This is a genomic window from Proteus sp. MB838, assembly GCF_054767435.1.
In genome coordinates this window covers 115,343-173,013 of the sequence record NZ_BAABMO010000001.1, presented here as the reverse complement: position 1 = coordinate 173,013, position 57,671 = coordinate 115,343, and the positions used below count along the sequence as shown (strand labels likewise).

General features: G+C 37.4%; 47 protein-coding genes and 3 pseudogenes (1 of these 50 cut by a window edge). 27 read left to right on the top strand and 23 right to left on the bottom strand.

Going from position 1 to position 57,671, the window contains the following annotated elements; genetic code table 11:
- Positions 1-456 precede the first annotated feature (456 nt).
- Positions 457-771 carry a hypothetical protein gene (locus ACYUCW_RS00785; RefSeq protein ID WP_239061571.1) on the top strand — a complete coding sequence of 105 codons (315 nt, stop codon included), beginning with the start codon at positions 457-459 and terminating at the stop codon, positions 769-771.
- 43 nt (positions 772-814) lie between these two features.
- On the opposite strand, the gene ACYUCW_RS00780 is transcribed toward ACYUCW_RS00785, so the two are convergent.
- Positions 815-1,153, bottom strand: a complete 339-nt coding sequence (locus ACYUCW_RS00780; protein ID WP_108717202.1) for a hypothetical protein — start codon at positions 1,151-1,153, stop codon at positions 815-817.
- Between the two features lie 503 nt (positions 1,154-1,656).
- Here ACYUCW_RS00780 and ACYUCW_RS00775 point away from each other — a divergent pair.
- The 3 genes from ACYUCW_RS00775 to ACYUCW_RS00765 all read left to right on the top strand — a co-directional run bounded on the left by ACYUCW_RS00775 (position 1,657) and on the right by ACYUCW_RS00765 (position 5,188).
- Positions 1,657-1,848 (top strand): hypothetical protein, encoded by a 192-nt coding sequence (locus ACYUCW_RS00775; protein ID WP_108717203.1) that lies wholly within the window; start codon positions 1,657-1,659, stop codon positions 1,846-1,848.
- Positions 1,849-1,924: 76 nt separating this feature from the next.
- A complete protein-coding gene (locus tag ACYUCW_RS00770; protein ID WP_108717204.1) occupies positions 1,925-3,478 on the top strand; it encodes an anti-phage dCTP deaminase in 1,554 nt (517 codons plus the stop codon).
- A 675-nt stretch (positions 3,479-4,153) separates the two neighbouring features.
- Entirely contained in the window at positions 4,154-5,188 is a 1,035-nt protein-coding gene (locus tag ACYUCW_RS00765; RefSeq protein WP_012368586.1) for a virulence RhuM family protein, read from the top strand.
- Between the two features lie 99 nt (positions 5,189-5,287).
- Here the strand turns inward: ACYUCW_RS00765 and ACYUCW_RS00760 are convergent.
- Positions 5,288-5,465: pseudogene (locus tag ACYUCW_RS00760) on the bottom strand (IS481 family transposase); the annotation flags it as partial.
- A 770-nt stretch (positions 5,466-6,235) separates the two neighbouring features.
- Between ACYUCW_RS00760 and ACYUCW_RS00755 the strand changes: the two are divergent.
- From ACYUCW_RS00755 to ACYUCW_RS00730, 6 genes and pseudogenes are all read left to right on the top strand, one after another.
- Positions 6,236-6,556, top strand: a complete 321-nt coding sequence (locus tag ACYUCW_RS00755) for a helix-turn-helix domain-containing protein (RefSeq protein ID WP_004246668.1) — start codon at positions 6,236-6,238, stop codon at positions 6,554-6,556.
- Between the two features lie 139 nt (positions 6,557-6,695).
- Positions 6,696-7,319: a common pilus major fimbrillin subunit EcpA gene (gene ecpA / locus ACYUCW_RS00750; protein ID WP_004246669.1), complete on the top strand. Its 624-nt coding sequence runs from the start codon at positions 6,696-6,698 to the stop codon at positions 7,317-7,319.
- A gap of 103 nt (positions 7,320-7,422) precedes the next feature.
- The gene (locus ACYUCW_RS00745) at positions 7,423-8,091 is read left to right on the top strand and encodes an EcpB family pilus assembly chaperone (RefSeq protein ID WP_134999962.1); all 669 of its coding nucleotides are present in this window, start codon (positions 7,423-7,425) and stop codon (positions 8,089-8,091) included.
- Between the two features lie 22 nt (positions 8,092-8,113).
- Positions 8,114-10,609 (top strand): annotated as a pseudogene (locus ACYUCW_RS00740) (TcfC E-set like domain-containing protein).
- 13 nt (positions 10,610-10,622) lie between these two features.
- Positions 10,623-12,230 (top strand): fimbrial protein, encoded by a 1,608-nt coding sequence (locus tag ACYUCW_RS00735; RefSeq protein ID WP_110706863.1) that lies wholly within the window; start codon positions 10,623-10,625, stop codon positions 12,228-12,230.
- A gap of 92 nt (positions 12,231-12,322) precedes the next feature.
- The gene (locus tag ACYUCW_RS00730; RefSeq protein WP_017827148.1) at positions 12,323-13,000 is read left to right on the top strand and encodes a hypothetical protein; all 678 of its coding nucleotides are present in this window, start codon (positions 12,323-12,325) and stop codon (positions 12,998-13,000) included.
- Between the two features lie 89 nt (positions 13,001-13,089).
- Here the strand turns inward: ACYUCW_RS00730 and ACYUCW_RS00725 are convergent, their stop codons facing one another.
- The 8 genes from ACYUCW_RS00725 to yajD all read right to left on the bottom strand — a co-directional run bounded on the left by ACYUCW_RS00725 (position 13,090) and on the right by yajD (position 23,624).
- Positions 13,090-13,935, bottom strand: a complete 846-nt coding sequence (locus tag ACYUCW_RS00725) for a hypothetical protein (protein WP_239508134.1) — start codon at positions 13,933-13,935, stop codon at positions 13,090-13,092.
- Between the two features lie 269 nt (positions 13,936-14,204).
- A complete protein-coding gene (locus ACYUCW_RS00720) occupies positions 14,205-14,474 on the bottom strand; it encodes a PAAR domain-containing protein (RefSeq protein ID WP_004249835.1) in 270 nt (89 codons plus the stop codon).
- Positions 14,467-15,405 (bottom strand): hypothetical protein, encoded by a 939-nt coding sequence (locus ACYUCW_RS00715; protein ID WP_110706865.1) that lies wholly within the window; start codon positions 15,403-15,405, stop codon positions 14,467-14,469. The genes ACYUCW_RS00720 and ACYUCW_RS00715 overlap by 8 nt, the downstream gene beginning before the upstream one ends.
- 15 nt (positions 15,406-15,420) lie before the next feature.
- Complete coding sequence (locus ACYUCW_RS00710; RefSeq protein ID WP_460408065.1) at positions 15,421-18,507, bottom strand: toxin VasX; 3,087 nt, start codon at positions 18,505-18,507, stop codon at positions 15,421-15,423.
- Positions 18,504-19,727, bottom strand: coding sequence for a DUF4123 domain-containing protein (locus ACYUCW_RS00705; RefSeq protein WP_046335143.1), 1,224 nt, complete (start codon positions 19,725-19,727; stop codon positions 18,504-18,506). The genes ACYUCW_RS00710 and ACYUCW_RS00705 overlap by 4 nt, the downstream gene beginning before the upstream one ends.
- Entirely contained in the window at positions 19,727-21,898 is a 2,172-nt protein-coding gene (locus ACYUCW_RS00700; RefSeq protein ID WP_017628614.1) for a type VI secretion system Vgr family protein, read from the bottom strand. Before ACYUCW_RS00700 ends, ACYUCW_RS00705 begins: the two co-directional genes overlap by 1 nt.
- 72 nt (positions 21,899-21,970) lie before the next feature.
- Positions 21,971-22,489: an Hcp family type VI secretion system effector gene (locus ACYUCW_RS00695; protein ID WP_460408063.1), complete on the bottom strand. Its 519-nt coding sequence runs from the start codon at positions 22,487-22,489 to the stop codon at positions 21,971-21,973.
- A 787-nt stretch (positions 22,490-23,276) separates the two neighbouring features.
- Positions 23,277-23,624, bottom strand: a complete 348-nt coding sequence (yajD, locus tag ACYUCW_RS00690; RefSeq protein WP_004246674.1) for an HNH nuclease YajD — start codon at positions 23,622-23,624, stop codon at positions 23,277-23,279.
- A 224-nt stretch (positions 23,625-23,848) separates the two neighbouring features.
- Between yajD and ACYUCW_RS00685 the strand changes: the two genes are divergently transcribed.
- Positions 23,849-24,388: a DUF2058 domain-containing protein gene (locus tag ACYUCW_RS00685; protein WP_004246675.1), complete on the top strand. Its 540-nt coding sequence runs from the start codon at positions 23,849-23,851 to the stop codon at positions 24,386-24,388.
- Between the two features lie 19 nt (positions 24,389-24,407).
- On the opposite strand, the gene ACYUCW_RS00680 is transcribed toward ACYUCW_RS00685, so the two are convergent.
- Positions 24,408-25,106 (bottom strand): RluA family pseudouridine synthase, encoded by a 699-nt coding sequence (locus tag ACYUCW_RS00680; protein ID WP_004249013.1) that lies wholly within the window; start codon positions 25,104-25,106, stop codon positions 24,408-24,410.
- Between the two features lie 186 nt (positions 25,107-25,292).
- Between ACYUCW_RS00680 and ACYUCW_RS00675 the strand changes: the two genes are divergently transcribed.
- The 4 genes from ACYUCW_RS00675 to ACYUCW_RS00660 all read left to right on the top strand — a co-directional run bounded on the left by ACYUCW_RS00675 (position 25,293) and on the right by ACYUCW_RS00660 (position 29,932).
- Entirely contained in the window at positions 25,293-25,769 is a 477-nt protein-coding gene (locus ACYUCW_RS00675; protein ID WP_004249014.1) for a cold-shock protein, read from the top strand.
- Positions 25,770-25,900: 131 nt separating this feature from the next.
- On the top strand, positions 25,901-26,641 hold the full coding sequence (locus ACYUCW_RS00670; RefSeq protein WP_004246678.1) for a MurR/RpiR family transcriptional regulator: 741 nt from the start codon (positions 25,901-25,903) through the stop codon (positions 26,639-26,641).
- Positions 26,642-26,991: 350 nt separating this feature from the next.
- Positions 26,992-28,548, top strand: a complete 1,557-nt coding sequence (locus ACYUCW_RS00665; protein WP_004246679.1) for a PTS transporter subunit EIIC — start codon at positions 26,992-26,994, stop codon at positions 28,546-28,548.
- Positions 28,549-28,561: 13 nt separating this feature from the next.
- A complete protein-coding gene (locus ACYUCW_RS00660; RefSeq protein WP_004246680.1) occupies positions 28,562-29,932 on the top strand; it encodes a class-II fumarase/aspartase family protein in 1,371 nt (456 codons plus the stop codon).
- Between the two features lie 89 nt (positions 29,933-30,021).
- Here the strand turns inward: ACYUCW_RS00660 and ACYUCW_RS00655 are convergent, their stop codons facing one another.
- On the bottom strand, positions 30,022-31,338 hold the full coding sequence (locus tag ACYUCW_RS00655; RefSeq protein ID WP_004246681.1) for a sodium-dependent transporter: 1,317 nt from the start codon (positions 31,336-31,338) through the stop codon (positions 30,022-30,024).
- A gap of 560 nt (positions 31,339-31,898) precedes the next feature.
- On the opposite strand from ACYUCW_RS00655, the gene fdhF reads away from it, so the two are divergent.
- From fdhF to ACYUCW_RS00610, 9 genes and pseudogenes are all read left to right on the top strand, one after another.
- Complete coding sequence (gene fdhF, locus ACYUCW_RS00650) at positions 31,899-34,067, top strand: formate dehydrogenase subunit alpha (RefSeq protein WP_046335171.1); 2,169 nt, start codon at positions 31,899-31,901, stop codon at positions 34,065-34,067.
- A 205-nt stretch (positions 34,068-34,272) separates the two neighbouring features.
- Positions 34,273-34,971 (top strand): N-acetylmannosamine-6-phosphate 2-epimerase, encoded by a 699-nt coding sequence (locus ACYUCW_RS00645; RefSeq protein WP_012368574.1) that lies wholly within the window; start codon positions 34,273-34,275, stop codon positions 34,969-34,971.
- Positions 34,968-35,837, top strand: a complete 870-nt coding sequence (gene nanK, locus ACYUCW_RS00640; RefSeq protein ID WP_049203233.1) for an N-acetylmannosamine kinase — start codon at positions 34,968-34,970, stop codon at positions 35,835-35,837. The genes ACYUCW_RS00645 and nanK overlap by 4 nt, the downstream gene beginning before the upstream one ends.
- A 120-nt stretch (positions 35,838-35,957) precedes the next feature.
- Positions 35,958-37,378: pseudogene (locus tag ACYUCW_RS00635) on the top strand (sodium:solute symporter family protein).
- 13 nt (positions 37,379-37,391) lie between these two features.
- Complete coding sequence (gene nanQ, locus ACYUCW_RS00630; protein WP_049203234.1) at positions 37,392-37,865, top strand: N-acetylneuraminate anomerase; 474 nt, start codon at positions 37,392-37,394, stop codon at positions 37,863-37,865.
- 180 nt (positions 37,866-38,045) lie between these two features.
- Positions 38,046-38,933, top strand: coding sequence for a MurR/RpiR family transcriptional regulator (locus tag ACYUCW_RS00625; RefSeq protein ID WP_460408058.1), 888 nt, complete (start codon positions 38,046-38,048; stop codon positions 38,931-38,933).
- Positions 38,934-39,106: 173 nt separating this feature from the next.
- On the top strand, positions 39,107-40,000 hold the full coding sequence (locus ACYUCW_RS00620; RefSeq protein ID WP_049203235.1) for a dihydrodipicolinate synthase family protein: 894 nt from the start codon (positions 39,107-39,109) through the stop codon (positions 39,998-40,000).
- A 178-nt stretch (positions 40,001-40,178) separates the two neighbouring features.
- On the top strand, positions 40,179-40,874 hold the full coding sequence (locus ACYUCW_RS00615) for a hypothetical protein (protein ID WP_036919340.1): 696 nt from the start codon (positions 40,179-40,181) through the stop codon (positions 40,872-40,874).
- Positions 40,875-41,035: 161 nt separating this feature from the next.
- Positions 41,036-41,980, top strand: a complete 945-nt coding sequence (locus tag ACYUCW_RS00610) for a DUF3427 domain-containing protein (protein WP_053088715.1) — start codon at positions 41,036-41,038, stop codon at positions 41,978-41,980.
- Positions 41,981-42,084: 104 nt separating this feature from the next.
- Here the strand turns inward: ACYUCW_RS00610 and ACYUCW_RS00605 are convergent, their stop codons facing one another.
- Genes ACYUCW_RS00605 through ACYUCW_RS00595 form a run of 3 tightly spaced genes read right to left on the bottom strand, consistent with a single transcriptional unit; the run spans position 42,085 to position 44,919 of the window.
- Positions 42,085-42,798 carry an MgtC/SapB family protein gene (locus ACYUCW_RS00605; RefSeq protein ID WP_460408055.1) on the bottom strand — a complete coding sequence of 238 codons (714 nt, stop codon included), beginning with the start codon at positions 42,796-42,798 and terminating at the stop codon, positions 42,085-42,087.
- Between the two features lie 38 nt (positions 42,799-42,836).
- Positions 42,837-44,084 (bottom strand): MFS transporter, encoded by a 1,248-nt coding sequence (locus tag ACYUCW_RS00600; protein WP_460408053.1) that lies wholly within the window; start codon positions 44,082-44,084, stop codon positions 42,837-42,839.
- 13 nt (positions 44,085-44,097) lie between these two features.
- Positions 44,098-44,919, bottom strand: a complete 822-nt coding sequence (locus tag ACYUCW_RS00595) for an MBL fold metallo-hydrolase (RefSeq protein WP_004249024.1) — start codon at positions 44,917-44,919, stop codon at positions 44,098-44,100.
- A gap of 344 nt (positions 44,920-45,263) precedes the next feature.
- Between ACYUCW_RS00595 and ACYUCW_RS00590 the strand changes: the two genes are divergently transcribed.
- Positions 45,264-47,465 carry an ABC transporter substrate-binding protein gene (locus tag ACYUCW_RS00590; RefSeq protein ID WP_460408051.1) on the top strand — a complete coding sequence of 734 codons (2,202 nt, stop codon included), beginning with the start codon at positions 45,264-45,266 and terminating at the stop codon, positions 47,463-47,465.
- A 71-nt stretch (positions 47,466-47,536) separates the two neighbouring features.
- On the opposite strand, the gene ACYUCW_RS00585 is transcribed toward ACYUCW_RS00590, so the two are convergent.
- Genes ACYUCW_RS00585 through ACYUCW_RS00575 form a run of 3 tightly spaced genes read right to left on the bottom strand, consistent with a single transcriptional unit; the run spans position 47,537 to position 51,488 of the window.
- On the bottom strand, positions 47,537-48,436 hold the full coding sequence (locus ACYUCW_RS00585; protein WP_004249026.1) for a dimethyl sulfoxide reductase anchor subunit family protein: 900 nt from the start codon (positions 48,434-48,436) through the stop codon (positions 47,537-47,539).
- Positions 48,433-49,074, bottom strand: a complete 642-nt coding sequence (locus ACYUCW_RS00580; protein ID WP_004246705.1) for a DMSO/selenate family reductase complex B subunit — start codon at positions 49,072-49,074, stop codon at positions 48,433-48,435. Before ACYUCW_RS00580 ends, ACYUCW_RS00585 begins: the two co-directional genes overlap by 4 nt.
- Positions 49,071-51,488, bottom strand: coding sequence for a DMSO/selenate family reductase complex A subunit (locus ACYUCW_RS00575; RefSeq protein WP_049203236.1), 2,418 nt, complete (start codon positions 51,486-51,488; stop codon positions 49,071-49,073). Before ACYUCW_RS00575 ends, ACYUCW_RS00580 begins: the two co-directional genes overlap by 4 nt.
- 410 nt (positions 51,489-51,898) lie before the next feature.
- Here ACYUCW_RS00575 and ACYUCW_RS00570 point away from each other — a divergent pair, with 410 nt between their 5' ends.
- Complete coding sequence (locus tag ACYUCW_RS00570) at positions 51,899-52,669, top strand: AraC family transcriptional regulator (RefSeq protein ID WP_004246707.1); 771 nt, start codon at positions 51,899-51,901, stop codon at positions 52,667-52,669.
- A gap of 24 nt (positions 52,670-52,693) precedes the next feature.
- On the opposite strand, the gene ACYUCW_RS00565 is transcribed toward ACYUCW_RS00570, so the two are convergent.
- On the bottom strand, positions 52,694-54,193 hold the full coding sequence (locus ACYUCW_RS00565) for an MFS transporter (RefSeq protein WP_163748121.1): 1,500 nt from the start codon (positions 54,191-54,193) through the stop codon (positions 52,694-52,696).
- A gap of 91 nt (positions 54,194-54,284) precedes the next feature.
- On the opposite strand from ACYUCW_RS00565, the gene ACYUCW_RS00560 reads away from it, so the two are divergent.
- Complete coding sequence (locus tag ACYUCW_RS00560) at positions 54,285-54,836, top strand: TetR/AcrR family transcriptional regulator (protein WP_004246709.1); 552 nt, start codon at positions 54,285-54,287, stop codon at positions 54,834-54,836.
- Between the two features lie 61 nt (positions 54,837-54,897).
- Here the strand turns inward: ACYUCW_RS00560 and ACYUCW_RS00555 are convergent, their stop codons facing one another.
- The 4 genes in view from ACYUCW_RS00555 to ACYUCW_RS00540 are tightly spaced (at most 1 nt apart) and all read right to left on the bottom strand, a layout consistent with a single transcriptional unit that may run on beyond the window.
- A complete protein-coding gene (locus ACYUCW_RS00555; protein ID WP_460408048.1) occupies positions 54,898-55,653 on the bottom strand; it encodes an iron ABC transporter ATP-binding protein in 756 nt (251 codons plus the stop codon).
- Position 55,654: 1 nt separating this feature from the next.
- Positions 55,655-56,662 carry an iron chelate uptake ABC transporter family permease subunit gene (locus ACYUCW_RS00550; protein WP_074923988.1) on the bottom strand — a complete coding sequence of 336 codons (1,008 nt, stop codon included), beginning with the start codon at positions 56,660-56,662 and terminating at the stop codon, positions 55,655-55,657.
- The gene (locus ACYUCW_RS00545) at positions 56,649-57,611 is read right to left on the bottom strand and encodes an ABC transporter permease (protein ID WP_004246712.1); all 963 of its coding nucleotides are present in this window, start codon (positions 57,609-57,611) and stop codon (positions 56,649-56,651) included. The genes ACYUCW_RS00550 and ACYUCW_RS00545 overlap by 14 nt, the downstream gene beginning before the upstream one ends.
- On the bottom strand, positions 57,608-57,671 hold the 3' portion of the coding sequence (locus ACYUCW_RS00540) for a siderophore ABC transporter substrate-binding protein (RefSeq protein WP_004250023.1). 908 nt of this gene lie beyond the right edge of the window; the window shows 64 of its 972 coding nt (coding positions 909-972); the start codon falls outside the window, past its right edge — the gene reads right to left on this strand; its stop codon occupies positions 57,608-57,610. The genes ACYUCW_RS00545 and ACYUCW_RS00540 overlap by 4 nt, the downstream gene beginning before the upstream one ends.

Below are 57,671 nucleotides of genomic sequence, written 5' to 3'. Positions count from 1 at the left end.
CAAAGTGCGAATGCTCTCAAAGTCAGTTACAGCAAGGGTTAGAGTGATTTGTGCGCAATTTGGGATGTACAGAAATGTTAAGGTCAACTGCGCATTACCGCGATAAACCGCGCTTAAAATTGCGCAGTGCGCAAACTTCAATTTCAATGAAATCCAGCTATAGCAATGTTTTAAATGACAATTTCATATATTTTGATATATAGATTTATTGAGATTAATTGTGAATCGTGCGCAAAAAACTGCGTATTAGATTGCGCGTTGCGAATCTGTCTGCGCAAAGTGCGAACCTCTCAAAAGTCAGTTAGCACAAGGGATCACTATCGATTGTGAGCAATAATTTGCGCAATACAATGCTAAGATTTGCTAAGGTTATTTTTTAAATGTGCGCAAAAAAATTGCGCATGAACCCCAAGTTTTACGGGGGTAAATAATATTTAATGTACAGGATAGATCACCATGACAATAAAACAACGTCCACCAGCCACGACAAAACGACTGAAGCAAAAATCTAAATCCGGGATCACTTCTATTGTTTCCGGTGTTGTAATCAAAGCACCGGAACGAGGCAAAACAGTTACGGGTAAAGTCTATGCAACGATGACAATCGAAGCTGAAAGCGAATATCGCAGCGATTATCCATTACGTTTAGTTGCTTTTGATATTGATGCTATAGAATTGATGATGTGTAAGCATGGAGATAAGGTTACGGCCAAAGGCTCTTATGGCTGGTTTAATGGTTATCAGTTGTCTGGGGCTAGATTGATACAGTGAACAAGCAAAGCCGAATCTAGCTTTACTTGTTTTATTAAGTAGCTTAGATGGTTATGTTATTCTGCCTTAAAAAATCATTAAGAGAGATTCCAATGCTTTCTGCTATTTTAGTATAATGCTCAGTTAATACTTGAGTTTTTTCAAATTCATCACTAGCCATTAATGTCACTACAGTGGTGAAAATGTCAATATTGTTGCCATATCTTGTATGTAAATGCTCAATAAAGGCTTTTTTTATTTTATCGTCAATAAGTTGCTCTTGAGATGTTCCAATGATGGAACTATGAATAGATGCGTCATCGCATATTTTGCGATAAAGGCTCTTATTTTCGTCTATAAATTCTTGTAATCCTTCATTAAAAAGTTCTGTGTATGTTCTCATTGCTTTAACTCCTAAAGGATGTTTGATGATTTTATAACAAATATCAAAAAATGAAATGATTAAGGGATTATAAGAGTAGTTTGTAGCAGCTAATAAGAGTACAGATTTTTATCGGGTTAGTGTCAACATTGACGTTAGCAGTATTAAATTTGACGTTACTTTTATTTAAGGTTCTAGAAATTGTTGATATTATGCTGGTAGCTTGTTATGTATTTTGTATCATCCCATCATAAGTCAGTTACTCTATGTATCTATAAGTGGTAGTTAATATCGCTTATCGTAAGGTTTTAGGTAAGTATCATATAAGCTTAAGTCTTACTGATTTTGATAATAATAAATAAAGCGCTATATGTTGTTATTATTATACTAAAAATTAGCATATTGACACTATATATTGATTTCTAGTATAAGTCTCACTACCTAACTAAGATCTAGATTCGCTTGTATTTTCTTTTTTGATTGCTAATAATACATCTGTAGCCTTATTAAACTAGGATAATATGATGAACGTTCAACACACCGTCGCTAATGATGAATTCTGCTCAGATGAATATCATGAGTCGATTGACTGTGTTCATAGAAATAATAGAAATTCATCACCTAACGTAGTAAGTATAGAATTAATAAGAGAAAAAAAAATCTATAACGATGCAATAAAAAGAGCAGCAGCTGTAGCAGACACGTTAGATTGGTAAAATTATTTCACTCTTACAATAAGCCACCTAGTGATAGTTGTGGCTTTTTTTATATTATAAACAAGGAGATGTTAGCATGGGTAATCCTGCTAAAGTTATTGATATAACTAATAATTTAAGTGATGTTGAAAATTTTGATAGTGATTTCAAAGATGTGGAATCTAAAATTAAAGAACGTCATTCTAATGAATTAATTATTGCATTATGTGGTACCGTTGGTTCAGGAGTACGAAAATTAAAGGAATCATTAATTGAGCAATTTGAAAATTTTAATTATAAAGTTAAGCATATAAGAATTAGTGATTTAATTGCAGAGCAAAATGAATCACCGCAAAAAATAAAAAATCTTTCGGGTTATTCTAGATATGAAAAATTACAAGATTTAGGTGATGAATTAAGAGAGAAAAACACAAATAATATATGTGCTCAGTTGGCTATTAGGCGAATAAATATTTGGCGTCATAGGACATATGGAACCGAACTAAAAGAAAATGAATCACCTAAGCATACAAAAACCTTAGATAAAGTAGTTTACATTATTGATCAGCTAAAAAATCCTGCAGAGGTTGGTTTATTTAGAACGGTATATAAAAATAATTTTTATCTAATTGGTTTGTTACGAAATGTTAATGAAAGAGAGCGTAATTTACGAGCTGACGGATTAGATGATAGTGAAATCAAATTATTAATTAATAGAGATAGAAAGAATAAAGCATCATATGGTCAACAGGTCGAGGATACCTTACAGCTTTCTGATTACTTTATTAGAAATATAGAGCAATTAAGTGAAATAAATAAATCTGTAAATAGATTTATCTCTTTAATACATGGCGTGGATCATATCACACCTACAAAAGATGAAATTGGCATGTTTACAGCTTACAATTCATCATTAAGGTCTGCTTGCTTATCAAGGCAGGTAGGTGCTTGTATCGTCGATGATGAAGGAAATGTGTTGTCTACTGGATGTAATGATGTCCCAAAATTCAAGGGAGGACTCTATAATGCAGAGAGTGTTTCTGATAATCGATGCCATAATGTTGGTCGTTGTTCAAATGATTTACATAAATCAATGTTACGAAAACAAATAATAGATATATTACAAGATGAAAGCATAGATGATGCAGAAAATTTAGCATCTAAAATTATGAATAATACAAAAGCAAAATATATCATAGAATACTCAAGAGCTATTCATGCGGAAATGGATGCGATTATGTCTCTTGCAAGAAATACATCTGTTGGTACTGTAGATAAGATAATGTACTGTACAACCTATCCGTGTCATAATTGTGCAAGGCATATTGTTGCAGCGGGTATAAAAAAAGTTGTATATATAGAGCCTTATGAAAAAAGTCTTGCTAGAGACCTTCATGATGACGCTATTTGTCATACAGATGATATGAGTGAAAGTAAAGTGTTATTTGCTAATTTTGAAGGTGTTTCTCCTAATAGGTATTCTAGCTTTTTTAAATATCATAGTGCTCGAAAAGATAAAGATGGTAGGGTTTTAAATCAAAAAGTAATCACAGCCAAACAAGTCGACCCAACAGGGTTAGATTCATATTTTGACTACGAAGCTAAAACAGTTCAAGACGTAAATCTTCGTTTAGGTGAAGAGAGAAGTTAAACCAATATAGATAATACTCAAGATGCGATCATCTAGAAAAATCTATTTGTAATCAGATTTTATTGAATTAAAAAATACACTCTACTTTGGTGGACTATTGAAATTTACTATTTTGGCTTTCAAGTAATTATTTAGTGAAATACATTAATTATTAATTGATAGATAAGGTTGTTATACCCTATTTAGAAATAAAATTTGTGTATAGAATTGCGTATAACTTTCATTGTTAAATATAATATTTATTTTTAAATCAATGATAAGGAGTCCATATGGACTCCTGTGATCGCCACTTAAGTTCATTACACCTCCCAAAACTCAATCAATCCCTTAATGATCAGTTATTAAGCTATTTTTAGTTCAACAAATGTTAAAACGTTTGCAAGAGAATTGACTCACAGGAGTGCTATTAGGCAGAAATGCGAAAAGTAAGCATACTCGTACATGTTCGGTGAATGGTATTAATAGTGATAGTAAATTGAATAAGGCGCTATGGGGGATGACTGAAAAATGTACGAATATTATTCAGAAAGATGGATAGTATAGGGGATCGTATTACATTGTTTTTTCATAAAATAATGTGCTTGCTATCTATTTGCTGGTGGCCTTATTTTTTTGTTAAATATGCTATATTGTTGTTCACAGTTTATGCATAACGTATAGAGCGGAGGCCATGTAATGAGTGATAATCTTCCTGAAGCACCACAGGGTGAATTTATTTTGTTCCGCAGTGAAGATGGTCAAACTCGTGTCGAATGCCGCTTTGAGTCTGATACGTTGTGGTTATCTCAATCATCAATTGCTGAGCTGTATGGAAAAGACGTTCGTACAATTAACGAGCACCTTGTTAATATTTTCTCTGAAGGGGAACTTGCTCAAAACGCAACCATCCGGAAATTCCGGATAGTTCGATTAGAGGGAAATCGTCAGGTTTCCAGAGAGATAGACCACTATAGTTTACCTGCCATTATTGCTGTTGGTTACCGTGTCCGCTCTGTCCGTGGTACTCAGTTTCGTCAGTGGGCAACGCAAACGCTGGAACAGTATCTGATCAAAGGGTTTGTGATGGACGATGAACGGCTGAAAAACCCGCCTATCGGTCAGTCAGTCGTGCCGGATTACTTTGATGAGATGCTCGAACGCATCCGTGATATTCGCGCCAGTGAGCGGCGGGTGTATTTACGGGTGAAAGAGATCTTCACCATGGCAGCGGATTACGAACCATCCAATAAAGAAACAACTCGTTTCTTCCAATCTATCCAAAACAAATTACATTTTGCTTGTACCGGCATGACTGCCGCTGAGCTTATAGCTAGTCGCGCAGATGCCAGTCAGCCGGATATGGGCTTAACCAACTATAAATTTGATGAGGTGCGTAAAACCGATGTCACGATTGCGAAGAATTATCTACGCGAAAATGAGCTGAAAGAATTAAACCGTATCGTCAATATGTGGCTGGATTTTGCTGAAGACCAAGCGCTGCGCCGTAAGCAAGTTTTTTTACAAGATTGGGATACTAAGCTAGATCAGTTTTTAAGTTTCAATGACCGTGATGTATTACAAGGCGCAGGTGGGATTAGTAAGAAAGCCGCTGATGAAAAAGCTAGAGAAGTATTTGATATTTATGCTCAAAAACGTCGACAATTAAAAGAAGCTGAAGGGGCGAGGGCGAATATTGCAGCATTGAAAGATTTGCTGAAAAAAGGTAAGTAAGATAATAAGATAAGTAGTGTATTTACCATCCTCTAAAAATAAGTGAAATTACCACTACGGATAGAATGTTCCTAGATAAAAATCTCTACGCTGTGTCACTCAGAACCTCGGCTGACGCTTAGTCTTAAAGACCAAGCTTATTTTTTAACACTTCATACGGTGTTTTACCAGCATGCGCTGAGTGAGGGCGATGACAATTATAAAAAGCCTCCCATTCAGCTAATTTTTCATGTAAATCGACATCATCTTTATAATCGATATATTGATAAACTTCTTGCCATATTATTAATGCAAAGAAAAATATTTTTGCATAATTATATATATTATTTTTATTAAAATAACTTCTTAAGCATTTAATTACCGTTAAAGATTAATAAAAATATAATAACATAATACTATTATTGATCTAAATCAATAATCTAGTTAATCAGTAATATAATTACTTATTAAAATTGATCTCTATTTTCATTAAAATGTGTTTTTACACTTTATATTAGTATTAATAGAATTAAAAAAGATATTTAAAATCATGTGATTACTTTACAAATATATTGATACTAATTCTTTGATTAAGTGCTATTTTTGGGCTTAAGTGTTCTTTATGAATATGATTGCAGGATATTCAACCAGAAATGCGCTTTTATCAGAGTATTATAGTACTCTAATTATTAGTACTTAAATCGCTATTTGATGAATTATGTAACAAATTGTAAATATATATGATCAAATATATCAATTAGGCTATATCAATAATGCATTATTCTTTATTTTTCTGCAATTCTATAAAAAATATATTTTTTAAATTATTTTTTAATTAAAGACTTAATTTATTTAATTATCATATAATTAATAAAAATCTTTTCTTTTAAATACAAATTATTTGCGTAAGCTAATAAATTAAATCGATCAATAATCAATATTTGATAGGTTGTGGCTATTAAGTTAACTAACTTCGATCGGTATAAACGTTTTTACTCTTGTTTTTATATATTTATGATTGATTTAAATGAAATGTTTAGTTAACAATTTTCTATTGGAGTGTAATTAATGAAATCTAATATGATTAGTGGTCATGTTGGTATTTTTTTAAGAAAAGCACGTAAAGAAAAAAATATGACAGGAAAGCAGTTGGCAAGATTAATGAATGTTAGCCAACAACAAATTTCACGATATGAAATAGGAGCTACTGCAATTACCGTTGATCAATTAGCAAATTTTTTATTAATTTTAGATAAAAAATGGGTAGATGTATTTAAATATCTTGAAAATGAATTTTCCGATGAGAGAGAAATAAACAAAGTCGATAATAAAAAGAAATATATTTTATGGAAAGGTTGTCAAACAAAAAACTTCATAAATAACTTTTAATTACATTAAAAATTAATAAATCACATAAAATAATTATCATTGCAATTATTTTATTAATTATATTTTATAAAAAGCACAACTAAAGGTGTTTTTTATACTATGTAATTGTTTTTTATAAATCAAAATTAGAGAGAATAATATGTTAAATAAAAAAATAGCATCGGTGATGCTATCAACAATTATTGCTGCTTCTTTTGCTACGGCTGCTAATGCAGATACTCGTGTTGCACAAGCAACCGCGACTTGGCAAGCAACTGCAATTAAAGATACAACCAGTATGTTAGTTGTCACTCCATTAAAAAGTCTGACTTTTAATTATGCTGAAGGCCAAAAATCATTTAACCAACAAAATGGTGCATTTGATATTGCTATTCAAGGCCAATCTGGCGCAACCGATTTTAAATTATCATCAAAACTGATTGCTAATACGTTAGCAAGAACAACTGATGATTCAACATTAACAGTTGGTGTTAAATGGAATGGGGAAGACCTTTCTAAAACAACTGATGTCGTGTTAATTGATACATCAAAAGGGTTAACCTCAGGTTTAGATAATTTAGCTGCTGATGGTATTTACAATGGCTCTGAGCGCGCTACAGATCGTGGTGAATTCACTTTTGTGATTGCCAGTGCACAAGCAGCAGGAGCAACAGCCGATTTTAAATCACTGGCTGATGGTGTCTGGGATGGTGATGTAAAAGTGCAATTTACCGCCACTTGGGATGGTGACTTTTCTACCGTTAAACCTAATCCAGAACCTTAATTCTCCTTTATTGGCTAATTGATATTACGATAAAGATACTATAGGGAAGTAATATCTTTATCGTTATTTATTTTTAGAAACTGACTATTATGAATAAGATAAAATTAATCCTTTTTTATTATTGTGGTTTCCATTAAAAAATAGTTTTGCAGTAAATGTAGGTAATATAACAGAGATAATATCTTCTGATGAAAGTACTCTTGCCAAAGAAATTGAAAATACAGTAAATACGGCAAGATTAGTCAATTTGACAATAGAAAAATTAGACTCACCACTTGAAAATGGGAAAGTTATTCCGGTTACTGATCCCAATGAAATTCTATCAACACCGGCTAATCTGATTCTTCCCGGTCATGCAAGTGATGTATTTAAAATCATTTATCAAGGGCCTAAGGATGATAAAGAGCGTTATTATCGATTAAATTGGAAAGATGATCCTATTGCTGAAAATGGTATAACACAAAGCTCAAAATCAGCGACAGCAACAACATCTGCAACTATTAGTACAATTTTAGTGGTTGCACCCAGAATTGAGAATTTTAATTATCAGTATCATGATAATAAAGTTTCTAATATCGGTAATAGTTCATTTCGTGTTGTGGCTTCAGGCCCTTGTCTAGCAGAAAAACAACAATATGGTGTGGAGGGGATGTGTCGCGAGCGTTATTACCTTATGCCACATTTAGCCGTTAAATTGCAACTTGTCGATCTCACAAATAAAAAATCTAGCGTAGGCATTTGGCACAAAGGAGAGTTCATTGTTGTCAAATAAAAAATAAAGAATGGGCTAAATCATGCGTAAGAGTATTATCGCTTTATTAATATTAGGTATTATTTTTTCGAATACGATTAATGCTAATGAAATAAAAAGAATTAAAGTGGGCGGATATATTATTCCTCCGGCATTTGTTAATGCTTTAGAGGAAGGTATGTCGGTGCCCGTTTTCTTACGACTTAATGATGCAAATAAACAAAACCAAAGTGAAAAGAAAATTGCAGATGCGATTATTGTTATCGATAATGATAAAATAAAACTATCAAGTATTCAATTAATCGAAAATAATCAAGGCGCAACACTAAATCAGTTATTAGTTGATAAAATTGAAAGTAAAAAAAATGCTATCTTTAATGAAAATAATAGTATAGCTATTGATATTAATGCTGTTCTTCAATTAAATGTCTCTTCATTTAATTTATCATTAGATGTTGATAAGTCAGCTTTTGCACCCAAAGAACATGCTAGACAATCCATATTAGGAAATTCATCTGTTAATTCATTTTCTGCTGTGGCCAACTATGATTTGGGCGTCTTTCAAAGTCGTGTTAAAAACGCCCAAGATTCATCCAGTAGCTACTTTAATTTAGACACGTTATTAGCTAAAGCTGAACACCATTTTAATATTAATGCATCTGCCTACAGTATAGGTAAATCCAATTCCAATATTGAACTCTATAGAGCAATGTATGAACGTGATTTTAATGGATTGCGTTTTGCTATCGGGTTAATGAGCACTTGGAATTTACAGTCCTTAGCCAGCTTAACAGTATTGAGTAGCAGTAAAATTTATGCAGCATCAATCGGGAATAATTCATCAAGTAGGGTGGTGAATAAACAGCAATCATTAACTCCGATTTATGCTTTTTTAAATAGTCCAGGTGAAGTTCGTATTTATCGCCAAGGTAAATTATTAAATATTCAAAATTTCCCGATGGGTAATTTTGAAGTTGATACCAGCATGTTGCCTTATGGTATTTATGAAGTAACGATTGAAACCGTTATTGATGGTAAGGTAGTGACAACACAACATCAAACCATTAATAAGTCTTTTGGCACCGCTAACGGTAATTTTGACCAATTAAATTGGGAAATTTATGGTGGCTATATTGATTTTGATAAACGTCATTATATCAAAGAGGGTGGCGCTTATAACCAAACTCCCGAAAAAAGTTATTTAATCGGTAGCTCTTTTGCTTATAACTTTCCTGTGTTATCCGGTATTCGTTTTCAAATGTCTAACTATGGATTTGATAAATTTATTGTACAGGAGACGAATATCAGTGTAGCGGTAAATAACTATCTTTCTATTGCTTGGCAAGGAATGTTAGAGAATCATGGTAGTCACCGTAATATTAGTACGCTTTCTATTAATATCCCAGAAGGCTATGGTTCATTATGGGCATCTAAAGAGAAAACTATCGTAAGAGGTGATTTACCGCTATATGAGGCAGACAGTTACTCTTATGGAGGAACTATTAATTTCGATAAGATAATGGATAGAACGGGTTCATTTACTATCAGCAATACCAAAGATAAGCGAGTTGGTAGTGATTCTATTAATTATGAATATGCAAATACATTATTTTCGGGACGTTATGGCTCGGTAGGATTAAGAGCTGGGGTTCAGCGTTATCATTATGATAATCAAAATAGCACTAATGAAAAATTTATTAATCTTGATTTCTCTTTACCTCTTTCAACGTGGTTAAGTACTGGGATCTCTTCAACCAATGGCAATGTAAAAGCCAATATTTATGTGAATAAGAATTTTGAAAACTCCGTGATCACTAATGCGGGCGTTTCTGTTTCTAAGTTAGTACATGATAAAGATAATGGTGAATCTGACTTCTCAACACTAGGTTACGCTTCTTATGATACGAAGTATAACTCTGGTACGGTGACCATTAATCGCCCTGATAATAAACGACTTAATGGTAATTTAACTTCTCGTGGCTCTATAGCTTATAGTGAAGGGATGATCACACCCAGTGGTTAACAAGGTAAATCTGGCATTATTATCAATTCAGATATTAAAGGTAGTGGCAGTATGCTCGCTAAAGTTAATGGGCAAAATTACCCGATTAGTGGAAAAAATACCTTTATTCCATTATCTCCTTATTCAGATTATGACATCCAATTAATGAATGATGGCAAATCGAAAGACAGCTTTGACATTATTTCTGGCCGAAATAAATCCGTCACATTGTATCCAGGAAATATTGCCTTTTATCAACCGGAAGTGAGGCAATTAGTCACGGTTTTCGGACGTCTGAAACCCCCTAATGGTGAACTTTTAAAATATGCTTCAATTCGAAACCATATTGGTCGAACTAAAACAGATCAAAATGGTGAGTTTTCAATGGATGTAGATGTCCGTTATCCGGTGATCTCGTTACTACAAGAAGATCAGCAAACAATCTGTGAAGCAGACTTAGATCTTAAAGGGGCACAAGGAGCAATGTGGGTTGGAGAGGTAACTTGTCAACCTCAGTCTAGTTTCGTAAAAAGATAACGAGAACTTTATTATGAATAGCAAAATATTTTTTTTACTCGTAGCACCTTGTCTTTTAAATTTATCGCTGTCTACAACCAGTCAAGCCGCTACGGTAACTAATAGTTACGTTTTTATTGAGAATAATGTAGATAATGAATATTTTATTACCCCAAGAACAACCGATCCGCGTTTTTCGGGTGCCAATAAATATACGCGTTATTCAAAATCTTCACAGCTCAGTTTAGGTTATATGGGGTATACCAATACATCCATTCAGGCCAATCAATATGTCGATATTTGGCTAGAAAATTCTCAAATAGATAAGCCATTTGTGGGTAATCGATGTATGAGGCGTTATTGTACAGATGATAGTGGCTATTGGCCTGCGCAATATATAGGTAAAGACGGGGCTTATAAAATAGTTCAGACTAATACTAACGGTGAATCGGCTTATGCTCGGGGGATATTTAGTGATTCGGCATACCTGTATTTTCGCCAATTGCCTGTAGGCACTATAGAGACATATAGTTATAGAGCCTGTATGACAAAAACAGACTATGATCCAAGCAAAGGCGGATCTTGCCAAAATGTTGGTGGCAGAATGCTTGCATCACATGAATTCAATATCACTAAGTCAGGGCATATCACGTTAACTTCAACAGGTGCTTTACAAGAAATATTTATTGATAGTAACGGTAATCCCACGATTGGCTTAGGCTCTCAGTTTTGCCGAGTGGGTATTGTATCAAACCAAAATGGTATTATTTGTCAGGTGATTGATCATGAAACTACTGGGGATATATTTACCAATATTAGGCTTAATTTAAAAATTAATAATACACTGATCCCTTTTACGCCAGCGGCAAATACAATAAAAATTGGCCCTGATGATGGCAGTAATAACTGGTATAATTATAATACAACATATCCCGCTAATTATTATTTTAAAGTTAATAATAAAAATGTTTCTATCTTTTTATCTAATACCTTTTTAAAAAGACTCGTCTCTAGTAATGTCGATTTTAAAAATAGCCAAGACTTTTTTACCTTTTCATTTACCAATACAGCCGTGCCTCAATCTGGGTATTATGAGTTCACCCCCTCAAATACACTTATTCTGAAGCCGAGAGATTATGGCATAAGCATTATTCCTACTGATTTTAACCCTCATCAATCTAAAACGGGAAAAGTGGGTAATGAAGAGCCACCCATTGAGTTTAATTATATTGTTACCACCAGTGGCCCTAGACAAGCAGACTCTATTACTGCATCTGTAGAAGGACCACAAACAACATTAAAAGGGCAATCCTATTGTTTATTCTCCTCCAGTGATAACCGACTTAATGTGCCTTTTCCGGCTTATCTCTCATTTAAAAATAGTGATGGCACGGATGCAAAATATAGAGCGAGTTGTGATAGTCATGAAATTTCATTAAAAAATGCGTTATGGACAGAAACACCATGGGACAGACCTGATGAAGACTTAGGCTCTTTTTATAGAACGAACCTAGATTTATCTTTTCCAATGAATGATGCTAACTCATTTTTCACTTTGGATGGTATTGATTGGCTAGGAACAGTCTCAGCCAGTGGAACGGTAACAGTTAAGGCTATATGGACTGGGCCTGATATTAACTAAAGTTGATTATTTTTATGTTATGGCGACTGATAAGAACGTACTGGTTTTTTATTTAAGTCACTTTCTATTATAACGAATACTGAAATTTTAATATGAAACTAATATCTTGGTTTAAGATACTTTGCGGGATGTTGTTAGTCTTCTTTTATCACCATGCATATGCACTTTATATTAGTGCAGATATTTCCTCTATGGAGTCGGGGGAACCCTTCTTTTCTAAGCCCTATATTAATGATACTAAAAAAACCAATTTATATACATTTAGTGTTTACCAAATTGATAGGCCGGGTTATCAAGAGCAGGGCACACCTATTCAGAATGGAGAAATTCTTTTTACTCCCCTTAAAAAAATTCTATTACCCGGGGAGCAGGAATTTTTTAAAATTTTCTATCGAGGAGAGGCGGATGAGAAAGAACGTTATTATAAAATTATTATTAGTGAAACGCCACTTGATATAAGAAATGATGAAGGGCAAAAAAAACAACCACTGTTCTACCCCACAGTAAGTTTAGAAACCTATTTTGTTGTTAGACCTAAAGATCCAGATTTCAAATATGATTTAAATATTAACCAAGGAATATTAAAAAATACAGGCAATACTTATTTTAGGGTTTTGTTACATCAAAATTGTGATGGTGATGATGACTCAGAGCCTTATGTATTTTATTTATTACCCAATCAACAAATTAAAGATCTGCGCATAAGTCAAAAAAGTCGTAAGTATATTGTTATCTTTGATAAATATTACTCCATAGGGAATTGTGAGTAATGGTGTGACTTTAAAGTGTATTGGCCATGATGATCATGGCCAGTGTCCGAGTCACCTATAAGAATGATAGTAGGCATAAAAGAGGCACCTTATCGGACAATAGTCACTTTCCCATCAATAATAGAAAGGTAAGGATTATAAAAATAATTTCTTCCTTCAGAGTTGATTAATTCAATGGGGGATAATCGGCTAAAACCAACCTCATAGCGAAAGACTCGATTGTCGTTATAAGTAACAAAAGTATATTCATCCCAATTAATAGTATTGGGTTTATATCCTTGTTCTAATCGTTCTTGAAAATTAAGCGATTTCCAAAAGATATCAGGAGAGCCATTATCGGCATAGGCCATTTCTTCCCAGGATATTTTCCCCATAGTTTTTAATTTATCTAGATTTTTATCGATAAATGCTTGTCGTAGTTCGGCATAAAAAGCACGAATTTTAGGTATATCGTCTTCAGTAACGGGAGTTGCTTTTTCCCATTGCCATTGGGGGAGGCCTTGTATATTAAATTGGTTTTTTGCTTCTAAAACATTATACTCACTATCTCTACTGGGGCCGCCAAAATAGATATGCTCACTGTTATTTTGATATTTATCAGAGACCACCATTTTCCCATCGCTACTTCCGTTTAACCTAAGTCCCGATATTAAGGAGCTATTGCCGTTTGCAGATAACTTCTTAAGTTCGACTTCACACCACATATCTGGAGTGATTTTTTCTTCACCTGTTAAAATAGAGCCATTAAACATAATTACACCTAAGGTATTTTCCCCACTAGTTAATATACTAGATATATTTTGACCGGCGGAATAATGACCTTCAGGGTATTTTTTATTATCCATTACCAACATTTCATTAATTTTTATACCACAACCTGCATCATTTGAGGATAAATTAATAACATAAATATCATTCATGGTATTTTTTGCCATAGTGACGCCACTAAAATTTAACGCCATGATGGAAAGTGTTGCATAAAATAAATTTTTTAATAAGGAATGATATTTCATATTTTGACCCGTCAAATCTTAATGTGAGAATAAAAGTATATAAAATTAAAACTACTATTTAGTTGAAGGCTTGCTTTTTTTAGATGAATAGCAACATCGAATTTAAATTTACTGATAATTGTGTTATGGCAAAATTAATTTCTAAAAAAGAATATCATTTTTTATTTATGATACATGATATTGGGTATCGCTTAATCTGTTGCAACGAGTATACAGCCATCTGAACAGCCACAAGCGACTTTATGTCCTTCGAGGGCGACAGGGATACCTTTAATTTTCATTAAATTATCCCCTTCAATAATAGTGCCTGTTTTTTTACACGCAGGGCAATAAACAGGATCACCTACACAGGCAATCCCTTGGGTTTGTTTAGCAATAGAAGAGCCGGTAAGTACGGTACCGCCGGTATTTGTTGTATCATTTTCTAAAATAATCTTTCTGCCGTTTACCAAACTACGCATGGTGTTCTTTCTCCTGATCAAGCTTTGCTAAAATTTGTTCGACCTGTTGTTCAAAATCAGCAGGAGGTGGGTTTTTGCCAAAATACACTTTGGGTTTTTTACGGTGATAATCGAATGGAATAATGGCATCACGCCCTTCGCGCATATAAGTATTGATAAAATTAATGAAGCGCTGGTCGTGATAGTCAGTACTGGTATTGTAGACTGAATAAACATAGACATTAGGGAAAAACAATTCAGAAACTAAAGTTTGTTTTGACTTATCTAACCCGAATAATTGAAAGGTAAGTGTTTTACCAATTTTACCGATACCAATTTCAGGATAGCGGGCAATAAATACCTTATTTTTGCGCCAAGTATAGACCAGATTTCTTTCACGATTAAAAACGAGTATTGGATTTTTTTTGAAAAAAGATTGATAGCCACCCAAGCCAAGTAAGACGAAAGACATGATGAACATAGTAAGAAAAAATAGCGTGTCTTGATAGGGTGTTGATGTAATATATCGACTATAATAAGCATTAAAGTAATCTAAAATTGTCACACTGTCTTGATAGAAGAAAAGGGAATATTCATTTTTAACAAAAGGAGGTATTTTAGGATCGTTTGGGTTTTCCAAATATAAGTTACCATATTTATTTTCATAATAAGGAATATCGTCTTTAAAAGTTGTATATTGATTATAGTGGTCCATAAAAACAAAATGAAATACCATAATAAAGACAATAATTCCGGTAATAAACCCAGGGAAAGCAAACGCATCACGTCGGCGTATTTCTTTATCAACTAGAATGCACTGTTGTTTATCGACGGTCTCTAAAAAATCGAGTTCAGGCATGGGCCAATCTTCGTTATAGCGCTCACCTTGCTCCCCCAATGGTTGTGGCTTTAAGCGATGTGGGTGTTTAGCGGGATTGAAAAAAATACTCATTAGATATTCTCACTGTTAATAAAGCCTAAAAGCCGATTGTTTTCTTGGGTATCTCCCCCCCCAATTGATATAACGCATCGGTGTTGTTACCTCGGGATTGACTTGATAATACCAATATAAATCTTCAATACCTATACGGCTATTGGGATGTGCACCAAAAGCAGAATATGTATTTACTAATTGAGACTGTACTTCCAAACTAAATTTAAATATACCTGTTTCAGGGTTCCAATCACCTTTTTCACTTGCCATTTTTAATTGTTTGCTAATTTCTAAGAGATCTTTTCGTTTATTTAGAACATAAGCTGAACTAGGTGTTTTTATTTCTTCTGCCAAACCGCTGTGATAACCAACCTCTGTAACAAAGTGAAAATATACCTCTGAAATCCCTGGGATAAAATTAGTAAATTCAAAAGATAAGCGGAGTTTTCCATTTGGTATTTTTTCTTGAGTCATTTTAGCTGTATAAAATAGATTATAAAACTCTTGTAATTCAATAATACTCTGTTTTTCATATTGTTCGAAATTTTTAACATATTCTTCTAGTTGTTTATCGATTGTTATAGGTCTTTTATTATTCCAAAAATTTGATCTTTCTTCATTTCCCCAAAAACTGTGTTTTAGCAAAGTTTCCAAATGACTCCAACTGGTGAGTTGACTTGAGATAAAGCCTCCTAATATTAGCAGTCCTGCAAATAGAGCCCATCCCCCTGTAACAAAAATTAGCATGATAGAACCAATGGCAATGGCTACATTTGATAAACCTTGTTTATTATTTCCAATATGAAAAGCTTCTAATGCATCTCGAGTGGCAAGAGCAACACCAACGGCACCTGCAATCTTACCTAATGCTGCCATTCTTTTGGTTCCCACTTCTGTTGTTAGCATAGGTAATTTTATTTTATCTAAAAAGAATTTCAGTGTGGTGCTCGATACTGTTTGAGATAATTTTGTCGCCTCTTGAGAGACTTTTAAAATACTGTAGCTTGCTACAAATAAATTCGCAATAATCTGTGCTGTATACAGATTATAGGGGGATAGTTTTAATGGGTCATTACGTTCATATAAGCTCATGCCTTGTAATGTATAAGCTTGGATTGATCCGGTTATCATGCTGAAACCGTTTAAAAATAGCTTAGTGGAAACCTGTAATGCATCTTTACCATAAATATAAATCTTATTTTTAGTAATATCTGTGATCTCAATCTTCGGAATAAGAACGGCAGTCTCTTCGCCTAGATTTATTATTTTTTGTTTCCAAGAAAAAAGCTTATTTAATTTAGGATGTTGCAGATTTGGTACTATTTGTTCCGTTAATTTACGGAGTTGTTCCACCCACTGGTTAAGCTCATTACCCGATAATTTAACAAACTCGGTTAATGAAATTTTTGTGTTGCAAAATGCCAGTATCATCGGAAGTATCTTTTGAGCTAAATAGTCAATACCCTTAGTATTAATTAGTCTATTTTTAATATCGTAATGAGAAAGCATCTTACTTGTTTTTGTAAATGCAAAACCAATGCTATCTGAGCAAATAAACGCAAGCTTATTAACAAAATTTTCGATATTCTCTGCATATTCTTGTGCATTTAAAAGTGCGTCCATAATTTTTGAATTAGCAACAAGACTAATTACTTTCTTTGTCACTCCCACCCACAGGCTATTATTTTCTTCATCATTAATTGAATATAATTTATCTAATGTTCTTTGTCCTTCGGTAGAATTCATTAATGGAGATATTAAATCAAAATATAAATCAAAAGCTTGATTAAGGTCCTTAAAAAAATCAATACTAAAGACATCTTCTTTCGTTATACGTTCGTGATATGAAAAAGCATAATCAAAATAATGTTTTAAGCCACCGTTTTCATTAATGATTGCCGGATTATTCATAAAGCTTTCATACAATGATAATACAATACGTTGATGTTTCTCAAAAAAAATAAATGTTTTATGAATATTTTTCCACTCATTATCTAATGCATTCTGATTAATACTCTCTTTTAGTATTGTTTGCATTTTTTCTTTTTCATCAGTATCTTTAATGTGATGACTAGCTTCTTGTATACTCGTAATAAATTGGCCAATTTTATCCGGATGGCTATAATAGTTCTGATATAATAAATGTAATTTTGTTACAATATTATAATAAGATAAAACATCTTTTTGGTATCCTACGGGATCTTTTAAAATAAGCAATGTCGCTTTTTCATTATAATCTAGAACACTATTTATTTGATTAATCAAAACAGTTGCATCTTGTGGTAAGTCGGGTATTTTTGTGGTATCAGAAAAAAAAGAAGAGGGTATATTTGAATGCGTGAATTCTTTAACAAATAGCTTAAATTTATCAACTTCTTCTTTATAATCCTCAACAAGTCGATTTAAATTATCTTTATTTAGCTCAATACAATAATCGTTATTGTTGTAATCAATAAAATTGATTTTTTGCATTAATTTCGATCTAAACTTAGAAGATGAAATGATTTTTTTAAGTGTGTAATCAGATAATTTACTTTCGCTGAATAAGATAGTCGCTTCCTTCACATCTTTCGGTATAGCTAAATAAGGATTACTATTTCCGTTTTTCTTTAAAGTGACACCCCCATTTTTTAATTGCTTAAATATATATGGAATGAAATTTTCATTGCCATCACTGGTTGTAACTTGATGTTGAAAAACTAATAGGCGTCCTTTTGTCGCATCAACATTTTGTTCTTGATAACTTTTATTACTAGAATTACTTCTAGTAGGGTAATTGCCTTCTTCAAAAACATAAACCCAACCTTGTCTTAATAATCTTGCAGAAAATCCTTTACTAGCAGTAACATCTTTCGCATTCAATAATTGATTAATAGAAGGAGGAATACTCGCTTCTAACGTTTTATTTGGTGCTTGTTCAATTGTAGAAAAATGTAAATCACAATAAAAGTTGGTATATGCATAACGCACCGGATAAACAGGGCGATGTTCATTTTCACATGGGCATACCACCGCGTCGGCCGGTAAGTTTCGTGGGCTCGCTTCGTTTACCGCCTTCACCATCTGACGCGCTTTGCGCTCTTGCGGTGTTAAATATTTCTCATTCACTTCTCCAGTCATTTCATTTCTCCTTGGGTATTTAAACAGGCGATATAACGGTGGTAACTCAATAAAACTTGGTTGTATTTATAAGGTGCGGCTTTTTCATTGGCGATCTGCCATGTTCTCGGTTGATGACGGCACAAATAGCGGGCTTGCAAGTCGTACAATAACGCTTTTGATTGATGAATATCGTCTAAAAAACTGCAATTTGCTGCGTGTATACAGTAGCCCATTAATGCGTCACCCTCTAACTCATCCCCTTCTACCTGAGAAAATTGTTCAATCAGTGCCTTAGCTTTAGCCACAGTTTGCAGCTGTGTGATATTCGCGTAGTGATTGTATAAATAGGTATTAATAAATAACGGCTCTCGCTTACTGCCGTCATACAGATAATCTGGGTGAAAGGTGATTTCAACCCCATCGGGGTATTGTGCACTATAGCCGTAGAACGCATTTACCCCATTGACCACATTAATTAACTGTCCGTGAGTCAAAGACTCAATAAATGGGATAAAGTGCTTAACATCATAAAAACGAAAGAAATTCCAACTCTCCAGTTTTTGATTATATAAATAGGTGAGTTTTCGCATTTGCCGGTGAATATCGGTAAAGGGTTTGAGGCTATTGATAAATAATCCGAGACTCGCTTTATGCGGTAAATTCAAGTAATGAGCCAGAAACCGCTGACCGGCTTGATTGGCGGCAATGTGTACCAAATAAGGGGCTTTATCTTCAAGGCTGTCTTGAGTTTCTCCTTGATAGAGTGATTTCCATGGCAGTTGCGAGCCATGCAGTTTCGGTACAAGATGTTGCCCGGTTTGGCGGTGGTATTCCCCACTGTCAATGACGACATAGAGATGCGAATATTCAATAAACGTAGGTTGCCCCTCACGGTAATGAATGTCGCCTTTTTCTGACGGTCTTGGGTGTGTGAGGTTGCATTTATCCACTAATACGGCTGAAACCTTTGCATTATGTTGCTCACGTACTTGCCGTATTAACGGTAATTCTAAGGTTGAACTTTGTTCAATATGGGTGATTAAAGGGATTAATGTGTCATAGTCCGCAAAGGTATATTCACCTGGGTGAGCCGTAAAGTACTGGCGCATCTGCTTAATAGCTTGTGATTGACTTGTACCTGCTACGGTCATCACCCCCTTGAATTGTTCACCGTTGCGAGTATAACGGCATTGAGCAACCCAATACGCTTTATAGAGGGGATTTGGACTCAAGAGCATTAGGCCGTTCCTTTTTTCATCGCTTTCGCACGGCAATCCTCAGCTAATGGTAACCCTTCATTAACCGCCGCTTCTAACTGAGTAACCACTTCTGGGGCGCCCCCCGTTATTGACACATCGCCTTTGAGCAGAATTTTACCTGTAATAGTCACACCTTGTGCATCCAATTGAATCGACCCAGCCTTGCCTTTGATAATGACCGTTTCACTGGCTTGCAAGGTGTGGATTTTGGTATGGGTATGGATACCCCCTGCGGCTTTCAGGGTATAATCATTTTGGATATCACACTGCTTGTTTTCCCCGATTTCCTGAAAGTGACTAGCGTGGATAACTTCTTTCCAACTATTGTCAATGCGTGTGATACGGTCTTTCCCTATTTGTTCAAATTGATTGACATCAACCTGTACTGTTTGCTCATTGACTATGTGGATAAATTCGTCATGACACACTTCATGCTTACGGTTATTGGCGACAGTATGGCTATCATCATGCCCAACGTATTGGGTTTTATTATGATTAATATGAATATTATTATCGCGTTGCGCATGAAGATAAATTTCCTCATCGCCATTTTTATCCTCAAAGCGCAATTCATTAAACCCGTCTCCTTTATGGGTTTTGGTGCGAAATGTGGTACGGGTTTTATGTTTAGGTAAATCAATGGGGGAACGATTGCGACCATTATAGGTACATCCGGTGATAATCGGTTTATCTATATCATTGTTTAAATAAGAGATAATCACTTCTTGCCCAACACGAGGAATAGCCATAAAGCCAAATCCGTCCCCATTCCAACCTTGAGCGACTCTTACCCAGCATGATGCGCTATGGTCTGGTTTACCACGCCTATCCCAATGAAAATAGACCGTAACGGCACCTTGCTCATTGGTATAGATTTCTTCGCCCGGCGGGCCAACGACAGTGGCTAATTCATCACCATCGGCGGTAGGTTTAAAACGGTAAGGCGGGCGCCACTCTTGAGTACTCGGCACAAAGGAAAGCTGATTACTCAATTGCGTTCCTTCACCGCCACTGTTGTCGGCAAGAGGTTGCACACCGTGATGTGAGATACTAATCACCTGCCATGTGGTGTTCATGCGTGCACTGGGGTGGTTAGACAAGGTAAAAATACGCCCCGGCGCTAATTCAATGCAGTTTGTGGTCGCAGAGCCTACTTGACGCTGATTTTGTGATTGTTCATAACGTATCTGATTAAAGGGTTGTCCCTGAGCATCTTCTTCAAAGCGTCCATAACTTTCAAATATTTCATGTTGTTGATGAACCTCTCCTGTGACTTGATGGCTTAAGGGGTAGGAAGGTCTAAGTTGATTGTAATCTTTATCAACGCGAATATCGCTACAGAGTTGTTCAACATAGCGCCACGTTGTGGCGGTGCTATCGGTGATATCTGTATCCGATTGTGGGTTATAGGTTAAGGATATCCCCGCTCTCATGCCCAAATGCCGGTCGCTATAAAATAACTGTGGGCCTTCTTCAAACCAAAAATTAATCCCTTCTTCTGCGGCTAAACGGCACCAAAAGTCATACATTGTTTCTCGTTTTTGAGTGGTATAGGCGCGCTGCAAATGCTCTTCTGGGTGATAAAGCTGTTTATCATATTTAATGTGAGACTCATTGAGTAATGTCTCAAGAATATGAGGAACGGTGGTATCTTGAAAAATACGACTATCTTGTTTGAGGGTCATTACCCACATTTCAGGACGTATCACAAATTGATACCAGGTTTTTACCCCATCGGTATTTCCTTGCTCTGCCGCCGCTAAGATACCTTGTACTGTACGCAGAATGTGACCATCTCGCTTTACTGTCAAACTGGAAGCCATGCCTAACACATCATTAAAATCAATTTCCGAGAGTGGACTGACGGCTTGGATGGAGAGAGTGAAAAGTTGTGAGATCCCTTCTTGTAAATCGAATTGCGTGACTTGGAAAGTCTCTTCGGGTAATCCACCAATCTGACAAGTAAACACTAAGCCACTTTGCATGTCGCCACTTAAGATCTTCTCTATGAGTTGTCTATGTTGCTCTTGTAAAGCGAGATCTTGCGCGTATGTTCTGCCCCCGCCATGGGTTAATGTCTTACCCCCATTCAGTGGGTTGCCATCCTTATCACCCAGCCTTTGATATTTTTTTGAATTTGTTATAGACATCCAATAATCCTTCACGGGAAGTAGGAGACTAAAACGGTAAACGAGCCCCTAAGGACTCGTTTAACCCATGACTTATGCTTCGAGTGGTGCACGCCAGTCATCTGCACCTGAAGTCCCGGCAACAGTATGCTCCCAGTCAACTTTGCGGTAAGAGAGGGAGACTTCGGTAAGTTGCGTGAAGTCGGCTTTAGCCGGATCTTGGCAATGAGGCATTTGGCAATCGATGTTCACGATAGTCGCGTCAGTTAGCGTCGTGGTAAAGAAGTGCTCTTGTTTACCTTCAACAGACGTGCGATACCATTTTAGCTCGACTTTTGGCAACATTTCGCCGGAAGCCAATGCGTTATATAGCAGGGGAACCGCTTTATTTAATGCCACGGTAAAACGAAATGGTTTATGCGCACGTTGGCCGGAAGGTTGTCCTGATTGCGGATCGGTCGGAACCGTCACCACGTGAGAAAATGCTTGTACCAACATTTGGTCTTCATGACCTTGTACATAAATGTTGCCGACAGAATCTGCAGTAAACGCGCCTGCAGTGATGTTGCCCTGAGTTTTTCCTTCAATGGAAATATAGCAAGGAGTTGGCATAATGAGATCCTTTTATTAAAAATGACAAATTAAATTAAATGATTGTCTTAAAAACAATCCGTTAGTTATGTCCGTCATCTTAGCCAGTGCGCACGGTAAGACTTGATTAAAGGATAATAAAAGCTTATCAATAGGCTGTAAACCGCCCCTTGCTGTTGTATCTCTCTAGGATAAGTCACTTAGCGTAAACTGGTTGAAATATCGCTATATCATGCTGAAAAAATAATCATAAAAAGTGTTTATTAGCATAAAATATGATGAAGAAATAGACAAATTGCTCGCAGCCCAGTAAACACTATGTACATAAAAAATAAATTTTTTTCTAGTGCTTTTATAACGAATTAAAAGTTTGTAACCATTTGATATTTAATGGTATTAATTCTATTTTTTATAAATATTTCACCATTTTTCTTTTTATTGTTATTATTTCTCTAGATTATTAATCTAAAATAATTGCCTTGCTTGAAATAATATTTTTAATATTTCGTGTTTATGAGTGATATAACTAATTTAAAGTGTTTTTATAGTGAGAGAAATCCATTTAACTCCACATAGAAACAATAAAAACTATTGAAAAAATAATATTTTTTTTAATTGGCTATATTAAATTTAAACAATTCCAACATTTCTGATAGCGCGATAGTCAGTTATCGATAAGATAAAAATAATAGTTTTACTAATATATTGAGTGGCGGGGATATGAATTATTGGCAGTGTATTAACGTTCTATAATAGATTAACACACTGCACTATCCTGATTTATTTCTCAGTCGTGATAACGATTAGATCACTTTTTCTTATTCAGCATCGCTTTTAAATCAGCAAAAGGGTTATAGGTTGCTTGCCCAACATCATCTTGGGCATCTTCCCCTGCTACAACGGTAGAGCCGTACTCTTCTGCTTCTGTGTATTTTGAGTGCTCATGATCATGACAATACAGACACAGTAACTCCCAGTTACTGCCATCTTCGGGATTATTGGTGTGGTCGTGATCAATATGATGAACGGTTAATTCACGCAGATTTGAATAGACAAATTCACGAGCACAACGTCCACAAACCCAAGGGTAAAGTTTTAGCGCCTTTTCGCGGTAACCGCTTTCTAGTTTTGCATAGTTTTTGGGGATCACAGCCATGGTTTATTTTGCCTGTTATAAATGATAGAGAAAGTTTTTTGGTTACTTCTCAATATACCCTAATGCATTAAGGGAGCCAATGTGATTAACACAACGCTTACTCAGCAAATAACATCGATATGGTTATGAGTGTTATTATGATAATTTGCGTTGTTGTAACGAGATGCAGTCTTAAAAATTACAGGTATAATTTCGGGCATTATTGAGCAAAATTAGGCATAAAAATGGCAAAACTTACCTTACAAGAGCAGATGCTAAAAGCGGGATTAGTGACAAATAAGAAAATGGCTAAAGTACAAAGAACGGCGAAAAAATCGCGTGTTCAGGCCAGAGAAGCGAAAGAGGCTGTAGAAGAAAAGAAACGTTTACAGCTTGAGCGTGATAAACAACTTAGTGAACAGCAAAAACAAGCAACCTTATTAAAAGAGTATAAAGCGCAAGTTAAACAACTTATTGAGATGAATAGAATTACCCCTGCCAAGGGCGATATTGATTTTAAATTTACCGATAATAATGTGATTAAAACGCTTGAGGTGGATAAAGTAACACAATCTCAATTAATTAATGGTCGTTTAGCTATTGCACGTTTAGTGATTGATAGTGCCGGAAACAGTGAATATGCCATTATTCCTGCGAGTGTGGCAGATAAAATCATGCAAAGAGATGCAGATTGTATCTTATTAAACAACACATTAAGCCAAGCAGAACAAGACGAAGATGATCCTTATGCTGATTTTAAAGTGCCAGACGATTTAATGTGGTGATTTTAAGGGTGTCTTGATATTAAAACGGAGAAGGTAGATAAATATCCATCGGTTGCTCACTAATAGGGTGAATAAAATGTAACTCACAGGCATGCAACATTAGCCGTGGGGTATGCTCTGTTCCTGATAATAATAGGCCACCATACAAATCACACCCTAAAATAGGGTGCCCTATATATTGGCAATGGATACGCAATTGATGCGTTCTGCCTGTTTCCGGCGTGAGTCGCACGCGCGTTAAAGGTAATCGGGTGCCATCAGCAAGAGTCTGATAAAACCGTTCGATAACTTGATAGTAAGAGCGCGCAGCTTTGCCTTGTGTGGTGCTAATCGACATACGTGGAAAGTGTTGTGGATCTTTCGCGATAGGCGCTTCTATAACACCACTATCATGTTGCAAATGGCCACATAATAGGGCGTCATAAGCTTTAGTGACGGTTCGCTGGCTAAATTGTTGACAAAGTGCACGGTTAATCGCTTTATTCAGGGCAATAACCATCACCCCCGATGTGCCAAAGTCTAAACGATGAACTAAGGTGCACTCGGGAAACAATGGTACTAAGCGATAATGAACAGAATCGATATTTTGCGGGTTTTTACCTGAAAGGCTTAGTAAACCTGATGGTTTGTTTATTACCAGTAGATGTTCATCTTGATAAAGATACTCAATCTTGTCATGGCAAATGGGGGCAATAAAGGTATCAATAATCGTCGACATCAAATTATCCTGATCACAAAAGTGCACTGATCATAGCTAAATTTCAGCCGATTGGCGACTTAAACCACAATATGTTTAGTGACTCAATTTAAAGACTAATAGGCAAAGGCATAGTCTGAATGCAGATTGTGCTTTATACTGCATAGAGAAAATTGAGTAATAATGATCATGTAGGCGGTAATGGCAATGAATGGAACAATCACAAAATGGTTTGAAGATAAAGGTTTTGGATTTATCAAAGATGAAAATGGGGATAATCGCTATTTTCATGTGATTAAGGTTGCCAACCCTGATCTTATTAAAAAAGATGCAATAGTCACGTTTGAACCCACGACCAATATGAAAGGGTTATCAGCCTATGCAGTAAAAGTGATCCCAGACAGTAAATATATCTTTATTGCCGGAGAGCGCGTTAAGTTAACGTCAATTAAGTCTTATCGTGTTTATAGCGAACAAGTACCCGTTAAAACGCATATTGATAAAGAAAATACAATATTATCGGTTGGTATGCTAATGAACAGTATTAAGCCTAAATCTGAGTCGGCAGCAGATCAAACGCGTACTTTGAAAAAAATTGATATCATTACTTATCACGGCAAAGTATTAACCTTTACTGATGATGAAGTCGATATTGATGCAACAGTCAAAGTGATTAAGGCTTAATTGAGATAATGCGCATCTGTTTTTAACTCAATAGTGCAATGGATCACCTTTGTGATTAAGCATATTATGCAGTAGAGTGTAATATGCTTAACTGATTGTTTTATCATGATTATTAATTGATTAGGTGAGATATGCTGGATTTTTTAAAAAATTATGACAATTTAACCGTCAGTGAAAAGAAAGTATTAAAGTATCTTACCGATAATATCGCCGATATCCCCTATTTAAATATTAATGATTTAGTCGCTAAAACCTTTGTATCAAAAACGGTAATTATTAATTTATCGCAGAAGTTAGGTTTTAGTGGCTTTAAAGAGCTAAAGTTTCAAATTAATAATTATATTCTTTCGCGTAATAAAATAGAAAAGAGTGATCACTCATCTTATAAAAAACAACTAGAGAAGAATATTAATAAAAGCTTTACCCTCATCAATGAAGAGCAAATTAAAGAGTGTGCTAAAACCCTGCGCCATTCTCGTAATATTTTTATTGTGGCAAGGGGAACAAGTAAAGCAGTCGGTTATTATCTTGAACACTTATTGTTTGCACTGGGCCTGCATTGCTTTTTTATTAATGATTATAACTTATCAGATTCGTTTACACGTTTAGTGAATGAAGATGACACGGTTATTTTTATCTCTCTTTCAGGGGGAACTAAAAAGATCATTGAAACGGCAAAAATTGTGCAGTTAAAAGAGGCAAACATTATCAGTATGACAGCCTTTAATACCAATGAGTTAACCAGTTATGCGACGCATACGCTATTTTGTTTCGCGGATAATCATGATACGAAAAAAGATGATACCAAGTCACGAATTGGTTTTTTTATTTTGGTTGATTTGTTAATAAATGAAATAGAAAATCTACTTTAAACATTATTTTTAGTCTCAGAATGATCTCTTCAAGATTAACTTTTTCACAGCCTTATTCTTTACTATATTAATAAATTTAATGTGTTTTAAGCTAAAATAACAATTTATTTTAAAAACACCTTCATTTTCAATTTGTTCAATATCTCTTTAATGGGCTATTTATTAATAATAGAACATTCTATCTTCAAAAATTTATTATTTATTAAATTATTTTTTAATTTAAAAGACTTAGGTCATAATAAATGACCTAAGATAATATTTAAAACTAGCCCGCCATTCATTTTATAGATAACTCAATGCTAGAGTACTTTTGTCATTTTTCTATATTCGAGAAGTCATAAGGAAAAAATATGGCCAAGAAAAAATTCAGCGAATCCATACAGCGCTTTGGTAGGACCCTACTCCTGCCAATCGGTGTTTTAGCGCCTATCGGTATGATACTGGGTATCAGTGGCGCTTTAGTTCAGTCTTATATGATTGCACGCTTTCCTTTCCTGGGGAATGAAACAGTCAATGCATTATTAGTGAGCATCCGCTCTATTGCAGGGGTCGTGTTTGATAATATCCCACTGCTATTTGCTATGGGTGTGGCTTATGGTATGAGCCATAAAGACAAGGGGATCGCCGTGTTTGCCTCCGTTGTCGGCTATTTAACCTTGATTAGCACCATTAATATTTGGCTCGTTTTGACGGGGAAACTCGCTGATCCTGCCGTAATGACTCAAGTGGGGCAGATCAAGGTGTTAGGTATTCAAACCATGAATATCAGTGCCGCAGGGGGGATTATCACCGGATTAATTGCCGCTTGGGCGACAGATAAATTCTATAACCTTGAACTTCCTACCGCTTTTGCCTTCTTCTCCGGTAAAAAATCCGTTGCCATTATTATGGTGGGATTAATGATTGGCGTAGGGGCATTACTACCCTTTATCTGGGAAGTCTTGGTGATGGGATTAACAAAACTTTCCGCGGTCTTCCTGAGTCCTGTCGGACCATTCTTTACAGCAGGGGGAGAGCGACTGTTTATTCCATTTGGTTTACACCATGTATGGAACGTGTTGTTTAGATTTACCGAAGCAGGTGGCTCTTACGTTATTGATGGACAAACCTATGTGGGTGTTGTTCCTGCTATGACAGAAGTGTTGTTTAACCAAGGGCCAAGTAGTGAATATTGGTCAATGATGCCAAGCTTAACGCGTTTTATGGCACAACAACAAATGCTGGTCACTCTGTTCTTATTCCCAGCAATTGCCTTAGCAATTTATAGAACGTCAAAAAAAGAGAATCGCGCAGAAGTTAAATCTATGTTGGTGACCATGGTATTAACCGCCATGTTAGGTAACGTCACTGAGCCACTTGAATTTACCTTTGTGTTTATTGCGCCACTTTTATATCTGATTTACGCCATTATTGTTGGTATTGGTGCGGTTTTACTCTCTTTTGCTGGCGTGGCGATTGGCTATATCCGAGGTACGGTATTTGACTTCACCATCTTTGGTCTGCTCTATGAACATACCAACTGGATCTACTTAGTGATTATTGGTTTAGGTCTGGCGGTTGTCACTTACTTCATTTTCTACTGGGCCATTATTAAGTTTGATATCAAAACACCGGGTCGTGAAGAATCAAGCAATATGAAAAATACGCTTATTAAAGAGAAGCGTTATGGCGAAATTGCGGAGATCTTAATTCGCGCTTTAGGCGGAAAACAAAATATTCGTAACGTTGATAACTGTATTACTAGACTCCGTGTCGATATCGGTGAAGTAAATCAAATTGATAAAGAGTTAATGTTGGAATCAGGTTGTACAGCATTCTTTATTCCTGCAGCGAACCATGTCCATATTGTTTATGGGCCAAAAGTTGAGTTTGTTCGCAATGCTGTTGATGAAGCAATGAAGAAATAACAAAGGATACAAAATGAGAGCGTTATACGATTCTAAAAGTAAAACAATCGATGATCGCGGTATTAAAGCGCTGTTATCCAATGAAGCTAAATATTCAACTTGGTTGATGTTTGAGGCGATGCTCGCTCAAGCTCAAGCTGAACACGGTTTTATTCCACAGTCAGCGGCTGATGAAATTAAAGAAAAAGCGGTTATTGAGAATATCGATTTTGAAGAAATGAACCGCATTTACCAAAAAATCGGTCATGGTTTCGTGCCCTTTTTAAAAGTGTTAGTTAAGGCATGTTCCCAAGAGAGTGGTAAATATGTGCACTACGGCATTACCACGCAGAATATTCAGCAAAGTTCACAGCTTTATATGATGAAGACAGTGCACCATAAATTTATGTTGCTACTTGGGGAGATCATCGAAAATTTAGCTAACTTGGCAGAAAAAACCAAACATATGGTCATGCCCGGTAGAACACATGGCCGCCATGCTATTCCTATTACTTACGGCTATAAAGTATCGGTCTGGATCAGTGATTTTATCGACTGTTATCAGCGCATGAGAGAGTGTGAAAAACGCGTCTTTACTATCATGATGGGCGGTGCTGTGGGTGCATTTAACTCAATGCCAGAAGTGGGTATGAAGGTGCAAAAACGTGTGGCTGAATTAGTTGGCATGGAAGCGATGGAGGTGCCTTCTCGTAACCTTAGTACACATAAATTAGAGTATATGGCTAATTTGGCATTGATGGCTAATATCTGCCATAAAATTGGTGAAGAAGTTTATAGTACGACACTTGAGGAAATTGCGGAAGTTTCGGAAGGGTTTACCAAAGGTACAGTTGGCAGTAGCACTATGCCGCATAAAATTAACCCTAAACTGGCTAAAGGGATCATCGCTAACTCACAAAAACTGTATTCTTTACCCAGTGTGGGTATGTATTCTGCGGTAAGACCTTATGAAGGGGATAGTAGCTCCTATATGTTATTTGATGGGTTACTGGAAGAGGCATTAGAGCTGACAACAGAAATTCTATTAAGAACAGAAGAGCTTTCCAGAACAATAGTACCGCATGAAGAGAGAATGCTACATAACGTCATGAGAAATAAAGGATTAGATAATACAGAGTACGTTATGATGAAAATGGCAGAAAAACTAGGCAAAGATAAAGCACACTCTTTATTGTATGAAGAGGCGATCAAAACAGCAGCAGATGGCGAAGATTTCTATACTAACTTGATAAAAAATCCCGTTATCTCTGCGGCATTTAGCCCAGAAGAAATTAAAGCAATGCTTGATCCAAGAGCCTATATCGGTTTATCGGTGGAAATTGCGGAGAAAGAAGCTAAACGCGGGCATGTGGCTAGCCAAGAAATTAAACAAAACTATCAATAAGTCTATTAATAAATAAAGTTATCAAGTATCCAAACATCGGGGATAATTAGTCAGAGAGCTTCTTAAATAAGAAGCTCTCTTTTTGTTTTTTAACCAATCAAACCATGTACCAATATTATACCGATACAGATAGGGCCGATATAACGCCAAACTAATAATAAGCATTGGCGTTTTGCTCCAGTAATATTATCTGGAATAACCGCATTGGCTCTACGTGACCAGCCAAAAATTAAACACATCGCAATACCAAACAGTGGCATTAAGATATTGGAGGTTAAGTAATCCAATAAATCAAAGAGTGTTTTGCCCCCTAAAGTTACATCACTCATAGGACCAAATGATAATGAAACTGGGATACCCATTAACATAATAGAGGCTGTGACCACTAAGCCAGCTCTACGGCGAGTCCACTGAAAACGCATTTGTACATAAGCGACGATATGTTCGAGTAATGAAATTGCAGAGGTTAATGCCGCCATTAATAATAAGACAAAGAAAGTGACCGCCAAGATATTGCCACCAGGCAAGTTAGCAAAATAGACTGGCATGGTCATAAAGGTTAAGCCTGGGCCAGCATTTGGCTCTAATCCAGCGGCAGTTAACGCAGGGAAAATCATTAAGCCTGCTAAAACACACACTAAACAAGAGAGGATCACAACCCACATACTAGAGTTAGCAATAGTCTTATTATCCGCTAAATAGGCGCTATAGGTAATATGAATACCCAACCCGATAGACAGCGAGAAGAAGGCTAATCCCAGCGCATCTAATACCCCTTGTGGGGTTAATTTACTAAAATCAGGATATAAGAATAATTTTAAACCTTCTGAAGAGCCGGGTAAGCTAATACCGACAATAATCAAAATAATCATGATAATAAACAGTAATGGCATCATGATCTTGACGGCTTTTTCTAATCCGCGTTGAACACCCGCTAATACGACAAAACACGTTAATCCGGCAAACACCAAGTGAGCAAGAATAGGCCATAAAGGGTCACTGATAAAACGGGTGAAGATCCCCGTTAATTCACTGCTATCAGTAATATTTAATTCACCAGTAGCTGCCATAATGGTGTAACCAATAGTCCACCCCCCGACAACACTATAAAAGCTATAGATACACCATGAACTAAATACACCAATGACACCGATAATTACCCAATTACGTCCCATCATCTTTTTGAAGGCATTCACGGCTTCGGCATGGGTGCTACTACCCAAAATATTTTCAGCTAATAAAACAGCTAATCCGATAATAAAGCTAAATAACAGAAAGACGACGAGGAATGCACCACCCCCATTATTGGCGGCGACATAAGAGAACTTCCAAATTGCACCAATACCAATGGCAGAGCCAGCGGCTGCTAAAATATGGCCTACACGAGATGTCCATTGTTGGCTCATTTTGCCTCCGATTTCATTATGTTAATGATAGAAACGGTTGCCGAACAATAGTGTATTGCAAAGGTGTGATAACCCTTAATCCTTGTAGTGGAACGAGACATCATAAAAACTCCCCTAAAAACAGTTCCACCAGCAGGGTTATAAAAAAACCACCTTACTGGTGGCTTTAGCAAAAAATGAACGAGCTTGGCCACCCTAATAAAGTAGGAGTAGATGTAGGCCTAGAAGTCGATTGTTAGTGTTAATGTTCATGTTTTTGCTCTTTATTGAAATGAATTTGGTTTGTTGCACTGATTTATTGAATGCCACTGCTAACAAATAACTATTTTGTTATATCATAAAAACAAATTAATGAAAGCCCTTTTTTTAAAAAACTTGATAACGTTTTGATAACTTTTGCTCAGAAAATCTTGTCGACAAAAATGTCGATATAACCTTGGTAGCCAGTGACAGAAATACTATCTACTTATTTTTACATGGTTTTTTACTTGGCATAAATCGTGCTTAGTTGGATGTTCTTTATGACTCTTTTACTCCCTAGTTAGGGGAAAGGATATCAAATGAACAAAATCAACTCCGTCTGTCCTTATTGTGGCGCTGGCTGCAAAATCAATCTCTGTGTCGAAAATGGTCGAATAATCAAAGCTGAAGGTGCCAATGGTGTCACTAATCAAGGCGAGCTTTGTTTAAAAGGTCTCTATGGATGGGATTTTTTAAATGACAATAAATTACTGACAGCCAGAATTCATCAACCGATGATCCGCCGACAAAAAGGGGCTGATTTTGAAATTGTCAGTTGGGATGAAGCGATTGAGTTTACGGCTAAAAAGTTACTCGCAATTAAAGAGAAATACGGTGCTAAATCTATTATGTGCACCGGCTCCTCTCGGGGTACAGGTAACGAAACCAATTTTGTGATGCAAAAATTTGCTCGTGCTGTACTGGGTAATAATAATGTTGATTGCTGTGCCCGTGTTTGTCATGGCCCTTCTGTTGCTGGTTTACAAGAAACACTAGGCAATGGGGCAATGAGTAATTCCATTGCTGATATTGAAGATTCAGATTGTTTGTTGGTGTTTGGTTATAACTGTGCCGATTCTCACCCTATTGTGGCGCGCCGTGTGGTGAAAGCGAAACAAAAAGGGGCCAAAATTATTGTTTGTGATCCCCGTAAAATAGAAACAGCGAAGATTGCTAATCAATATCTTCCCTTAAAGAATGGCACCAATATGGCGTTAGTTAATGCATTTGCCTATACGCTGATTGATGAAGATCTTTATGACAAAGAATATGTGAGTCGTTACACCGAAGGTTTTGAAGAATATAAAAAACAGCTGATGGATTATAGCCCTGAAGCAGTAGAACGTATTGTTGGGGTTTCTGCAAGCGAGATCCGCCAAGCTATGCGCACTTATGCAGCCGCAAAAACAGCCACCATTATGTGGGGAATGGGGGTAACACAATTTGGTCAAGCGGTAGATGTTGTGAAAGGGCTAGCGAGTTTAGCGTTATTGACGGGTAATTTAGGCAAACCACATGCAGGTGTTGCTCCTGTTCGCGGGCAAAATAATGTACAAGGTGCTTGTGATATGGGGGTTTTACCCAATATGTTCCCCGGCTATCAAAGTGTGACAGATGAAGGTATTCGTCAAAAATTTGCTCAAGCTTGGCATATTCCGGTTGAAAAACTCGATCCGCAAGTGGGTTATCGCATTACTGAAGTCCCTCATTTAGCCATTGAAGGTAAAGTGAAAGCTTATTACATCATGGGAGAAGATCCACTTCAAACTGAGGCAGATTTAGGTCTGGTTAGAAAAGGTTTTCAAGCGCTCGATTTTATTGTGGTTCAAGATATCTTTATGACGAAAACGGCCGAGCAAGCAGATGTCATTTTACCTTCTACCAGTTGGGGTGAGCACGGTGGTATTTTTACTTGTGCTGATAGAGGTTTTCAACGTTTTGAACAGGCAGTACAAGCACGTGGTAACGTTAAACGTGATTGGGAAATCATTAGTTTATTAGCCACGGCTATGGGCTATCCAATGTCTTATACAGATAATGAAGAAATTTGGCATGAGGTAAGAGCATTATGTCCGCTATTTTTCGGTGCGACCTACGAAAAATTGGCGGGATTAGCCCATATACAATGGCCTTGTCCTGAACTCGATCATCCGGGAACACCCTATTTATATTCAGATAATCGATTTACAACGCCATCAGGTAAAGGGCAGCTTTTTGCTACCGCATGGCGCGCTCCCGCAGAGTTGCCTGATGAAGAGTATCCAATGATTTTATCAACGGTACGTGAGGTAGGGCACTACTCTTGTCGCTCAATGACGGGTAACTGTAAAGCATTAGCATCATTAGCAGATGAACCGGGGTATGTGCAAATTCACCCTGATATTGCTAAAGCGGCAGGTATTGCTGATCAAGAAATTGTTTGGGTAGCATCTCGTCGAGGTAAGGTGCTGTCACGGTGTAATCTAAACGAAACCGTTAATAAACAAGCTATTTATATGACTTATCAATGGTGGATTGGTGCATGTAACGAACTGACACAAGATAATCTCGATCCTGTTTCAAAAACCCCAGAAACTAAATATTGTGCTGCACGAGTGGTGAAGATTGACGATCAAAAATGGGCAGAAAGCCAAGTCGCTCAAGATAATCACGCCATGAGAAGTCGCTTAATTAATTTAGTCGAGCAAGCAAAAACAGCGACACACTAAATTAATCACTCAAGAGAAATATAACAAAATCAATGGAGGCTATTTGGCCTCCATTTTTATTCTGTTTATTTATCATCAGGTTATATCAATTTGGTCATTGTTTGATCTTCTTCACAGATCGTAGTTTTTCTGATTGAGAAATAAAACTCCGTAAAATAATATAATTCGGAGTTACATTTCAAAAAAAGAGAGCAGTGAGTTCAACATGGCACTAATTGAAAAGATGACTAAAGATATTCAACAAAAAGGTGGGTTAATTGTTTCTTGCCAACCTGTTGATAATAGTCCAATGGATAAACCTGACATTGTAGCCGCAATGGCTCAAGCAGCAGTAAATGCAGGTGCCGTCGCAGTACGTATTGAAGGAATTGATAATTTAAAAGCAACACGTCCTCTTATTGATGTGCCAATTATTGGAATTGTAAAACGTGATTTGCCTGATAGCCCTGTCAGGATCACGCCTTGGTTAAATGATATTGAAGCATTGGCCGCAGCTGGTGCTGATATTATCGCTTTTGATGGTACTGATCGCCTACGCCCAGTTCCCGTGAAAGCATTGCTAGAGCATGTTCATCGTTTAGGAAAACTAGCGATGGCAGATTGTGCCACTTTTAATGAAGGGATGTATTGTCATCAACTCGGTACTGAATTTATTGGCTCAACGATGTCAGGTTATACCGGTGGGGAAATACCAAAATTACCCGATCTTCAACTGGTGACCGCATTAGCAGAGCAAGGATGTCGAGTGATTGCGGAAGGGCGTTATAACACACCAATGATGGCGGCAAGGGGTATGCAAGCGGGAGCTTGGGCGGTCACCGTTGGCTCTGCATTAACTCGTCTTGAACATGTCTGTGAGTGGTTTACTCAGGCATTAAAGTGGCAGCAGGAGTTAGATAAATGAATACATTAGCGATTGATATTGGAGGAACCAAAATCTCGGCAGCATTAATTAGCCGAGATAACCAATTGACACAACATCGACAAATAGCAACACCAGCAAGTCCATCTCCAACACAACTTTATGAAGCATTAGTTAGCATTATTACACCATTAAAAAACCATGCCGATAGTGTTGCCGTTGCATCAACAGGGATCATTTGTAATGGCATTTTAACCGCATTAAACCCCGATAATTTAGGTGGGTTAAACGATTTTCCTTTAATGGAAACACTATCAACCCTTACCGGATCACCTTGTTGGTTACTTAATGATGCCCAAGCTGCCACATGGGCTGAGTATTATCATCGTCGTGACACTATATCTGATATGGCGTTTATTACGGTCTCAACCGGCGTTGGCGGAGGCATTGTTCAGCAAGGGCAGCTACTAATAGGAAAACGTGGTCTTGCAGGCCATTTAGGTCATACCTTAGCTGATCCTCGAGGCCCTCGTTGTGGATGTGGCCGCTATGGTTGTGTTGAAGCCATCGCATCGGGGCGTGCGATTGCCTCACAGGCTGAAGGGGAACTTGCTGGTAAAGATGCTAAGGCAATTTTCAGCGCTTTTCATCAGGGAAACTTACAGGCTACCACCATTATTAAACGCTCTGCCAACACTATAGCTAATTTGATCACAAATATTAAAGCTACAACAGATGCTGATTGTGTTGTGCTTGGTGGCAGTGTGGGACTTGCTAACGGCTATCTCGAATTGGTTCAAGTTGCTATGGCACAACAACCATTAGCATTACAAGTGCCGATTGTATCAGCTCACTATCATCATGATGCTGGATTATGGGGCGCAACCCTATGGTCTAGAGAGCAATAAAAAAACTGTCGTAAAACTTACCTTTTACCCTACATATGGCAGGACTAAAAAATGCAATTACATGATTTTGGTTTTATTAACTATGCAGTGCTGTTTGGCTATTTGGCAGCTATGTTACTCGTGGGTGTTTATTTTTCTAAACGTCAAAAAACTGCGGATGACTATTTCCGTGGTGGAGGGCGAGTTCCTGGGTGGGCCGCTGGAGTGTCTGTATTTGCGACCACATTAAGCTCGATTACATTTATGTCCATTCCTGCTAAAGCTTATACTTCTGATTGGACCTTTATTATTGGACAGTATTTAGCTATTGCAATTTTACCTTTAGTTTTTTATTTCTATATTCCTTTTTTTAGAAAATTAAAAATCACCTCCGCTTATGAATATCTAGAAGCTCGTTTTGATGTTCGTAGTCGTTTATTTGCTAGCCTTTCATTTATGTTATTCCATATTGGGCGTGTTGCTATTATTACTTATTTAACCGTACTAGCTTTACGTCCTTTTATGGGGATTGATCCGGTCGTGTTAATCGTATTAATAAGCTTATTATGCATTATTTATACTTGGATGGGGGCATTGAAGGCGTTATTTGGACGGATGTTATTCAAGGTTTATTACTTTCTGGTGGTGCTGTACTGATCTTTATTATGATCTGTTTTAAAGTTGATGGTGGTATTAGCGAAATTTTTACTACTACAGCACAAGCAGATAAATTCTTTCCTACCACACAATGGCGCTGGAGTTGGACAGATAGCACTATTCCTGTATTAATGATTGGGTTTTTATTTGCCAATATTCAGCAATTTACTGCTAGTCAGGATGTTGTGCAGCGCTATATCGTTACCGATTCTATTAAAGAAACTAAACGTACATTGATAACTAACGCTAAATTAGTGGCTATTATTCCTATTTTCTTTTTTGCCATCGGCTCTGCATTGTTTGTTTACTACCAACAAAACCCAAGCTTATTACCCGCAGGATTTAATACGGGGGGAATTTTGCCACTATTTATCGTGACGGAAATGCCTATCGGTATTGCAGGGTTAATTATTGCAGCTATTTTTGCTGCTGCACAATCAAGTATTTCTAGTAGTTTAAATAGTATTTCAAGTTGCTTTAATTCTGATATTTATACTCGTCTTAGTAAATCATCCCCTAGTCCTGAACAAAAAATGAAAGTCGCAAAGTTAGTTATTATTGTGGCAGGGATATTCAGTAGTTTAGCGGCAATTTGGTTAGTTTTATCCGATGAAGCTGAAGTTTGGGATGCATTTAATAGCCTTATAGGTCTTATGGGAGGACCAATGACAGGCCTATTTATGTTGGGAATTTTTGTAAAACGTGCTAATGCCGGTAGCGCCGTTGTTGGGATCATCGTGAGTATTATTGCAGTATTGGCTGCACGTTATGGCAGTGATCTTAACTTCTTCTTCTATGGAGTCATTGGTTCAATGTCAGTGGTGATTGCAGGAACCATTACGGCACCACTTTTCGCACCAGCAAAACAGCTTTCCTTAGATGACAGTGAAACATCAGAGAACTAAGAAGGAATAATCTATGTTATTTGGACATTTATCTGATTTGGCGACTATGCCAGAAATGAATCCAGCGTTACGTCATGCAATGGAAAAAGCATTAGCCCTTGATCCCGCGTCACTCGCACCGGGCAGCTATAAAATTGATGGTGAGACGTTGTTTATGAATGTTATGACTTTTGAAACCATGCCTCGTGAGCAAAAACAAGCCGAATTGCATCAGCGTTATATCGATATTCAGATCTTACTATCAGGTGAAGAGACAATTGATTTTGGAATACAAGGTTCGGCACAAGATGTGACACCTTATAATGAAACGGATGATTATCAGTTGACTGATAACATCATACATCGTCAAACATTATCCCTTACACCAAATATGTTCGCCATTTTTATGCCTTATGAGCCACATAAGCCAGGTATTGCGCAGAAAAATGAGGCCAGTACATTAAAGAAAGTGGTTATTAAACTAGATGTTGCCGCGTTAACTCACTAATCATTATTATTTAATAAAACGCTTTATTTCTCATGTATCAGTTAGTTGGAGTTTGAGAATAAGGCGTTTTGTTATTATCACATTATTGTCTTAACAAGGCTTTTTTTAACCTGTTGGAATTGGTACTCTTGTGGGCAAAATTCTATTCTCGTGTATTTGCTGCAAGCAAGGATAATGTCCATGACAGAACAGGCAACAACTCGATTAAAGCCGGGTAAAATACTTGATACGCTAGGCGCTATGAAAAATAGCTTAACTCGTGTATCGCAACGTATTGCAGACTATATCCTGTTCCATCCTACGGAAGTGACTCAGTTGTCTATTGCCCAACTCTCTCAAGCAACCAAAGCAGGTGAAGCGACGGTTGTCCGCTTTTGTCGGACATTGGGTTATAAAGGTTTTCAAGACTTTAAAATGGATTTGGCGATTGAAATGGCAACATCAGATAATGATGAATCGCCAATCCTTGATGCAGAAGTCAGTCACCAAGATGATATCCACACTATTGGCCTAAAATTGCAAGCAACAATAAATAATGTGTTATCAGAAACATTAAATTTACTCGATATGCAGCAAGTGCAAGGGGCGGTCAATGCACTATTATCAGCAAACTATGTTTTTATCTGCGGCGTTGGCTCTTCGGGGATCACTGCGGAAGATCTGAAAAATAAACTTATGCGTATTGGTTATCGTGTTGATGCCGTAACTAATAACCACTTTATGTATATGCAAGCCTCATTATTAAAATCTGGTGATGTCGCTATCGGTATTAGTCATTCGGGTAATTCATTAGAAACGGTTCATGCATTGAAATTGGCTAAAGAAGCGGGCGCAAGCACGATTGCATTGACGCATAATTTAGGCTCACAAATTATGGAATATGCAGATCATCATTTAATTAATGGTAATCGACAAGGGAAATTACAAGGCGATTCTATTGGTACAAAAACAGCACAACTTTTTGTTTTAGATTTGCTTTATACCTTGTTAGTTCAGGCTAAACCTGAAACAGTAAAAGAGCAGAAATTACGTACTCTCAATGCGTTAAAACAGACGCATTCAGTATAAGTTTATTGCTATTTTAAAGCATCTTGAGCAGAAAGTAGCTAAAGATCACAGTTTTACCTTTCTCTTTCCTTCAGGGCTATTTTCGTTATTGCGTTATGACTAGTCGCTCTCTAATATAGAGTTAAACTCCATAAGTTAATTAATAAAGAAATTAATCTCCATAGGAAGTGATCATGAACAAACTCTCTGGACTGATTGCCGCGCCTCATACTCCTTTTGCTGCGGACGGTAGTGTTAATTACCCTGTTATTGATGATATTGCTAAGCACCTAATTGCGACTGGGGTAACAGGGGCTTATGTCTTAGGTACTACTGGTGAAGGTATACATTGCTCGGTTGAAGAGCGTAAAAAAGTCGCTGAACGTTGGGTTACAGCGAGTCAGGGACAACTTGATCTTATTATTCATACTGGTGCATTAAGTATTGCTGATACGTTAGAACTTGCTCGTCATGCTGACACATTAGATATTAAAGCCACATCAGTGATTGGCCCTTGCTTCTTTAAACCTAGTCATGTTGATGATTTAGTAGAATATTGTCGTTTAGCGGCGGCAAGTGCACCTTCAAAAGGTTTCTACTATTATCATTCCACCATGTCAGGATTAAGCATTGATATGGAAAAGTTTTTACAAGCAGCAGGTAAAGTGATCCCCAATTTATCTGGCATGAAATTTAACTCCCCTGATATGTATGAATTTCAGCGTTGCTTACGGGTAGAGGGAGGTAAATATGATATTCCATTTGGCGTTGATGAATTTATTCCGGCAGGATTAGCTTGCGGTGCGTTAAGCGCTGTAGGTAGCACCTATAACTACGCTGCACCGTTATATCTTGAGTTGATTGAGAGATTTAATCAGGGTGATCACCAAGGTGTGGCAGATTGCATGGATAAAGTTATCGCTATTATTCGAGTTTTAGTCGAATACGGTGGCGTTGCTGCAGGCAAAGTAGCAATGCAATTGCATGGTATTGATGTTGGCGCTCCTCGTCGTCCTTTACGCCCACTGACAGCTGAACAAAAAGCAGATGCATTGGCGAAATTTAAGGCGGCAAATTTCTTATCATAAATTGCGTTTTGCTTAGAGCATGACATTGTAGATAAACCTATCCTTTAACATCCCCCCCATTGGATGTGACAGTGGCTTTCGCTTGAGAGCCACTTTTTTATTATCTACTTTATGACTTGATTTTAAGTACCATTCAATTCAATGTATTAATAACAATCTTCGTTACCGAGGTTTATCAATGGCCTATTCATTTTTAACCCAAGCAACAGTTAAAAAATTATCGCGCAATGAAAAGTGGTTACAACAGATTAATAATGAAGATATTATCGATTTGAGTTTAAATGCGGGGCAGCTCATTATTGATAAACCAAAGGTGGATGAGGATTTTATCCCTTTTAGCCAACAATTAGATGTTTATTGCCAGCAAATTGCTCAGCAATTTCCTTTTATAGCGGTGACTCCACAATTACAACTTCATTGCACTTTGTTGACCATTTTTAATCAACCTATAGCGTTATTTGAGCCTCAGAAATTAATGTTACTGGCTTGGTGTCAAAAAATAACGAATATCTTTAATAAGATAGGAAAGATTGAGATCCTATTTAATGATATTATTTTAACGACTAATGGAAGCGTGATATTAATAGGTGTATCAAAAACATTAACGCAGTTTAGACAACAGGTTTACCAGCAAATCCCCATTGATCATCATCTGCATAAAAATATTATTCACATTACGCTTGGGCGCTTACAGGAAAGCGTGTCATCAGAAAAAATAACACCACTTTTTCAATTTTTAGCACATAATCGATTATCACTTCCAATCAATATTAAAACCAGCATTAACTATCCTAAATTTGTGGTGAGCAAAGGCTCACTATCATCTGAAATATTGTTGAATAAGACGATAGAGTTTAATCAACAGTGCTTCTAGAGAGCTTGGTATCTTGTATACAAGATTGTGTGATTTAACTTTGATGATGTTGAAATCATAATATATCTAAATTTTCTATAAATGTTTGCTGTCTTATTTGGATAAATAATAGTTTTTAGCTAATATAATTAGCTATGTAATTTAGAGAATAAGGCCTTATGATGAAACGGAAAGATGAAGAATTTAATTACACTAATCTAATTGTTGGAAATTCATATAGTAAAAATGAAGCTTTAGTAACAGCTAATGTAGAACCACTAAAAAATAATAAAGAGATAACAGGAATTACAAGTTTTAAAAATTGTATTGTTCTATTTGTAACTTTAGATAAAAGAAGCAAAGAAGATAGCCATAAATACAATGATGTATTTGTTGATAACGGTAAGAAATTTCATTGGGAATCACAAAATAAGAATACAACGGAAACTTCTCATATAAAAAGAATACTTACTGGTGAGACCGTTATTTTATTTGTTCGAATACATGAAAAAATTAAAAGTAGAAGTCAACCCTTTATTTATGTTGGTCGACTATCTTATATAGAATATAACAGTAACAGACCGGTTCAAGTTTTATATAATGTGCTTGATTATCAGGATAAACCTAATAAAGAACTAAGTGCCATTTATGCTTGGGAAAAAATAGAGACTTTAGATCTTGATAACAACTTACCTTTGATATTGAAAAAAGAAAAAACAAGCTATCAAGGTCGAGTTACTGACATTAAAAAGAGAAAGGCAATAGAGCTGTATGCAATGAATAAAGCAAAAGAAGATTATAAAAAACAAGGTTTTAAAGTAATTGATACTTCTTCTAATAGTCCTTATGATTTAGAATGCCATAAAAATAATACATTTAGGCGTGTCGAGGTTAAAGGTACGACGACAGAAGGTGATGCGGTTTATGTTACTCGTAATGAGGTTTTATCCGCTCATTCAGCCGAGTGTGAAACTGATTTATATATTGTAAATAACATAGATATTTTTCTACAAAAAGATGGTAATTATTATGCTAATGGTGGTTTAGTTAATATTATTAAAAACTGGAAACCAGAAGAAAAATGTTTAGAAGCGACAGTCTATCGTTACCACCTTAGTAAAAGATAGTTTATGGATAAAATACGGACAACATAAATTAATACGCAAATAGATAAGTAAAATAAAAATGGTGTTGTCATTTAAATTAAAGTGCATTTTTGCTTTTAAATACACTAGTGATCTAGCGAAACAGAATGTACATGCTGTAATTGTTTTAATGAGTAATAAAACTCTGGTAAGGTTATTTTTTGTCGCACAAGTAGTTTTAAGTTAACTTCAACGCGCTCCTTTTTAATATCACGAATAGTCAGGTTTTCAATAACGTTTTTGTTGCTTTTTAAATAGTCAATTAAAAGAGGAACACCACTTTCATGAGTAAATAGCATTCGCACTTTAATTTTACCTAAGCGTTGATTATTCATTTGAAACAGCACTACTTGTGGGCTTAGTTTAATAGCCATAAAAAAGAGGAAAGTCACAACGATAGCATGCCAATAAAAGCCGGAGCCACAGGCGATACCCACTCCCGCAGATGCCCAAACAATGGCCGCAGTCGTTAATCCTGAAATGGCATCATCTCGTCGATGTAAAATAACACCAGCGCCCAGAAAGCCGACCCCACTGATAATTTGTGCAGCTAACCGCATGGGATCACTGCGAATATTGTCAGAAATATTGGCGTAATATTCGGCTGATTGAATAGAGACAATGGTTAATAAACAACTGGCAACAGCAATAATGACACAAGTTTTAAAACCAACTGGTTTTCCCTTTGATTCACGCTCTAAGCCAATAAGACCGCCTAAGATAAAGGCGGCCAGTAATTTAGCAATACTTGATAGTGATAATGGGCCAATAGTGTCAACAAACTGTATTAATGCATCCATGGTTTGCTCCTGACGTTGGCTTATTTTTTATTTTAAAATTAAGGTGCTGTAATTCCTCGTGATGTTTCTTTATTTTCACTATTTCTTTTTTTAGAAACATCATCTTTAAAGAAGAAAATAAAGAATAGGGTTACCATCGCCGCTACAATGGCAGGATAGACCCAGAATGTTGACCATTGTGGTAATGCTGCATCACCTGTTTCAGTTACGGTTGTGTTAAAGATTTGACCACAAATAGTGGAAGCAAATAATAAGCCGAAACCATTAGAGACAATAAAGCGCAGACCTTGTGCTTGTGCACGAATTTCAGGTTTTGCTTTGCGATCGACATAGATATCTCCTGCAGTAAAGAAGAAATCCCAACATAATCCCTGTAGCATTAATCCGATGACGATAAAGTAAAGCTCTGTATTTACTGCAGCATAAGAGAAAAACATAGAGCGTATGATCCAGCTCACGGCTCCTAGCAGTAGTGTAATTTTGAAGCCAAATTTCATTAAGAAGAATGACAAAACAAACATAAACAGAACTTCGCAAGCGATCCCTATTTGCATAATAGAAGCCGCATTATCAAAGCCTAATGCTTTAATAAAGACAGGAATATAAGCAGAATAAGCTGTTTTGGGGATCATTAAAATAAAGATGCTAAACATCAAAATAGCAAAGTAGCGATCTTTAAATAAAGACAATGCATCTAAACATAAAATATCGCGTAGTGAGAAAGGCTGGCCTTTCGCTTTAGGTGGCGTATTAGGTAATGTAAAACAATAGAAACCGAGTAATACACCGACTGCAGAAGCGATATACCAAGTCATTGTGCTACCAGAGAAGCCCATTTCACCCAATATAAAACCAATTGCCATAAAACCAAACGTACCAAATACGCGAATAATTGGGAAATATTTAACCCCATTAATATGGGAGAAACTAATGCTATTAGATAGCGCAGTGGTTGGATAAAACAATAAGCCAATAATAAAAATTAAAAATAATGTCATGCCACTGTTTTGTGCTTCAATAAATTGGGGAACACAGAGAATAACGACGGCATTAATTAAATGAAGTATCCCCATGACTTTTTGTGAAGCAAAGAAACGATCTGCGACCATACCAATAAATAAGGGGGAGATAATTGTCGCGACACCTAATAAGGCATAAGCATTGCCGATAATACTTGCCATACCATAACTACTTAATACGAGTCCCATGGTCATATTCCATGCTCCTTGCATGAAATATTGCACAAACATCATAATAAGTAGGCGAGAAGTTATTTTCATATCCATTGTCGTACCCCTCTTAATTGGTTTCTAACGTTAATCCGTCGTAGGCAACACGGATATGATGAGGAGCACAAACCGTTTCTAATTCATGATGCAGTAATTTACCGCTATGTGAGATATGCGAAACGACAATTTGTGTAGCTTGATGCAAACAGCCTTGTTGTTGCAGTTTTTCTTTGGCGGCAAAAACCGTTTCTAAGCTCATATGATTATCTGTACGATCTTTTCCATTTAAGCCATAAGTACACTCAAAAACAACAATATCAAGCGGTTTATTTTCTAACCATTGCCAAGTTAATTCTGGGAACCAACCCGAATCATGGCCATAGAAAATAGCTTTGCCGTCTTTTTCAATATGATATACATAACAAAGTTCCCATTTCGCATGATTAGCAAGCAGCGGCGTAATTTTATAACCATTTCTTTCGACCGTAACGAAAGGGATTAAGCAATGAAATGCAAATCGCTCTTTCGTATAACCTGGTAATACTTCAATACAGCCATTGATAGCGCGATCGTTACCGAAAATATGTAAAGGATGGTTAATTTCAAAACCATAGCCTTCCATTCTGCTAAATAGTTCACCAACATTAAAATGATCAGGATGAGTATGAGTAAATAGCAAACTTTCAAAATGTGTTGCGTCCATACCATCACGCATCAGTTGGTAACTAAAAGTGGGGGAGACATCGATCAACATAATGTCATCCACAATAGCAGAAGAGTGCGTTCTAATATCTTTACCGGCTAATTTTCTTGCTTTCAGACAGTGTTCACAACGGCAGAAGGGATTCGGTATGCCTTCTGAGGCAGCCGTCCCTAAAAAATGAAGCTTCATAATAAATCCCCTTATCTTATTGTTTATTAGTATTTTATTAATTTTCTGGTGTTGGCTATTTGTAGGTTACAAGCAAATTTGAACGTTCCAATAATAAAATGACATATGTTATTTGCCAATAAATGAAGATCAGATCAGTGATCTTATTCAAATATTATTTACTAATATATTGATTAATATATGTATTTATTTTAATTGGTATTGATAATTATTTATTATCTTTAATTTTTAATAGATTGATTTATCAGCTAATTGTAAGTGGAACGTTCAAATCAATTATCAGTAGTCGTGATAAATAATTCAGGTATGCTAGTGAAGGTGGAAATAGAGGTGAAAGAAGAGAAATGGCGACGATCAAGGACATTGCAAAACTAGCGGGTGTTTCGCATGGTACGGTATCTAACGTATTGAATAAACGTGGAAATGTAAGTGTTGAAAAAATTGAAGCAGTCTATCAAGCTGCTAAACAAATGGGCTATCAATTAAATACACAAGCCCAACTACTAAGAACCAATAGAAGCCATAAAATTGCGATCTTATTACCCCAACTGGTTTCTGAAAAATATGCGATCTTCTTTAATGCTTTTAGACAGTCGATCGTTAATTTTCCAGAGATCAGCTACGATCTTTTTTTAACAGATCTTCTTGAGACCACTGAGCGTGATCTACTACAAAAAATTGCTGCAGGTGGCTATAAGCAAGTAGTCACCGTAAGTTGTCTTAAAGATGCTAAATACTATTTTGACACGTTAAAACTTCCACCTTCACAAATTATCTTTATTTATCACAAACCCCTCAGTGCACAACGTTTTTTTACGTTAGATTTTGCACAAGCGGCGGAGTCAATTTGCCAGCAAGTGTCACAAACAGCTGGCAAGGTGGTGGGGATTTTTGGCGATAATCAAGATGAATTAAATAGTCAGGTTTTTGCTAATCAATTGCAAATACGGCTTTCTCAAACTGCACCCGATAAAAAATGTGTCATACTTAGCGCTTCTGATGAAGAGAGTTATAAAATTGCTTTTGATTTCTTTTCTATGGAGCAAGTCCCCGATATCTTTGTCACACAAGATATTGAGAAAGCTCGCTATTTAACACAAGCAAGCTATTTTGGCAGTTCTTCAGATTGTCCTATTATCTTTGCTCTAAGTGATAATATTCCGCCGGTAATAAAAGGGTTATATTGTTTTCCAATGAACTATGCTCAGCTTGGTTTGGAAGTCGCTGAGGCACTATTAATCGCAGAGCCGCATGAGTATAAAAATAATAATGTATCTGTCGCAAATCGAAGTTCATATCTGTATACGGCAACACCAGCAGTAATGAGTGATGATAAATCACAAATTAGTCTTAATTTACTAACGTTGCCAAGCCCTTCAACAACGGCATTAAAAAAACTACTTCCTCATTTTTATCGTCAAACTGGTATCAAGGTGAATTTAGCTATTCATCCTTATGATGAAGTCTATCAAATTTTAAGCCAACTTCATTTACACCCTTATTATGATCTGTTGCGTATTGATATGGCGTGTTTTCCATGGTTTGCTGAGCGAATATTGCGACCATTAGATAAAATTGGTGATGGATTAACTGATTTATTGAGTCACTTTTCCTTACCTACGCAACAAAAATTTGGTTTGGTTAATGATGTCGCTTATGCAATGCCGTTCGATGCTAGCGCTCAATTACTGTTTTATCGTAAAGATCTGTTTGAAGATACTATTTTAAAAAGAATGTATTACGAAAAAACAGGTAATGAATTAACTGTGCCGACAACCTTTGAAGAGTACGATAATGTGACTCAGTTTTTTACTGAGTTGCATCAAGCCGGGCAAGCTCATTGTCCGATGGGAGCTTCAACCACATTAGGAAGTGCGGGATTAATCGCAACTGAATACTTATTACGTTATTACGCTAAAGGTGGGCGTTTAATCGGTAGTGATAATATTCCGCGCTTAGCGATGCCCTTGGCCGCTGAGGTATTAGCAGATTATTTGCATCAGTTGTCGATCACCGAAAATATCAACCATAAATGGTGGAGTGGCTCTGTCAGACAATTTGAGCAAGGTCATCTGGCAATGCTTATCTCTTATATGAATTTATTTAATGATGTCGCACATAGCGATATTTTACCTAAAATTGGTTTTGCTCCCGTTCCGGGTGGTGTACCACAATTAGGGGGTGGGGTACTTGGGGTGTCGCGTTACAGTAGAAAATCATCTTACGCTGAACTGTTTTATCGTTGGCTTTATTCTCCTGTTGTGATGGATCACTTAATTTTATTGGGTGGAAATAGTAACCATGAAAATTTTAGTCATAACCAAGAAATTAGCCACCGTTATCCATGGATGACACTAGCTTATCAGGAAATTAATCAAGGAATACGAGAATCATCAGTGCCGAATGGTAAATTATTTAACTTAAGGCAAGCTGAGATTATTATTGGTCAGGGTATTACTAATGTGATTAATCATATTATGACAATAGAAGAAACGATTGATTATATTAATCAACGTCTGTTGATTGATACTCAGGGTGAACGATGATCTTTGATAAAAAATCAGGGGCTAATAATTCCCCTGATAATTGTCATCTTCAATAACTGGCTGATCGTGATTTAGTGAATTGAATAAAACACATAACGCAAAGCAAATTCTGCAATAATTGCCATGATACCGCCATAGACAAAAATGGACTCCGTTGATTTTTGCTGAGTTTGGCCCATCAAATATTTTACTAAACTATAGCCACACACCAATACAGCCAAAGTTGCTAAGATCCAACTGGTCATACGTAATGGGCCAATGGAGTAATAGACTTCAATAGGTGATAACGGAAAGGTTACCGATGTTTGGCTATAGAGCGTACGAGTTAAATAGTGTTCATAAAAAGGTTGATAGAGTAATCGGCCAATTAAACTAAATGCCATGATCCCCCACAATTGCCATTTCCAACGGATAGGGAAAGGGGCTGATGGTATTTCTATCCCTAATTTATTGCCTATACGCTGCAATATCTTTAGCAGCAAAAAGAATATTGTTGCCCCTAATGTGAGCATCGCGCCAAAAAACATCACATAAGTGTTGTTATCCATCCATGTTAAAATGGAAGTATGGCGATAAATGGATGCCATGCAATAAATGTCAAACAGACCAATCAGAAGGCTTGCACCAAATAGTAGCATCGAAAATTTACCGGTACGCCATAGCCATAAAAAGGTGATCCCTAAACATCCTACAAAAATGGCAGTGACAGCAACTTCGCGACTTAACCAAGCTGAAAAGACATTTCTAATGGCATTCGGAGCATTTAACGGTACGCCTAAGTGAGTAATGGAGGCAATAGAGCCTAAACCGGCTAATCCACAAATCACCAATAAGGTTAGTAACATAAAGCGATAATAGCTTTCAGCACTGAGATAATGTGCAAGACGACGTGCAAAAAGGCCTGTTATGAGTGTTAAGCCAATAGTGGCATTCATCATAAAGGTGAAAATCAATAATGACCATTCATTCATTTTATTTCTCCTTTATTATTTATAGTGTCATTATTTGCCCCTTGGTGAGGGTTGATCACTAGGTTTGGATGAGTTATTTCAGGAGAAGGCAAACCAGTGACATAATTAACTTCACCATAGCGTTCACGTAGTTCATCAATTGGACCAAATTGAATTGCCCCAAGTGGGCAGGTCGCAACGCAGACAGGCTGTTCACCTTTTTGTTGTAAGTCGATACAAAAATCGCATTTTGACATCTGCTTGGTTTCAGGATCCATTTGCGGTGCGCCATAAGGACAAGACCACGCACAGGCGCCACAACCAACACATTTGTCAGTATCTACCATCACAATGCCATCACCTTCGCGTTTATGCATCGCGGTAGTTGGGCAGTTTTTAACACAAATGGGATCATCGCAATGATTGCAAGAGATAGATAAAGTGTAAGCAAAGACATTATTAATTAATGCACCGTTAGTATTACGGCTATAACCACCACCAGTGATTTCATATACACGGCGAAATTTGCGGCCAACATCGAGGTTATTTTTATCTTTACAAGCAACCTGACACGCCTTGCAGCCCGAACAGCGAGCACTGTCGATATAAAACCCTAGCTGTTTACTGCTTACTGCGGGATAAACGATAAATTTACTCATGCTTTTACTACCTCGACCAATAAAGTTTGGTGAGCATTACCGTGTGCCATTGCGGTGCTACGGGATGAGGTTAAGACGTTGGCACATCCCCCTTGATCGATACCTTGTTTATCTGGTTGCCACCAAGCACCTGCTTGTAAGGCAACGACACCAGGCATAATGCGTTGTGTGAGTTTGACGGGAACTAAGGTGATCCCACGGTCGTTATAGACTTTGACTTTATCGCCTTGTTTGATATTTCTATCTTCGGCATCTAATGGGTTGATCCATAATTCTTGACGTTGTACTTCTTGCAGCCAAGGATTAGCAAATTGTGTTGAGTTTGCGCGGTTACGTCCTTTCCACGTGATGAGTTGTAGTGGAAATTTATCTGTTAACGTATCTTCGGGCCCTTCAATGGCAGGCACATAATGAGAAAGTGCGGGGATCTCGCTATTATTCATCTCATATAAGCGTTTAGAGAAGATCTCAATCTTTCCTGATGGGGTTGGAAATGGATTATTTTCTATATCTTGGATATTTTTCTCAAACGCAACATTTTGGGTATGAGGGCGATGTTTTAGCAGATGACGACGTTTAACCAATAATTCATCAAAGGTAGGAATACCATCTTCAGGACGTTTAATACTGGCATCATTGACTAAATATTCAATCCAGTCGCGATCAGTGGCTTTACCTTCGCTAAATTGTTCACCGACCCCCAGTTTATCAGCCACTTCACGTAACCAATCGTAGTCGGTACGACGTTCAAACTCTGGCTCTATCACTTTTTCGGACAGAATAATATAATCGCCATAACTCCATGTGCCTCCAATATTCCAGCGCTCTAAAAAGCTGGTTTCAGGCAGTAAGATATCCGCATATTTGGCGCTAGGTGTTAAATAGAGGTCGCTACAGACGATAAATTCGACTTTTGATTCATCTTCAAGCACTTTAGCGGCATGAAGAATATCGGTATTTTGATTCACCATATAATTACCCGCCATTGAGAAAATCATCTTGATTTCAGTATCAAGTTTCTCGGCATTGAGTAAGCCATTTTGTGGTGTGACCAAATTTTTATCTTCGCACGCTTGCACCCAATTGGTGATATTGATTTTTGCTTTAACGGGATTGGTCAATAAACTTGGGCCGGCAATGGTTTTACGTAACTCAGAGTTTAATGCCATGCCATAGCCTGCCGCCCAGCCACCGCGTACACCAACGTTGCCGGTAATAGTCGCTAACAGTGTCGCACCGCGTGCCGTCCGTTCACCACAAATATGACGTTGTGGTCCCCAACCTTGGATTAATGCTGCCGGTTTTGTAGAAGCATATTCACGGGCTAATTGACGAATAGTATCTGCGGGTACTTTAGTGATAGGCTCCGCCCATTCAGGGGTTTTCTTGATCCCGTCTTTCTTCCCCATTAAATAGGCAACTAAAGACTCATTTTCACCAACGCCTTCTGGCATCTGATGCTCATCGAAACCAAGGGTGTATTTGTCGATAAAGGCCTGATCATGCAGGTTTTCACTGACAATGACATACATCATGGCATCCATCATCGCGTTATCAGTGGTCGGTAACAGCGGGATCCACTGGTCAGCTAAAGAAGAGGCAGTATCGGAATAGCGTGGATCAACGACAATAAATTTAGTGCCATTTTTTTTCATTTTTTGGAAGTAATGATTGGAATGCCCAAAAATAGTTTCATTAGGATTATGTCCCCATAGAATAACTAAAGGGGTATTTGCTAATGTATCTAATGTACTTCCGCTAGCGGCTGTACCGTAAGTATAAGGGGTAACGGCAAGGGTGTTACCATTACTCACGGAGTGATAATTCTCCAGAAAGCCGCCGGTTAGGTTAAACAGACGGCGTAGCATATTAGCACCAGAAAAAATGCCACCAGTCACCCCAGTGCTTAAACTGACAAAACGTGAGGCAGGGCCATATTGCTTGGTAATGCGTTGCATATTTTGTGCAATAAGCGTCGTAGCTTCTTCCCAAGTGATGCGCTCAAATCGACCTTCACCACGCTTACCTACTCGCTTCATGGGATATTTTAATCGATCAGGATGATAGACAAATTTACGATAACCACGACCCCGTACACAGGCTCGCATGATAGGCATCTCTTCATCTAAATCGGCGTCAGGTCGAGTGCTAATACGTGTCACTTTGCCATCTTTAACGTGCGCGCGAATATCACATTTTCCGCCACAGTCAAAACTACTACAGGTAGAGACAACACGCTCATTCTCTTTGGCGTCAATCGTTTTTTCAGCTATTGCATGATCTTGTGTTGCCGCCATCGTGTTGGAGGAAAAAAAGGGCAGTGTGACTAATGCCGAACTCGCTTGAATAAAATGGCGACGACTTATATCACCGGAAATTGGCTTAATACTATGATGATCGGACTGATTGCTCATATAAATGCTACCTTAGACATAATAAGCGGAAGCCAATTTACCCGATACTTGATATAAAGATGTGTATGCGTTTTCTAGACTATTGATATGGGGATATCTGGTTTCCGCTGCATTATTATTGAATGCATACCGCGTTGCAGAGCGCCTGAAACAACCTCTGCAAGAGGGATAGTAGAGGATTAATCGCTTTCCAACATGCCAAGATCAGACAATGACATTAGAATTTCGGCCTATTTATTGACAGTGTTAATAATAAGTTTTATAGCTGTTAACGGGATAGGGTGGCTAAATAGCGAAAGGGGTTAATTCGCCATCTTGCAATGTGATAGTGACCAGATTTGCTCATCAGCAACAGTAGACAAGTTGCGCTATTAATCAGTCAGCAAGAAAGATAAAAAAGTAGGTTTAATGTGAGAAATGTGCCGTTAGAAAGTGTTGATCTCCTTGAGAGAGATGTGATTGCGCTGGGTACAGATTATCTGCCTAATACGCTATTAGAAACGCATCGACATCGACGAGCGCAATTTTTATATCCCGCTACCGGATTGATTGAAGTGAGCACAAATGATGGGGAATGGGTTATCCCTCCCTCTTGTGGTGTGTGGATCCCTCCTCAGACGGGGCATGAAACACGCATGTTAGATGTGAGTACCAGAAGTTTATATATTGAGCCAGCAGCTGCTCCTCGTCAGAGTCAACAGTGTGAAGTGTTAAGAGTGTCACCGCTTTTACGTCAATTACTTCTTGAAGCCGTTGATGTGCCTGCGCAATATGATAAAAAAGGGCGCGATGGTATTTTAATGCAACTTATCTTATATGAGTTAGCTAAAGCCGAACCTTTGCCTTTCTTTGTTCCTATTCCACAGGACAGTAAATTAGCTAAATTATGTCGCGATTTTATTCGTCAGCCCAAAATTGACGCTCTACCTCAGCAGTGGGCCGAGAAATTACATAAAAGTGAACGCTCGTTTAGCCGTTTTTTCCGCCAACAGACGGGAATGGCATTTTCACAATGGCGTCAGCAAGTCTGTCTTTTAAACTCACTCACGCAAATTTTATCAGGGCATAGCATTACCGCTGTGGCTTTTGATTTGGGCTATAACAGTGCTAGCTCTTTTTCTACTATGTTTAAAAAGCAGATGGGACAATCACCTTCTGATTTTGTGAGAAACGCGCCATAACGGCGCGTTTTCTATGAGCTTGAATTAGTGGCTGGGCTTGTTTTCTCTTACCGCATTACGCAAGCAATAAGGGAGTGCAATTAAGCTTATTGTAGTCACAATGGCTGTGGCGATCAGAACGATAGAAAAAGCATATTCAAACGCACTATTAGCCTGTGCGATTAAGAGGGTCGCCGCTGCTTCGGGAAGCTTTTCAGCGACAATAAGTGCTTCATCTAAACTATCATAAACGACACTATTGACGTTAAGCGTGTTCGGTAAAGTTAGTTTTAAGGTATAGAGAGTGCTCATTAAACTCCCCATAAAGGTCACGCCAATCACGCTACCCAACTCATAGGCGATATCTTCAATAGAAGCGGCCATACCTGCTTGTTTATCGTCGACACTTAGCATAATAGAGGTCGATGCGGTGGTAAAAATAATGCCTAAACCAAAGCCAATCAAAAAGAGGATACCCATTAGCATTATCGGTGAGTTTGAAATGGCAATTAACCATAAGTTACCCATTAATGTTAGGGCGAATCCGATAATAATTAAGCGCACTGCACCTAAACGCGCTAGCCAAAACCCAGCCAAAGGAGAGGCTAATACTGAGCCGATAGGGATAGGTAAAATCACTAAAGCTGCATTCAATGGTGTAAAGCCGGCGACTAACTGTAAGCGTTGGCTTAGCAGAAATTCAATACCCACGATGATCACCATAGAAAGAGTCGACATTGCCACACCGACACTGAAATAGCGCTTTTTAAATAGGCTAAAATCAATCATTGGATGCGTTTGACGACGTTGGCGCCGCGCAAATAGTGTGAGAAAAATAATGGCAATAAGGGTGGCGATGATCACTTCATTCCATTGTGTATAAGCCTTACCTATCTCTTTTAAGGTATAAATAGCGCTGACTAAGCCAATCAAAATAAGTATTGAGCTTAAATAATCAATTTTATGCTGCCGTTGTCCCGAAAAGTGAGGAATTAGCCAAATCGAGAAAGGAAGCACAAGTAGTACAATAGGGACATTGATCAAAAAGACTGAGCCCCACCAGAAATGGTTTAATAGCAATCCACCAATTAAAGGCCCTAATGCCGCGCCACCAGAAGCAACAGCAGACCAAATACCAATAGCGACGGCACGCTCTTGTGGATGAGTAAATACTTGTCTCACAATAGACAACGTTGCAGGCATGCTCATAGCAGCACCGACGGCCAAGAAACCACGAGAAATAATTAAGCTGGTGGCGCTAGGGGAATAAGCTGCACATAATGAGGCGATGGCAAAAAGGGGTAATCCGCTAATAAATAACGTCTTATGGCCTATTCTATCGGTAAGCATACCTGCTGCTGGCAACAGCCCTGCGACAATCAGCGGATAGGCATTCATGATCCATAGTTTTTCTGAGGCGCTCGCATTGAGATCATGAGTTAAACGCGGTAGTGCGGTATAAAGTACGGTAACATCAACAACAATTAGAAACAGCATACTTGATACTAAAAGTAAGACTATCCAACGTTTATAATCTTTTATCATATAAAGTCTCAGTGGTTATCTTAGGTGTTATATTTAGCTAGGAATAATAATTTTAAATCCATACAGTCGTATTGAAAAGAGGTTTTTTTAAATGGGACGCCAAAGAACGATTGATAGAGAAAAGTTACTTGAGGCTATTTTTGACATCGTGATGGAGCAAGGGGCTGCCGCTCTGACTATCGATACGGTGGCCAAAAAAATGGGGATTTCCAAAGGTGGTGTCCAATATTGTTTTAATAGTAAAGAAGCGATGATTGATGCCATGTTTGAACATTGGGAAGGAGGATATGAAGCGCGATTTAATCAGGTGGTTGCCAATGATAACTCAGCCAATAATCGCGTTAGAGCACATATTCATGCAACTCATGATCACGATAAGCTCTCTTTTGCCAAAGGAGCCAGCTTAATGGCTGCGTTACTGCAAACGCCAGAATATTTGCAAAGTACTAAAGCGTGGTATCAGCAAAGATTAGCGGGTGTCGATACCACAACAGTAGAGGGAAAACGGGCGAGACTGGCTTTTTTAGCCACCGAGGGGGCTTTCTTGCTACGTTATTTTGGTTTAATGGATATTGATGATAATGAGTGGGAAGAGATTTTTAGCGATATCGATTCTGAACTGGTTACAGTGACTACGAAGTAATTAAACAGCATATTGTTTAAAAGTAACAATATGCTGTTTGGCTTTTGGTGAAATAGCAATATTAGTAATACATCGCGATAAGCTTATCATCCAACTCTTTAACGTCGACGGGAGTATCGAAAATATCTTCGATAATATCGGATTTCATGATCTCTTTAGGTGAGCCATGATAGTAAAGTTGCCCGTTGCGCATGGCTAAAATATAGTCGGAATACACAGAGGCGAAATTGATATCATGAATGACGATGATAATGGTTTTTCCTAGCTCATCGGCGGCTTTACGCAGTAATTTCATCATAATGACCGCGTGTTTCATATCAAGATTGTTAAGCGGTTCATCAAGCATCACGTATTCAGTATCTTGACATAATACCATTGCAACATAAGTACGCTGGCGTTGCCCACCAGATAATTCATCAAGATAACGGTGACGAAATTCAGTCAAATTAAGAAAATCGAGTGATTCATCAATCACTTTCTTATCTTCTAGCGTTAAGCGTCCTTTACTATAAGGGTAGCGACCAAAACCGACTAACTCTTCAACAGTTAAGCGACTCACAAACTGATTTTCTTGGTGTAGTATGGAAAGGTTTTTGGCTAATACATCACTCTCTGTGGCCGCAACATCCATGCCATTTACACTGACCATACCGCTTTCTGGCATCAGTAGACGGCCTATTACAGAAAGTAAGGTGGATTTACCCGCACCATTAGGTCCGATGATTGAAGTAATACCGCCACGTTGAATGGTTGTTGTAATATTATCAAGCACCGTTGTGTCTTGATAACGTTTTGATATCTTACTGATTTCAATCATATTAAAGTCTTCTTAATACCAAATAAATAAAGAACATACCACCAATAAACTCAATCACAACAGAGAGAGTACCTGTCATTTTTAAGCCATACTCTAAAATCAATTGTCCGCCAATCAGTGCGATAGTGCCTAATAAGAATGCCACAGGCATTAAAAAGCGGTGCTGACTGCTACCACTAATATGATAAGCCAGATTAGCAACAATTAAGCCTAAAAATGTCAACGGCCCTACTAATGCTGTTGATACCGCAACCAGAACAGAAATAAGTAATAGAATATAAGTCGTTTGCTTACGATAATTAATACCAAGATTAATCGCATTCGCCTGGCCTAAGGCCATCACATCAAAACTATAACGCATACGCCAAAGTAATACGCCGACGACGACAATAATGGCTAATGCACATAAGATAAGATCAGGAGTGGCTCGAGTAAATGTCGCAAACATACGGCTTTGTAAGACAGAAAACTCATTTGGGTCCATGAGGCGTTGTAATAGCGTTGCACTGCTACGAAATAGGGTGCCTAAAATAATACCAATCATAAGGACTAAATTGATATTAAAGCGCACTGAACTAAATAGCCAACGATATAGAACCACCGAAAATAACACTAATAAGGCCGACTCTAAAAAGAACTTCGTCAGATTGGCCATCCAAGAGGCGGGCATATCCCCTTCAAAAAAGATAAAGAGCGTTTGTAGCAATACAAACAGAGCTTCTAAGCCCATTAATGAAGGAGTAAGAATGCGGTTATTGGCGATAGTCTGAAACAGTATAGTAGAAACGGCTGCCGCAAAGGCGACGATGATCATCGTCAGAATAATATAAGCGCGGTGTGTCAGAATATAAGAGATATTACCGTTTAGGTTGATCGTCATAAACAGCACAATGGCTAATAATGAGACGCCAAGTAAGAGCCAAATACGCGCCATAGGTGAGAGGCGCACTTTCTTAGGTTGAACAGCGCCAGTATATTTGCTAATCATGGATGAATTAACTTTTTGCATAACGTTGCTGCTTCAGTAGTAAGAAAAGGAAGATCACAGCACCTACCGCCCCTAAAATGACACTTGCGGGGATCTCAAATGGATAACGGATCAGGCGACCAATCACATCACAGAGTAAAACAATGGCTCCACCGCTTAAGCATACCCACGGGATGGTTTTGCGAATATTATCTCCCATCACTAGGCTAACTAAATTTGGCACGATCAAACCAAGGAAAGGTAAAGCACCAACAACAGACACCACCACACCACTAATTAAAGCGATAATAGATAAACCGATAATCATCACTTTACGATAGTTAAGTCCAACGTTGATGGAAAATTCACGTCCCATACCTGCCACGGTAAAGCTATCCGCGACCCAACACGCCATTAATGCAAGGGCACCGACAAGCCATAGCAGCTCATAACGACCTTGTAAGACACTGGAGAAGTCTCCGCTAGTCCACGCATCTAGTGATTGTAGTAAATCAAAATAGACGGCAAGAAAGATGGTTAGAGCACCTATCACTGCACTTAGCATAATACCGACAAGTGGCACGATTAATGCGGTCTTTAAGGCAATTCTCTGTAGCAACAACATAAATAACACAGTGCCTAAAAGTGCAAAAACAGTGGCTACCATCATTTTGGTGAAAATGCCTGCCGCGGGGAAAAGCAACATCACGACTAGTAAACCGAGACTGGCTGATTGTGTTGTACCTGCAAGAGAAGGCTCAACAAAGCGGTTTTGCGTGAGCAGTTGCATGATTAAACCAGCAACACTAATTGCGCCCCCAGCAAGTAATAATGACAGGGTTCTTGGTACGCGACTAATAAAGAAGATATCGCGCATATCGGGATCAGTAAAAAGCGAAGCAGGAGTGATATCTCCTGCGCCGATAAATAGACTGATCATTGAGAGGATAGCGATAAGTCCTATCCCCAATGATAAATGGAACGTTTTCATTCAGTTACTTTATTTTTTTGATCCAACGCCTGATTAATTGTATCCATTAAGCGAGAGTAA

Bases quoted from the DNA above. Each gene is read 5' to 3' on its own strand.
- ACYUCW_RS00785 (WP_239061571.1), top strand. From the start codon at position 457: ATGACAATAAAACAACGTCCACCAGCCACGACAAAACGACTGAAGCAA.
- ACYUCW_RS00780 (WP_108717202.1), bottom strand. From the start codon at position 1,153: ATGAGAACATACACAGAACTTTTTAATGAAGGATTACAAGAATTTATA.
- ACYUCW_RS00775 (WP_108717203.1), top strand. From the start codon at position 1,657: ATGAACGTTCAACACACCGTCGCTAATGATGAATTCTGCTCAGATGAA.
- ACYUCW_RS00770 (WP_108717204.1), top strand. From the start codon at position 1,925: ATGGGTAATCCTGCTAAAGTTATTGATATAACTAATAATTTAAGTGAT.
- ACYUCW_RS00765 (WP_012368586.1), top strand. From the start codon at position 4,154: ATGAGTGATAATCTTCCTGAAGCACCACAGGGTGAATTTATTTTGTTC.
- ACYUCW_RS00755 (WP_004246668.1), top strand. From the start codon at position 6,236: ATGAAATCTAATATGATTAGTGGTCATGTTGGTATTTTTTTAAGAAAA.
- ecpA (WP_004246669.1), top strand. From the start codon at position 6,696: ATGTTAAATAAAAAAATAGCATCGGTGATGCTATCAACAATTATTGCT.
- ACYUCW_RS00735 (WP_110706863.1), top strand. From the start codon at position 10,623: ATGAATAGCAAAATATTTTTTTTACTCGTAGCACCTTGTCTTTTAAAT.
- ACYUCW_RS00730 (WP_017827148.1), top strand. From the start codon at position 12,323: ATGAAACTAATATCTTGGTTTAAGATACTTTGCGGGATGTTGTTAGTC.
- ACYUCW_RS00725 (WP_239508134.1), bottom strand. From the start codon at position 13,935: ATGGCAAAAAATACCATGAATGATATTTATGTTATTAATTTATCCTCA.
- ACYUCW_RS00720 (WP_004249835.1), bottom strand. From the start codon at position 14,474: ATGCGTAGTTTGGTAAACGGCAGAAAGATTATTTTAGAAAATGATACA.
- ACYUCW_RS00715 (WP_110706865.1), bottom strand. From the start codon at position 15,405: ATGAGTATTTTTTTCAATCCCGCTAAACACCCACATCGCTTAAAGCCA.
- ACYUCW_RS00710 (WP_460408065.1), bottom strand. From the start codon at position 18,507: ATGACTGGAGAAGTGAATGAGAAATATTTAACACCGCAAGAGCGCAAA.
- ACYUCW_RS00705 (WP_046335143.1), bottom strand. From the start codon at position 19,727: ATGCTCTTGAGTCCAAATCCCCTCTATAAAGCGTATTGGGTTGCTCAA.
- ACYUCW_RS00700 (WP_017628614.1), bottom strand. From the start codon at position 21,898: ATGTCTATAACAAATTCAAAAAAATATCAAAGGCTGGGTGATAAGGAT.
- ACYUCW_RS00695 (WP_460408063.1), bottom strand. From the start codon at position 22,489: ATGCCAACTCCTTGCTATATTTCCATTGAAGGAAAAACTCAGGGCAAC.
- yajD (WP_004246674.1), bottom strand. From the start codon at position 23,624: ATGGCTGTGATCCCCAAAAACTATGCAAAACTAGAAAGCGGTTACCGC.
- ACYUCW_RS00685 (WP_004246675.1), top strand. From the start codon at position 23,849: ATGGCAAAACTTACCTTACAAGAGCAGATGCTAAAAGCGGGATTAGTG.
- ACYUCW_RS00680 (WP_004249013.1), bottom strand. From the start codon at position 25,106: ATGTCGACGATTATTGATACCTTTATTGCCCCCATTTGCCATGACAAG.
- ACYUCW_RS00675 (WP_004249014.1), top strand. From the start codon at position 25,293: ATGAATGGAACAATCACAAAATGGTTTGAAGATAAAGGTTTTGGATTT.
- ACYUCW_RS00670 (WP_004246678.1), top strand. From the start codon at position 25,901: ATGCTGGATTTTTTAAAAAATTATGACAATTTAACCGTCAGTGAAAAG.
- ACYUCW_RS00665 (WP_004246679.1), top strand. From the start codon at position 26,992: ATGGCCAAGAAAAAATTCAGCGAATCCATACAGCGCTTTGGTAGGACC.
- ACYUCW_RS00660 (WP_004246680.1), top strand. From the start codon at position 28,562: ATGAGAGCGTTATACGATTCTAAAAGTAAAACAATCGATGATCGCGGT.
- ACYUCW_RS00655 (WP_004246681.1), bottom strand. From the start codon at position 31,338: ATGAGCCAACAATGGACATCTCGTGTAGGCCATATTTTAGCAGCCGCT.
- fdhF (WP_046335171.1), top strand. From the start codon at position 31,899: ATGAACAAAATCAACTCCGTCTGTCCTTATTGTGGCGCTGGCTGCAAA.
- ACYUCW_RS00645 (WP_012368574.1), top strand. From the start codon at position 34,273: ATGGCACTAATTGAAAAGATGACTAAAGATATTCAACAAAAAGGTGGG.
- nanK (WP_049203233.1), top strand. From the start codon at position 34,968: ATGAATACATTAGCGATTGATATTGGAGGAACCAAAATCTCGGCAGCA.
- nanQ (WP_049203234.1), top strand. From the start codon at position 37,392: ATGTTATTTGGACATTTATCTGATTTGGCGACTATGCCAGAAATGAAT.
- ACYUCW_RS00625 (WP_460408058.1), top strand. From the start codon at position 38,046: ATGACAGAACAGGCAACAACTCGATTAAAGCCGGGTAAAATACTTGAT.
- ACYUCW_RS00620 (WP_049203235.1), top strand. From the start codon at position 39,107: ATGAACAAACTCTCTGGACTGATTGCCGCGCCTCATACTCCTTTTGCT.
- ACYUCW_RS00615 (WP_036919340.1), top strand. From the start codon at position 40,179: ATGGCCTATTCATTTTTAACCCAAGCAACAGTTAAAAAATTATCGCGC.
- ACYUCW_RS00610 (WP_053088715.1), top strand. From the start codon at position 41,036: ATGAAACGGAAAGATGAAGAATTTAATTACACTAATCTAATTGTTGGA.
- ACYUCW_RS00605 (WP_460408055.1), bottom strand. From the start codon at position 42,798: ATGGATGCATTAATACAGTTTGTTGACACTATTGGCCCATTATCACTA.
- ACYUCW_RS00600 (WP_460408053.1), bottom strand. From the start codon at position 44,084: ATGGATATGAAAATAACTTCTCGCCTACTTATTATGATGTTTGTGCAA.
- ACYUCW_RS00595 (WP_004249024.1), bottom strand. From the start codon at position 44,919: ATGAAGCTTCATTTTTTAGGGACGGCTGCCTCAGAAGGCATACCGAAT.
- ACYUCW_RS00590 (WP_460408051.1), top strand. From the start codon at position 45,264: ATGGCGACGATCAAGGACATTGCAAAACTAGCGGGTGTTTCGCATGGT.
- ACYUCW_RS00585 (WP_004249026.1), bottom strand. From the start codon at position 48,436: ATGAATGAATGGTCATTATTGATTTTCACCTTTATGATGAATGCCACT.
- ACYUCW_RS00580 (WP_004246705.1), bottom strand. From the start codon at position 49,074: ATGAGTAAATTTATCGTTTATCCCGCAGTAAGCAGTAAACAGCTAGGG.
- ACYUCW_RS00575 (WP_049203236.1), bottom strand. From the start codon at position 51,488: ATGAGCAATCAGTCCGATCATCATAGTATTAAGCCAATTTCCGGTGAT.
- ACYUCW_RS00565 (WP_163748121.1), bottom strand. From the start codon at position 54,193: ATGATAAAAGATTATAAACGTTGGATAGTCTTACTTTTAGTATCAAGT.
- ACYUCW_RS00560 (WP_004246709.1), top strand. From the start codon at position 54,285: ATGGGACGCCAAAGAACGATTGATAGAGAAAAGTTACTTGAGGCTATT.
- ACYUCW_RS00555 (WP_460408048.1), bottom strand. From the start codon at position 55,653: ATGATTGAAATCAGTAAGATATCAAAACGTTATCAAGACACAACGGTG.
- ACYUCW_RS00550 (WP_074923988.1), bottom strand. From the start codon at position 56,662: ATGCAAAAAGTTAATTCATCCATGATTAGCAAATATACTGGCGCTGTT.
- ACYUCW_RS00545 (WP_004246712.1), bottom strand. From the start codon at position 57,611: ATGAAAACGTTCCATTTATCATTGGGGATAGGACTTATCGCTATCCTC.